At 33.2% G+C, this 53653-nt stretch carries 50 protein-coding genes, 1 tRNA gene, 1 riboswitch and 1 other annotated feature; of the genes, 28 read left to right on the forward strand and 23 right to left on the reverse strand.

Annotation, left to right across the window (positions count from 1 at the left end; all coding sequences use genetic code 11):
- The 3 genes from IKZ35_04095 to IKZ35_04105 form a co-directional block, all read left to right on the forward strand.
- Positions 1 to 634, forward strand: a 634-nt coding sequence (locus IKZ35_04095) for an N-acetylmuramoyl-L-alanine amidase (GenBank protein ID MBR4893144.1), incomplete at its 5' end; no start/stop codon positions are given.
- Positions 635 to 645: 11 nt separating this feature from the next.
- Complete coding sequence (locus IKZ35_04100; protein ID MBR4893145.1) at positions 646 to 843, forward strand: hypothetical protein; 198 nt, start codon at positions 646 to 648, stop codon at positions 841 to 843.
- Positions 840 to 1067, forward strand: a complete 228-nt coding sequence (locus tag IKZ35_04105; GenBank protein MBR4893146.1) for a hypothetical protein — start codon at positions 840 to 842, stop codon at positions 1065 to 1067. Before IKZ35_04100 ends, IKZ35_04105 begins: the two co-directional genes overlap by 4 nt.
- A 45-nt stretch (positions 1068 to 1112) precedes the next feature.
- Here the strand turns inward: IKZ35_04105 and IKZ35_04110 are convergent, their stop codons facing one another.
- The 4 genes from IKZ35_04110 to IKZ35_04125 are packed head-to-tail and all read right to left on the reverse strand — an operon-like array spanning position 1113 to position 6052.
- On the reverse strand, positions 1113 to 2720 hold the full coding sequence (locus IKZ35_04110; protein ID MBR4893147.1) for a DAK2 domain-containing protein: 1608 nt from the start codon (positions 2718 to 2720) through the stop codon (positions 1113 to 1115).
- Positions 2721 to 2730: 10 nt separating this feature from the next.
- Positions 2731 to 3078, reverse strand: a complete 348-nt coding sequence (locus tag IKZ35_04115; protein MBR4893148.1) for an Asp23/Gls24 family envelope stress response protein — start codon at positions 3076 to 3078, stop codon at positions 2731 to 2733.
- 32 nt (positions 3079 to 3110) lie between these two features.
- Positions 3111 to 4985 (reverse strand): AAA family ATPase, encoded by a 1875-nt coding sequence (locus IKZ35_04120; GenBank protein ID MBR4893149.1) that lies wholly within the window; start codon positions 4983 to 4985, stop codon positions 3111 to 3113.
- Complete coding sequence (locus tag IKZ35_04125) at positions 4982 to 6052, reverse strand: DNA repair exonuclease (GenBank protein ID MBR4893150.1); 1071 nt, start codon at positions 6050 to 6052, stop codon at positions 4982 to 4984. The genes IKZ35_04120 and IKZ35_04125 overlap by 4 nt, the downstream gene beginning before the upstream one ends.
- Positions 6053 to 6115: 63 nt before the next feature.
- On the opposite strand from IKZ35_04125, the gene IKZ35_04130 reads away from it, so the two are divergent.
- A tRNA-Arg gene (locus tag IKZ35_04130) sits at positions 6116 to 6192 on the forward strand.
- 82 nt (positions 6193 to 6274) lie between these two features.
- Here IKZ35_04130 and IKZ35_04135 read toward each other — a convergent pair.
- The 3 genes from IKZ35_04135 to cysE are packed head-to-tail and all read right to left on the reverse strand — an operon-like array spanning position 6275 to position 8713.
- On the reverse strand, positions 6275 to 6682 hold the full coding sequence (locus IKZ35_04135) for a ribonuclease III (protein ID MBR4893151.1): 408 nt from the start codon (positions 6680 to 6682) through the stop codon (positions 6275 to 6277).
- On the reverse strand, positions 6667 to 8070 hold the full coding sequence (cysS, locus tag IKZ35_04140) for a cysteine--tRNA ligase (protein ID MBR4893152.1): 1404 nt from the start codon (positions 8068 to 8070) through the stop codon (positions 6667 to 6669). The genes IKZ35_04135 and cysS overlap by 16 nt, the downstream gene beginning before the upstream one ends.
- The gene (gene cysE, locus IKZ35_04145; GenBank protein MBR4893153.1) at positions 8057 to 8713 is read right to left on the reverse strand and encodes a serine O-acetyltransferase; all 657 of its coding nucleotides are present in this window, start codon (positions 8711 to 8713) and stop codon (positions 8057 to 8059) included. Before cysE ends, cysS begins: the two co-directional genes overlap by 14 nt.
- A 163-nt stretch (positions 8714 to 8876) precedes the next feature.
- Between cysE and IKZ35_04150 the strand changes: the two genes are divergently transcribed.
- Genes IKZ35_04150 through IKZ35_04160 form a run of 3 tightly spaced genes read left to right on the forward strand, consistent with a single transcriptional unit; the run spans position 8877 to position 11935 of the window.
- Positions 8877 to 10400, forward strand: a complete 1524-nt coding sequence (locus IKZ35_04150; GenBank protein ID MBR4893154.1) for a YifB family Mg chelatase-like AAA ATPase — start codon at positions 8877 to 8879, stop codon at positions 10398 to 10400.
- 16 nt (positions 10401 to 10416) lie between these two features.
- On the forward strand, positions 10417 to 10761 hold the full coding sequence (locus IKZ35_04155; protein MBR4893155.1) for a hypothetical protein: 345 nt from the start codon (positions 10417 to 10419) through the stop codon (positions 10759 to 10761).
- The gene (locus IKZ35_04160; GenBank protein MBR4893156.1) at positions 10754 to 11935 is read left to right on the forward strand and encodes a cation:proton antiporter; all 1182 of its coding nucleotides are present in this window, start codon (positions 10754 to 10756) and stop codon (positions 11933 to 11935) included. The genes IKZ35_04155 and IKZ35_04160 overlap by 8 nt, the downstream gene beginning before the upstream one ends.
- A 625-nt stretch (positions 11936 to 12560) precedes the next feature.
- Here the strand turns inward: IKZ35_04160 and gltA are convergent.
- The 3 genes from gltA to murC form a co-directional block, all read right to left on the reverse strand.
- Complete coding sequence (gene gltA / locus IKZ35_04165; GenBank protein MBR4893157.1) at positions 12561 to 13958, reverse strand: NADPH-dependent glutamate synthase; 1398 nt, start codon at positions 13956 to 13958, stop codon at positions 12561 to 12563.
- Complete coding sequence (locus IKZ35_04170; protein ID MBR4893158.1) at positions 13958 to 14791, reverse strand: sulfide/dihydroorotate dehydrogenase-like FAD/NAD-binding protein; 834 nt, start codon at positions 14789 to 14791, stop codon at positions 13958 to 13960. Before IKZ35_04170 ends, gltA begins: the two co-directional genes overlap by 1 nt.
- 91 nt (positions 14792 to 14882) lie before the next feature.
- Positions 14883 to 16253, reverse strand: a complete 1371-nt coding sequence (gene murC / locus IKZ35_04175) for a UDP-N-acetylmuramate--L-alanine ligase (GenBank protein MBR4893159.1) — start codon at positions 16251 to 16253, stop codon at positions 14883 to 14885.
- A gap of 204 nt (positions 16254 to 16457) precedes the next feature.
- Between murC and spoVG the strand changes: the two genes are divergently transcribed.
- The 8 genes from spoVG (at position 16458) to rodA (ending at position 24367) form a co-directional block, all read left to right on the forward strand.
- Entirely contained in the window at positions 16458 to 16736 is a 279-nt protein-coding gene (gene spoVG / locus IKZ35_04180) for a septation regulator SpoVG (GenBank protein MBR4893160.1), read from the forward strand.
- Positions 16737 to 16900: 164 nt separating this feature from the next.
- The gene (locus tag IKZ35_04185) at positions 16901 to 17854 is read left to right on the forward strand and encodes a ribose-phosphate pyrophosphokinase (protein MBR4893161.1); all 954 of its coding nucleotides are present in this window, start codon (positions 16901 to 16903) and stop codon (positions 17852 to 17854) included.
- A 1-nt stretch (position 17855) separates the two neighbouring features.
- The gene (locus IKZ35_04190; GenBank protein ID MBR4893162.1) at positions 17856 to 18434 is read left to right on the forward strand and encodes an aminoacyl-tRNA hydrolase; all 579 of its coding nucleotides are present in this window, start codon (positions 17856 to 17858) and stop codon (positions 18432 to 18434) included.
- Position 18435: 1 nt separating this feature from the next.
- Entirely contained in the window at positions 18436 to 18738 is a 303-nt protein-coding gene (locus IKZ35_04195; GenBank protein MBR4893163.1) for a Dabb family protein, read from the forward strand.
- Positions 18738 to 19001 carry a hypothetical protein gene (locus IKZ35_04200; GenBank protein ID MBR4893164.1) on the forward strand — a complete coding sequence of 88 codons (264 nt, stop codon included), beginning with the start codon at positions 18738 to 18740 and terminating at the stop codon, positions 18999 to 19001. The genes IKZ35_04195 and IKZ35_04200 overlap by 1 nt, the downstream gene beginning before the upstream one ends.
- Positions 19002 to 19140: 139 nt before the next feature.
- The gene (gene mfd / locus IKZ35_04205; protein ID MBR4893165.1) at positions 19141 to 22185 is read left to right on the forward strand and encodes a transcription-repair coupling factor; all 3045 of its coding nucleotides are present in this window, start codon (positions 19141 to 19143) and stop codon (positions 22183 to 22185) included.
- 61 nt (positions 22186 to 22246) lie between these two features.
- Positions 22247 to 23227, forward strand: a complete 981-nt coding sequence (locus tag IKZ35_04210; protein ID MBR4893166.1) for a peptidylprolyl isomerase — start codon at positions 22247 to 22249, stop codon at positions 23225 to 23227.
- A 30-nt stretch (positions 23228 to 23257) separates the two neighbouring features.
- Complete coding sequence (gene rodA / locus IKZ35_04215; GenBank protein ID MBR4893167.1) at positions 23258 to 24367, forward strand: rod shape-determining protein RodA; 1110 nt, start codon at positions 23258 to 23260, stop codon at positions 24365 to 24367.
- Between the two features lie 72 nt (positions 24368 to 24439).
- Here the strand turns inward: rodA and IKZ35_04220 are convergent, their stop codons facing one another.
- Positions 24440 to 25198, reverse strand: a complete 759-nt coding sequence (locus IKZ35_04220) for an SDR family oxidoreductase (GenBank protein ID MBR4893168.1) — start codon at positions 25196 to 25198, stop codon at positions 24440 to 24442.
- A gap of 205 nt (positions 25199 to 25403) precedes the next feature.
- Here IKZ35_04220 and IKZ35_04225 point away from each other — a divergent pair, with 205 nt between their 5' ends.
- The gene (locus tag IKZ35_04225; GenBank protein ID MBR4893169.1) at positions 25404 to 27149 is read left to right on the forward strand and encodes a Na/Pi cotransporter family protein; all 1746 of its coding nucleotides are present in this window, start codon (positions 25404 to 25406) and stop codon (positions 27147 to 27149) included.
- 50 nt (positions 27150 to 27199) lie between these two features.
- Here IKZ35_04225 and IKZ35_04230 read toward each other — a convergent pair whose 3' ends face one another.
- The 6 genes from IKZ35_04230 to IKZ35_04255 all read right to left on the reverse strand — a co-directional run bounded on the left by IKZ35_04230 (position 27200) and on the right by IKZ35_04255 (position 34365).
- Positions 27200 to 27706 (reverse strand): cob(I)yrinic acid a,c-diamide adenosyltransferase, encoded by a 507-nt coding sequence (locus IKZ35_04230; GenBank protein MBR4893170.1) that lies wholly within the window; start codon positions 27704 to 27706, stop codon positions 27200 to 27202.
- A gap of 10 nt (positions 27707 to 27716) precedes the next feature.
- Positions 27717 to 28469 (reverse strand): ECF transporter S component, encoded by a 753-nt coding sequence (locus IKZ35_04235; protein MBR4893171.1) that lies wholly within the window; start codon positions 28467 to 28469, stop codon positions 27717 to 27719.
- Between the two features lie 157 nt (positions 28470 to 28626).
- Entirely contained in the window at positions 28627 to 30255 is a 1629-nt protein-coding gene (locus IKZ35_04240; GenBank protein ID MBR4893172.1) for an energy-coupling factor ABC transporter ATP-binding protein, read from the reverse strand.
- On the reverse strand, positions 30228 to 31103 hold the full coding sequence (locus tag IKZ35_04245; protein ID MBR4893173.1) for an energy-coupling factor transporter transmembrane protein EcfT: 876 nt from the start codon (positions 31101 to 31103) through the stop codon (positions 30228 to 30230). Before IKZ35_04245 ends, IKZ35_04240 begins: the two co-directional genes overlap by 28 nt.
- Positions 31104 to 31215: 112 nt before the next feature.
- A riboswitch (cobalamin riboswitch) is annotated at positions 31216 to 31439 on the reverse strand.
- A gap of 47 nt (positions 31440 to 31486) precedes the next feature.
- On the reverse strand, positions 31487 to 33148 hold the full coding sequence (locus tag IKZ35_04250) for a phospho-sugar mutase (GenBank protein ID MBR4893174.1): 1662 nt from the start codon (positions 33146 to 33148) through the stop codon (positions 31487 to 31489).
- An 8-nt stretch (positions 33149 to 33156) separates the two neighbouring features.
- Complete coding sequence (locus tag IKZ35_04255; protein ID MBR4893175.1) at positions 33157 to 34365, reverse strand: cofactor-independent phosphoglycerate mutase; 1209 nt, start codon at positions 34363 to 34365, stop codon at positions 33157 to 33159.
- 281 nt (positions 34366 to 34646) lie between these two features.
- Here IKZ35_04255 and IKZ35_04260 point away from each other — a divergent pair, with 281 nt between their 5' ends.
- The 7 genes from IKZ35_04260 to groL all read left to right on the forward strand — a co-directional run bounded on the left by IKZ35_04260 (position 34647) and on the right by groL (position 41151).
- Positions 34647 to 35093, forward strand: a complete 447-nt coding sequence (locus IKZ35_04260; protein ID MBR4893176.1) for an ACT domain-containing protein — start codon at positions 34647 to 34649, stop codon at positions 35091 to 35093.
- 25 nt (positions 35094 to 35118) lie between these two features.
- Complete coding sequence (locus IKZ35_04265) at positions 35119 to 36324, forward strand: homoserine dehydrogenase (protein MBR4893177.1); 1206 nt, start codon at positions 35119 to 35121, stop codon at positions 36322 to 36324.
- Between the two features lie 11 nt (positions 36325 to 36335).
- Positions 36336 to 37544, forward strand: coding sequence for an aspartate kinase (locus IKZ35_04270; GenBank protein MBR4893178.1), 1209 nt, complete (start codon positions 36336 to 36338; stop codon positions 37542 to 37544).
- Between the two features lie 111 nt (positions 37545 to 37655).
- Positions 37656 to 38444, forward strand: coding sequence for a TIGR00282 family metallophosphoesterase (locus IKZ35_04275; protein ID MBR4893179.1), 789 nt, complete (start codon positions 37656 to 37658; stop codon positions 38442 to 38444).
- A 12-nt stretch (positions 38445 to 38456) separates the two neighbouring features.
- Positions 38457 to 39023 carry a nitroreductase family protein gene (locus IKZ35_04280; protein MBR4893180.1) on the forward strand — a complete coding sequence of 189 codons (567 nt, stop codon included), beginning with the start codon at positions 38457 to 38459 and terminating at the stop codon, positions 39021 to 39023.
- Positions 39024 to 39218: 195 nt separating this feature from the next.
- Complete coding sequence (locus tag IKZ35_04285) at positions 39219 to 39509, forward strand: co-chaperone GroES (GenBank protein MBR4893181.1); 291 nt, start codon at positions 39219 to 39221, stop codon at positions 39507 to 39509.
- A 16-nt stretch (positions 39510 to 39525) separates the two neighbouring features.
- The gene (gene groL, locus IKZ35_04290; GenBank protein MBR4893182.1) at positions 39526 to 41151 is read left to right on the forward strand and encodes a chaperonin GroEL; all 1626 of its coding nucleotides are present in this window, start codon (positions 39526 to 39528) and stop codon (positions 41149 to 41151) included.
- Between the two features lie 101 nt (positions 41152 to 41252).
- Here the strand turns inward: groL and IKZ35_04295 are convergent, their stop codons facing one another.
- Both IKZ35_04295 and rpsT read right to left on the reverse strand, forming a co-directional pair.
- Positions 41253 to 41792, reverse strand: coding sequence for a rubrerythrin family protein (locus IKZ35_04295; GenBank protein MBR4893183.1), 540 nt, complete (start codon positions 41790 to 41792; stop codon positions 41253 to 41255).
- 131 nt (positions 41793 to 41923) lie between these two features.
- Positions 41924 to 42190 carry a 30S ribosomal protein S20 gene (rpsT, locus tag IKZ35_04300; GenBank protein MBR4893184.1) on the reverse strand — a complete coding sequence of 89 codons (267 nt, stop codon included), beginning with the start codon at positions 42188 to 42190 and terminating at the stop codon, positions 41924 to 41926.
- 169 nt (positions 42191 to 42359) lie between these two features.
- Here rpsT and IKZ35_04305 point away from each other — a divergent pair, with 169 nt between their 5' ends.
- Entirely contained in the window at positions 42360 to 43220 is an 861-nt protein-coding gene (locus IKZ35_04305) for a GPR endopeptidase (GenBank protein MBR4893185.1), read from the forward strand.
- A 57-nt stretch (positions 43221 to 43277) separates the two neighbouring features.
- A complete protein-coding gene (locus tag IKZ35_04310; protein ID MBR4893186.1) occupies positions 43278 to 43835 on the forward strand; it encodes a manganese efflux pump in 558 nt (185 codons plus the stop codon).
- Between the two features lie 68 nt (positions 43836 to 43903).
- Here the strand turns inward: IKZ35_04310 and IKZ35_04315 are convergent, their stop codons facing one another.
- A complete protein-coding gene (locus IKZ35_04315; protein MBR4893187.1) occupies positions 43904 to 44758 on the reverse strand; it encodes an arsenic efflux protein in 855 nt (284 codons plus the stop codon).
- 77 nt (positions 44759 to 44835) lie between these two features.
- On the opposite strand from IKZ35_04315, the gene IKZ35_04320 reads away from it, so the two are divergent.
- Positions 44836 to 45279 carry a low molecular weight phosphotyrosine protein phosphatase gene (locus IKZ35_04320; protein MBR4893188.1) on the forward strand — a complete coding sequence of 148 codons (444 nt, stop codon included), beginning with the start codon at positions 44836 to 44838 and terminating at the stop codon, positions 45277 to 45279.
- Between the two features lie 303 nt (positions 45280 to 45582).
- Here the strand turns inward: IKZ35_04320 and IKZ35_04325 are convergent, their stop codons facing one another.
- The 3 genes from IKZ35_04325 to IKZ35_04335 all read right to left on the reverse strand — a co-directional run bounded on the left by IKZ35_04325 (position 45583) and on the right by IKZ35_04335 (position 52107).
- Positions 45583 to 47874, reverse strand: coding sequence for an AMP-binding protein (locus IKZ35_04325; GenBank protein ID MBR4893189.1), 2292 nt, complete (start codon positions 47872 to 47874; stop codon positions 45583 to 45585).
- 383 nt (positions 47875 to 48257) lie between these two features.
- A complete protein-coding gene (locus IKZ35_04330) occupies positions 48258 to 50717 on the reverse strand; it encodes an AMP-binding protein (protein MBR4893190.1) in 2460 nt (819 codons plus the stop codon).
- 1 nt (position 50718) lies between these two features.
- Positions 50719 to 52107 carry a hypothetical protein gene (locus IKZ35_04335; GenBank protein MBR4893191.1) on the reverse strand — a complete coding sequence of 463 codons (1389 nt, stop codon included), beginning with the start codon at positions 52105 to 52107 and terminating at the stop codon, positions 50719 to 50721.
- 78 nt (positions 52108 to 52185) lie between these two features.
- Positions 52186 to 52428, reverse strand: a binding site (T-box leader).
- A 178-nt stretch (positions 52429 to 52606) separates the two neighbouring features.
- Here IKZ35_04335 and IKZ35_04340 point away from each other — a divergent pair.
- Complete coding sequence (locus IKZ35_04340) at positions 52607 to 53494, forward strand: cation transporter (protein MBR4893192.1); 888 nt, start codon at positions 52607 to 52609, stop codon at positions 53492 to 53494.
- Positions 53467 to 53653: hypothetical protein (locus IKZ35_04345; protein MBR4893193.1), on the forward strand; the 187-nt coding region annotated here is incomplete at its 3' end. The genes IKZ35_04340 and IKZ35_04345, both read left to right, overlap by 28 nt.

Here is a 53653-nt window from a genome sequence, read left to right on the forward strand (position 1 = left end):
AGAGGCTAATCATACAAATTTCAAAAAGGGAAGAAGCGAGAAAATAAAATACATAGTTATCCATTATACAGCAAATAACGGTGATACTGCCAAAGATAATATAGACTATTATTCCAATACTCCCAACCTTTCATCTTCTGCCCACTATTTTGTAGATAAAAACGAAGTATGTAAATCGGTAGAAGAGAAAGATACTGCATGGCATTGCGGAAGTAAAACATATAAGCATAACGAGTGCAGAAATTCCAACAGCATCGGCATTGAATTATGTTCTCTAAAAAATGAAAAAGGGGAATATTATTTTAATGAGAACACCGTAATAAATGCGGTAAGTTTAGTCAAATCCCTTATGGCAAAATATAATATCCCATTAGATAATGTTATTCGCCATTTTGATGTAACAGGCAAAATCTGCCCTGCACCAATGGTAAATAGCCCTGAGGCTTGGGATAATTTTAAGAAAAGACTCTGCAATATAGAAACTGCAAATGATATAGACTATGCCCTAAAGTGGAAATATAATATAACCTTTGACAGTGTGGAAAATGAAAAGGAATTTATATCTCTTTTAGAAAAAGAAAGAGAAAAGAAAAGTAAACTCTACTGGGTTTTTTATAAACTTGCAAATAAATAGGAGGAAAAATGATGAAAAATAAAATAAAAAAACTAATAGACTTAAAAAGTATAATCACTTTGCTTTTGGTTATAACTTTAATAACAATAGTATTATTAAATACAGCAATTAAAGATGATGCGATAAGAACGCTTTTTGTATCAACAATAAGTTCCGTATTTACATATTACTTTACTAAAAACAATAAGAGAAATGAGGAAGAATTATGATGGTAACTCATGAAGATATAAAAGAACTAAAAAGAGTTTTTGATGAAAGATATGTACTTATTGGAAACTGTGATAAAACACAGAAAAAAGTAAATGATAAGTTTGCAAAAGACGATAAAAGGCTTGACCTTTTAAACCTTAAAATGACAGCGTCTTTATGGCTTGTCGGAATTATTGCAAGTGGAATTATAGCACTTGTTTTAAAGGTTTATATTGGTGGATAAAAAATAAAACCCGTAATATATTACGGGTTTTTAAATTATCTTAATTTATTCTGCAGATACAATATAATAGTAGATTGGCTGTTCTCCTCTGTATGATGTTATATCGCAGGATGGGAAAATACCCTCTAATTTTTCCACAACAGTTTCCAAATCTTTATCTGTAACATCTTCACCTGCATAAAGAGTAATAACCTCTGTATCCTCGTCGGCAATTTTTCTAACAGTTTCTATAATACCTTCTTCAACGCTTTGGGATACATCAACAACCTTGTCATTAACCAGTTGCATAATGTCGCCCTCTTTAATTTCGATATCATTAACCATAGAATCTCTTACCGCATAAGTAACCTGACCAGATTTCACAGTTGAAAGCATTTCTAAAAATCCTGCTTCAAGTTCATCCTTTTCAAGAGATTCGTCATATACCATCATAACAGGGAATACATGAGCCATACTTGTTGTAGGGATAACTATAAGTTCTCCGTCAAAAAGGTCTTTAGCCTGTTCTGCGGCTAATATTATGTTTTTATTATTAGGGAAAACAAAAACAGTTTCGGCATTAACTTCTTTTGCCTTGTTTAAAATATCGTCAGTAGACGGGTTCATACTCTGTCCGCCTGAAATTACGCCTTTAATTCCAAGTTCTGAATAGATAGATTTAAAGCCTTCCCCTGCAGCAACAGCAACAAAACCATACTTGGTTTTTTCTTTCTTAAGTCTTTCTTCTTCTTTCTTCTTAAGTTCTTCATTTTCATGACGCATATTGTCAATCTTAATGTTAATTAAAGAACCTATTTTAAGACCGTAACCTATTGCTTTGTCAGGGTCGTCTGTATGAACGTGAACTTTAACAATCTCATCATCTTCAACTACAACAACACAGTCGCCGATTTGTTTTAATTTATCTTTTAAAGTTTCAGCGCCTCTGTGTTCTTTAACTATAATATACTCTGTGCAGTAGCCAAAAGTAATTTCTTCAATATACTGACCTGCAGCAGACTCTTCGGCCTGTTCTCTGTTTTCTATAAGAGGCATAATTTCATTATTGTCAAGGTAGTATTTCATACCTTCAAAAATAACCATAAGCCCCATACCGCCTGAGTCTACAACTCCTGCCTGTTTAAGTTTAGGTAAAAGTTCAGGTGTATAGTCTAAAACTTCGTTACCGTTTTTAATAACCTTTTCAAAGAAATCAACTAAAGTTTCGGTTTCTTCATATACTTTCATTGCCTCGTCGGACAGACCACGCATAACTGTTAAAATTGTACCCTCAGTAGGCTTCATAACAGCCCTGTAAGCAGATTCAGTACCCGATTTAAAAGCAGAGGCAAGAACTTCTATTGTAATATCTTCTTTTTCCAAAAAGCCTTTGGCTATACCTCTTATAAACTGAGATAAAATAACCCCTGAATTACCTCTTGCACCTCTTAGTGAGGCAGAAGAAAGTTTCGCAGCAATTTCAGAAACTGAAGAATCCTGCATACCGCAGATTTCTTTTGTTGCTTTAGAAAAGGTAAGAGACATATTAGTCCCTGTATCTCCGTCAGGAACAGGGAATACATTAAGCCTGTTAATCTCTTCTTTTCTGTTCTCTAAATTATTAGATGCTGATACCAGCATGTTAATAAATAAATCACTTTTTAATATATTCATATTCTTGTACCTACTTATCCATTCTGATTCCGTCAACATGAACATTGACTTTGTTTACTTTAAGGCCGAAAGAATCGTTTAAAGTATATGTTAATGTTTCTAAAATACTGCCGGATATAGTCTGAATGTTCATACCGTATGATACATAGATGTGAATATCTATAACTAATCCATTATTATAACTAACCTTGATTGCTTCATTCATATTATCTTTAGTGTCAAAAAAACTCTTTTTAGTTCTTCTGTGAGCAAGACCTATAACACCGTAGCAAGAACATGCAACATGGCTTGCAATAGTTTTTATAGCCTTATCACGCACACATATCATACCAAGTTCACTCTTAGTTTTAAAAAGCATATTGTTACCTCCTTAAAAAACTCCTTATATTATTATAACCTATTTATAGTAGAGTTGGCAAGTGTTAAATTAAAAATTCTTTCGTGCGAAGTAAAATAGAATATCTGCGAATTTACATTTTTTTCGATATATTGTATAATTTTTTCATACCTTTCATCATCAAAATCAAGGAAACAGTCATCAAGAATTAAAGGTATTTTTTCATTCTCTGATATAAGTTTATAGATACTAAGACGAAGAGCAAAATAAATAAGTCCGTTTGTCCCTTTGGAGAAATTATCTTTTGGAATAATATCTGTGTTGTTTTCTCTTCTTAACTCACAACTTAAATCATCATTTATGTTAAAATAATCAACATTCTCATCAAAAATTTCATTAAGAATATTTTTAACTTCATTGTTAAGATAAGGGATATATGACGATTTAAAACTGTTGCTTGTAGTATTTAAAATATTATAGCAGTCTGTCGCAATTTTTGCTTCTTCCTTTAATTTGTCAATTTTATTCATTAGTTCTTCTTTTTCTAAAATGAGCAAATTATAATGAGGCATATTATTAAAAGCGTTTTTTTCCTGTTCGGAAAGAGAATTTATTAAAATGGTAGTATCAAAAAGTTCTTTTTTAATATTTTCCTTTTCTTTTTGCAAAGACTCTAAAGTGTAAGACGGTTCTTCAAAATAATGATTTAAGATACTTTCATTATAATCTTTTAAAGACAGGGTTAAAAATTCTATCCTTTGTTTTATAAGATTATTATCCCCCTCATTTTTTAAGAAGTCTTCCTTTTGTCTAATGTATTCATCAACGCTTGTAATGTTATATTTATTAAGAAGATAAGTGTATTCTTCTTTTTTGTTTTTTATAATCTCATTTGTTTTATTCTTTCTGTAAAAGTCAATTAAAAGATAAGCGCCTATTAAACTTAAAAAACCAAGGTATAAGTTTATAAAGGATAAAACAAAAGATAAAACTATAATACCTATCCCTGAAATTAATGAAAATAAAGTGTTTTTTCTATTGAAATTAAAGTTTTCAAATGCCTTTAATTTTTCTAAATCAGATGGTGGTATTTCATTAAAAGAAATCTTGCTTTTTTGCGCCTTTTCCTTTAAACTTTCAATTTCTTTTCTTATATTTACCTGTTCGTTTGCATTTTTATATTCTTTATATTTTAATATGTATTCTTCCTTTTTTTCTATGTTTTTTAGTTGCTCTTTAAATGCTTGTTCGTTTTTTATAAGTTGCTCTTTTTTTTCTTTGGTACTTTTTAATGATTCCTTAATTTCGGTAAGATTATATAATGCTTCTTCTACTTCTTTAAGTCTTACTGAAAGGGGATAAATTTTGCCCGACTGTGTCTTTCTCTCAAACAAAAGAATTTCATCTTTAATTTCTTTTAAAACATCGCTTAAATCTATATCTATAATGTTATTTTCATTCTTTGATAATGTGTCATGCACATATTCTTTGTTATGCATTATGTTTGCAATTTGTTCAGTATCTTTTATGTAGCATACCGAGTCAAACATTTCTTCCGAAATATTAAAAAAATCTTCGCCTATATTTATAGACTCTAAGTTATAAGCTTCGCCTGTATCTGAATTTATGGTTTTAATTAAAGTTTTTGCGTTGGTTTTTCCTAAAGTAACAAGGCTTTTTAAGTTAACCTTAGAATCCAAAGTATAATCTGCATCAAAAGAGCCTTTGGTTTCATTAAGTGGAATAAAGTTCTTTTTATATTTTCCTTTTCCATTTAAATCAGCATAAAACAAGGTTTTTAAAGCAGTGGAAATTGTAGTTTTACCTGATTCATTTTTTCCCATAAAAATATTTAAATTAGGGGAAAATAAAAATTCCTTATTTTCAAACTTACCGTATTTTTTTAAAAACAGTTTATTTATAATCATAATTTCTTAACCCCGTATTCTATAACCTTCATAATATAGGAAGGGTCTTCATCCTTTAATTCTTTAAGGGCATTTCTTATAAATTCGCCCCTTATGGAATCTTCGTCTTTTAAAAGGTCTAAATTATATTTTGTAGTTAAATTAAAGTCTGATTTTATATATAAAAGGTTTTTGGAAAGTTCGCCTAAAATGTAGTCTTTATCTAAATTAAAACCGTCTTTTATATAACCTGTTATATTTATATTAAAAAGTGTTTTTGAAATATTAAAATCTGAAATTTTAGATTTAACCAAAGATATAATATCATCGTTGGTTTCAATATTATCTAAATTAACTGTAAGTTCTTTAAAAATATGCTCATAAACAGGCACTTTTTCATACTTTAAAAAGCCTTTTTCAAGTTCGCATAAGAAAACACTCATATCGCCTGTTTCTTTAAAAGTTGTGCCCTGAGGAGTTCCTGAATATCCGAAGTAAGTCTTATCGGCTTTATTTATATCAGGGTTAAGATGAATATGCCCTAAAGCAACATAATCAGCCTTTGTGTTTATTATATCCTCGCTTGTTACAGGGTTATAGTAACTGTCCTTTACTAAGTCTGCATGTAATAATATAATGTTTAACTTATCTTCATCACTTACTCTAAAATCTTTAAGAGTGTTGTCAATTTTATGATAAGAAGAAAAGGAATAACCGTAAATATCAGCATCTTTATATGTAACTTTTTCTATATCAGAAGAGAAAATATAAACATTTTCCCCAAAGTCTTCGTTTTCATAAATACTGTCTTTTGTTTTAGGGTCGTGGTTTCCGCATACTATAAAAATTTTAAAATCAGCCCTGTTAAACTCACTCTTTACAAAAGAAATCAGGGAAGCGGAAACAAAGTTTGAATCAAATAAATCTCCTGCAATAAAAAGAGCATCAATTTTTTTATTTAAGCCAAGGTCAATAATATTAGAAAGAACTTTTTTGTGATTTTCATTTAAACTAAGCGCAGTGTCATCAGAAAATGAAGAACTGTATTTATATCCTAAATGTAAATCTGCAGTATGAATAAATCTCATTTAAAAAATCCTTTCTTGTTTTTTTAATAATTTTGGTATATAATAGATATGTTATTTTAATATGCGCCATTAGCTCAGTCCGGAAGAGCAATCGGCTTCGAACCGATGCGTCGGGGGTTCAAATCCCTCATGGCGTACCAAAAATCGACATTCTTCGACAGGGGAATGTCGATTTTACTTATTACCTATTCACTATTCACTTTTCCCTAAAAATACTTAGAGTTATTCTTCCCCCAAAACTTCATTTAAAAGTTCAAAAATTCTGTCTTTCTTTCCTGCAATATATAAATATCCGATAAGTGCTTCAAAGCCTGTTGCGCGTCTGTAATCTACAATATCTGCATTTTTTGCACTTGTGTATGAGTGAGCATTTCTTCCTCTTTTAAAAACTAAAGTTTCTTCTTCGCTAAGAAGAGGTAAAATCATTTCCATAATATCCGACTGAGCCTTTGCCTTAACAAAGCCTGTAGCCTCTTTGTGAAGTTTGTTAACCTGCATATTATTTTTTGCAACAATCATAGAACGGATATATAATTCATATACTGCATCACCTAAGTATGCAAGTACCAATGGCGAATACTCATTTAAATTTTTAAATTCAAAATTATCTATCACTATGCTCTTCTCCACTTAACTCCCTGACGGGTGTCTTCTAAAATAATTCCCATATTTAAAAGTTCATCTCTTATTTCATCTGCTCTTTTAAAGTCTTTTTGTTTTCGTGCTTCCTGCCTTTTTTCAATAAGCGCTTCAACCTCTTTTGATAAATCGTCTTCCTCTAAGTTATAGTTAATTCCAAGCACATCAATAAGTTCTTCTATTAAAGCGATAGTTTTTAAAAGCAGTTCTTTTGAGTAAGAAGAGTCATTGTTAATCTTTGTATTAACATCACGAACAAGTGTAAAAATATGTGCAATAGCGTCTGCTGTGTTTAAATCGTCATCCATTGCTTCTTTGAATTTATCTTTATATGTTAAAAATGAATTGTAAATTTCTTCTTCATCCTTTGTAAAAGATAAGTCAGACGAATTTTCTAAAATAAACTTAAGATTTTTAATAGTGTTTAAAATTCTTTCCAACCCTGTTTTAGCCTGAGTTACCAAATCTTTTGAAAAATTTATAGGGCTTCTGTAATGAGCAGATAACATAAAGAATCTTATAACAGGGTAGTCAAACTCTTTTACAATATCTCTTACTGTAAAGAAGTTGCCCTTAGATTTAGACATTTTTTCATTATCAATATTTATAAAACCGTTGTGAAGCCAGTAGTTTGCAAAAGGCTTTCCTGACAATGCTTCACTTTGTGCAATTTCGTTTTCGTGATGAGGGAAGATAAGGTCTTTTCCTCCGCTGTGAATATCAATAGTATCGCCAAGGTATTTGTTAACCATAGCAGAACATTCGATATGCCAGCCTGGTCTTCCTTGGCCCCAAGGGCTTTCCCAGTATGGCTCTCCCTCTTTTTTATTCTTCCATAAAACAAAGTCCATAGGGTCTTCTTTATCAGTATTAACCTCTATTCTTGCACCAACTTCAAGGTCTTCTAAAGGCTGGTGTGAAAGTTTTCCGTATGCCTTAAATTTCTTTGTTCTAAAATATACATTTCCATCAACGTTATAAGCATAGCCTTTTTCTTCAAGTTTTTTAACCGTGTCAATAATAGCATCTATATTTTCAGTTGCCTTAGGATGAATGGTAGCCTCTTTAATTCCAAGACCTTTGGCATCTATAAAATATTCTTTTATAAATTTATCTGCAAGTTCTTTAACAGTTATCCCTTCAGCATTGGCATTTTTAATCATTTTATCGTCAATATCGGTAAAATTCTGCACAAAAGTAACTTTATATCCCACATATTCCAAATATCTTCTTAATGTATCAAATATTATAAACGGTCTTGCGTTTCCTATATGAAAATAATTATAAACGGTAGGACCGCAGGAATACATTTTAACCTCGTTGGGATTTATAGGCTTAAATTCTTCCTTTTTATTTGTAAGTGAATTATATACTTTCATTATTACTATCCTTTCTTAAACTCTCTATTTCTTTTTCTAAATCTCTAACTCTGTGTAAGATTTTACATAATTCCTGACTTATAGGGTCGGGAATGTGTGTCTGGTCAAGTTCGTCTTTAACCCTTATATTGTCTACCTTGACAACTCTGGCAGGCACGCCGACACAAGTGCAGTTTGCAGGAACGTAAGAGAGCACTACTGCATTAGCAGCAATTTTAGAATTATCTCCCACTGTAAAAGGCCCTAACACTTTAGCACCCGAGCCAATCATAACATTGTTGCCGATGGTTGGATGACGCTTTCCGACATCTTTACCGGTACCGCCTAAAGTAACCCCCTGATAAATGGTGCAGTTTTCGCCTAACTCTGCAGTTTCGCCGATAACAACCCCCATACCATGGTCGATAAAGCAACCCTTTTTGATTTTTGCTCCGGGATGTATTTCAATACCTGTAGCCGCCCTTGTAATCTGAGATATCAGACGGGCAAGAAATCTTAATTTTATATTATATAATCTGTGGGCAACTCTATGCCAGAAAAGTGCAGCAACCGACGGATAAAGAAGGAATATTTCAAAACTGCTTCTTGCCGCAGGGTCCCTTTCCTTAACTGCTTTTATATCAGCCCTTAAGTAATCAAACATAAATTGTACCTCTTATATATTATTTATCAATTTATTATACTATATATACTAAATAAAAGCAAACATTTTTAAATACAAATCGTTGATTTTTTAGGGGATTTAAAGTATAATGAATTAAAGTGAAAGTTGAAATTACAAACTTGAAAAAAGGGGAGGTAAGGTAATGTTAGCAAGAATTCATACTTGCGCACTCTATGGGATAGACAGTTTTATTATAGATGTTGAATCGGATATCTCCAACGGAATGGCAACCTTTGAAATAGTTGGTTTAGGAGATACTGCAGTAAAAGAATCAAAGGAAAGAATAAAAGCATCTTTAAAAAGTGTTGGCAGTCATCTTTACAGAGATAAAATAGTTGTAAATCTTGCTCCTGCATCTATTAAAAAAGAGGGTTCTCATTTAGATTTGCCTATTGCTTTATCCATACTCTCAAAAGAATATAACTTTTCAAAAGAGATAATAGATTCATCGGTTTTTATAGGGGAACTTGCTCTTAACGGAGAGTTAAGAAGTGTTGACGGGATACTTCCTATGGTAATTTCTGCTTATGAAAAAGGGTTTAAAAATGTCTTTTTATCATATGACAACATAAAGGAAGCGGCAATAGTTAAAGATATTAATATTTATCCTGTAAAGCATATTGAAGAATGTATATTGCACCTTACTAAAAGCAGTGAAATTCCAAAATATACGAGCGAAGAAAGTGAAATTAAAAATGAGATAGAGAATTTAGATTTTTCCGATGTTAAGGGGCAGGATGATATAAAAAGAGCGCTCTTGGTTGCCGCGTCAGGTAATCATAATTTTCTGATGGTTGGAACACCCGGCTCAGGTAAAACAATGATAGCAGAAAGAATTCCTACAATACTGCCTCCTCTTTCATTTTCGGAAGCGCTGGAAGTATCAAAGATATACAGCGTGGCAGGGCTTATAGAAAAGGACAAGCCTCTTATTACCAAACGCCCTTTCAGGCAGGTTCATCATACAATTTCTACGGTGGGAATAACAGGCGGCGGAAGAATTCCAAAACCTGGCGAGATTACTCTTGCCCACAGGGGAGTTTTATTTCTTGATGAACTTTTGGAATTTAAAAAGGATGCATTAGAAACTTTAAGGCAACCTGTGGAAGAGGGAAAGGTTACAGTTACAAGAGTTTCAGGCTCGGTTACATATCCTTGCAATGTAATGCTTATAGCATCTCTTAACCCTTGTCCTTGCGGATATTATGGCTCGAATGTTAAGGAATGTACTTGCTCTGATGCCCAGATAAGAAACTATATGAAAAAAATAAGCGGACCTTTACTTGACAGAATTGATATCCAGATAGAAGTGCCTAATGTTTTATATAAAGATATATCGGACGAGAAATCTAAAATTTCAAGCAAGGTAATGGCAGAAATGGTGTTAACTGCTCGTGAAATTCAAAAAGAAAGATATAAAGATTTTGGTTTTTTAACAAATAAGGATATTCCTGCAGGGCTTATTGATAAGTTTTGTCCGCTTGGCGAAAAGGAAAAAGCACTTATGGAAATGGCATATAATAATCTTGGACTTTCTGCCCGTGCACATTCTAAAATTTTAAAAGTAGCAAGAACTATTGCAGACTTAGAAGGGGCAAAAGATATATCTGTCAGTCATTTGGCAGAAGCAATACAATACAGAAATCTTGACAAAAAATATTTTTAAAAAAGGGGGAATAAATATGCAACTGTTTGCACTGATTTTAAAGAAAACAGAACTTGTGGATATTCTTATGAAAGAACTTTTTGAAGCGGGAATAAAAGGCGGAACACTAATTAACGGAGAGGGAATGGCAAAAGCACTTAATAATTTTGATGATATTCCAGTGTTCGGCATTTTAAGACGCGCATGGGACGAGCCTGACAGAGAAATGGTTAAAACTCTTCTTCTTGTATTAAAAGACGAGCAGGTTCAGGTAGCAATAGATACCGTTAAAAAAGTAATAGGTGATTTAAACGAGCCAAACACAGGAATTATGTTCACTATGCCTGTCAATATTGTTGAAGGGTTTGGTGGAAATGCTTAGTCTTAATATGCTTACATATCTTGCAATCGCAATTTTTACAGGTCTTCTTGCTGGTAAACTTATGAAAGTTTTTAAACTTCCCAATGTTACAGGCTATATTATTTTCGGGCTTATAATAGGCCCATATGTTTTAGGAATACTTCCTAAAGATATTGTTCACTCTATGTCTATAATTTCAGATGTGGCACTTGGTTTTATAGCCTTTTCAATAGGTTCGGAATTTAAACTTTCCTATCTTAAAAAAATAGGCAAATCTCCACTTGTTATTGCCTTTTGCGAAGGCTTTGGCGCAACAATTTTAGTAGACCTTATATTATATTTAATAACAAAAGATATAAAATTCTCACTTGTGCTTGGTGCTATTGCATCGGCAACAGCACCTGCAGCAACTATTATGGTTGTAAAGCAGTATAAAGCAAAAGGCCCTGTTACTGACACATTACTTCCTGTTGTTGCAATAGATGACGCAGTTGCACTAATAGCGTTCGGAATTTCCGTTGCTATCGCTAAAATTATAGGAAGCACAGGGGATGTTAATCTATTGGAAACAATAATGAGCCCTGTTATAGAAATTGTGGGCGGACTTTTATTTGGTGGAATACTGGGGATAACATTTACTGCGCTTATCAAATGGTTTACAGGAAGAGGGAACCGTCTTGCAGTTGCTATCGGTATGGTTTGCCTTTGTGTAGGAGTATCCTCTCTTTGCTCCTTTTCTTCACTTTTAGCATGTATGGCAATGGGTGCAGTTTTAATTAACACATCTACAAAATATACAGAACTTTTCGCACTTACTGATAGATTTACTCCACCTTTATTTTTATTGTTCTTTGTAGTGTCAGGAGCAGAACTTAATATCGGTATTCTTCCGTCGGTAGGAATAATCGGTGCTGTATACATAATCGTAAGAGTTATAGGTAAAATGAGCGGAGCATCTTTTGGCGCAGTAATAAGCCAGGCACCAATAAATGTAAGAAAATATCTTGGCCCGACGTTAATACCTCAGGCAGGAGTTGCTATCGGTCTTTCAATGGCTGCGATGACAGTAGTTCCCGAATACGGTTCAAAAATAAGAGCAATTATACTTTGTGCAACAATAGTTTATGAACTTGTAGGCCCTGTTATAACAAAAATTACACTTAAAAAAGCAGGGGAAATATCCGAAGACTTATAATAGGGATGTTAAAAATGCCTGGAACGCAAAAAGTTAATTATATTAAGCATTTAAATATTCATAATATATAAAGGTAATGGTAAAAAGGTAAAGATTTTTAAGAAACTTAAAAATCTTTGTAATTTAAAACTTTTTGCTATGAACAAACATAACCATTAAAGTATTATACGAACACGCCTTAAAACCTTTAAAACTGGCTTTTTCTTCGTTGTCAATTTCGATATACCTCGTATTATCGAAATCTTTCGCCTTGAAAAATCTTATTTTTAAAGGTTTATAAGGTTCAAAGAATTTTAGAATTAACAAATTTTTAGATAGAATTAGGCAAAAGCCTTGGGAATATTTTTATATTCTCAAGGCTTTTAACGACATAATATCAGAAATTTGTAATTCCAAAACGAGTTTGTATAATACTTTAATGGTTACACACTCGACGTACCTTTGTACGCCTTCGGGTAACCCAAAGCAAAGCTTTGGCTAAGTTTGTCCATTCCAAACATTTTTTCCTATCCCTTAAAAAGCAGGGATGTTAAAAATACTTGGAAATTAAAAACTTAAAGATTAAAAAAAGGCGTTATCAGAAAGTTTGACTTTCTGATAACGCCTTATATTTTAACATAAAAACTTATTTACTTTTAATATATTCATCAATAGCCTTAGCAGCAGCCTTTCCTGCACCCATAGCAAGAATAACAGTTGCTGCGCCTGTAACAGCATCTCCACCGGCATATACGCCAGGAATACTTGTTGCGCCTGTTTTTTCGTCTGTGATAATTCCGCCCCAACTCTGAGTGTCTAACCCTTTGGTTGTGTTTTTAATAAGTGGGTTAGGGGACTGGCCGATAGCGATAACAACAGTGTCCATAGGAAGAACATATTCGGAGTTTTCTTTAACAACCGGTCTTCTTCTTCCTGACTGATCAGGTTCGCCAAGTTCCATTTCAACACATTTAAGGCCTGTTACCCATCCGTCTTCATTTCCAACAACTTCGATTGGATTTGTAAGCATTTTAAAGATTATGCCTTCTTCTTTTGCGTGATGCACTTCTTCAAGTCTTGCAGGCATTTCTTCTTCACTTCTTCTGTAAACTATATAAACATTATCTGCGCCAAGACGTTTTGCACATCTTGCAGCATCCATAGCAACATTACCACCACCCACAATGGCAACATTTTTGCCTATTGTAATAGGTGTATCTGCTTCAGGCCAACGGTAAGCATTCATAAGATTGATTCTTGTTAAGAATTCATTTGCAGAATATACTCCGTTTAAGTTTTCGCCAGGCATATTCATAAACTTAGGAAGACCTGCACCAGAACCGATAAATACAGCACTGAAGCCTTCTTCGTTCATAAGTTCGTCAATATTTATTGATTTACCGATAACAACGTTTAATTCAATTTTAACGCCTAATTCTTTTAATTTATCAATTTCTTTTTGCACAATTTCTTTCTTTGGAAGACGGAATTCAGGAATACCGTAAACCAAAACGCCTCCTGCCTTATGGAAGGCTTCAAAAACTGTAACATCATATCCTAATTTAGCAAGGTCTCCTGCACAGGTTAAAGATGCAGGACCAGCACCGACAATCGCTACTTTTTTACCGTTAGGCTCAGGTTTTTTAAGTTCATTTTTAGAATTTTCCATAGCCCAGTCCGCAGCAAATCTCTCAAGTCTTCCTATACCTACGCTTTCGCCTTTAATACCTCTTACGCAGTGTTTTTCACACTGATTTTCCTGAGGGCAAACTCTTCCGCAGATAGCAGGTAAAGCACTTGTTTCTGAAATTTTATCATACGCTCCCTGGAAATCTCCCTCTTTTATAAGCGATATAAAATCAGGAATCTGAACATTAACAGGGCAACCGTTAACACAAGGTTTGTTTTTACAGTTTAAGCATCTTTCCGCTTCTTCCATTGCCATTTCTTTAGTGTATCCTAAAGCAACTTCTTTAAAGTTTTTATTTCTTATATTCGGGTCTTGTTCAGGCATTTTAACCTTTTGTAAAGACATATTAGCCATTATTTTGCACCTCTCATTCTACAATCATCACAAGCCTTTTTCTCCTGAGTTTTAAACATAGCCTGTCTTCTTATAGCGCCATCAAAATCAACTAAATGGCCGTCAAAGTCAGGTCCGTCAACACAAGCAAACTTAGTTTCTCCGCCAACGGTAACACGGCATCCGCCGCACATTCCTGTACCGTCAATCATAACAGGGTTCATGCTGACAATAGTTTTAATTCCATATTCTTTTGTAAGATTACATACAAATTTCATCATCATTAAAGGACCGATAGCGATAACCAAATCGTACTCATTGCCATTTTCAATAAGTTCTTTTAACATATCGGTAACAAAGCCTTTTCTTCCGTTAGAGCCATCGTCAGTTGTGATATATAAGTTATCACATACTTTAGAAAGTTCATCTTCTAAGATAATTAAATCTTTATTTCTAAAACCTGCTATAAGGTCAACCTTTGCACCTTTATTAAACAATGCTTTTGCAGAAGGGTAAGCAATAGCAGTACCAAGACCACCGCCGATAACAGCAGCCTTTTTAACATTGTCTAAATGAGTAGCAACTCCAAGAGGGCCTACAAAGTCTAAAATATGCTCTCCCTCATTAAGTCTGCCAAGTTCAATAGTAGATTTTCCGATTTCCTGAAAAATTATTGTAACCGAGCCTTTTTCTCTGTCATAATCTGCAACTGTAAGAGGCACTCTTTCGCCCATTTCAGATACTCTTAATATGATGAACTGACCGGCTTCAACTTTTCTTGCAACATAAGGAGCATGAACTTCCATTAAAGTAATCTGCTCATTAAGTTTTTCTTTTCTTAAAATTTTGTACATATATATAACCTCCGTAATTATTTTTAGAGCACATTGTATTTTAACATATATTTATTTTTAAGTAAAGTATAAATATTTAGTAAAATAACTTCTAAATTTTTTTATTTAAAAGATTTTCGCCTATTTTATAAACATCTCCTGCACCGACTGTGAGAATAAGGTCATTCGGTTTTATGATATTTAAAAGATAATCTTCAATTTCTGTGAAAGTTGATAAGTATAGAGCGTTTGGAATTTTATCGGCAAGGTCTTTTGAAGAAATATTTAGTGTGTTAACCTCTCTTGCCGCATAAATATCTGCTATTATAACATTATCCGATGTTTTTAGGATATTAACAAAATCGTCAAATAATGCTTTCGTTCTCGTATAAGTATGAGGCTGAAAAATTATATATAAATTGTTATATTCCTTTTTCTTTGCAGATTTAATAGTTGTTTCAATTTCGGTAGGGTGATGAGCATAATCGTCGTAAATATATGCTCCCTTAAAAGTGCCTTTATATTCAAAACGCCTTTTTGCACCGTTAAAGTTTTCCAAGCCCTTTTTAATGCTTAAAAAATCAATGTTAAATAAAAGGGCAGTAAGGATAACCGAAAGAGCATTTAAAACATTGTGTTCTCCGTAAACTCCAAGTTGAATTTCGCCCATAAATTTATCTTTGTAATAAACACTAAATTTTGGTTTTCCGTCAATGTATTCTATATCTTTTGCATAGCAGTCAGCGTTACCTGATAAACCGAAAGTATATACTTTAACTTTAATGTCATCGGCAATTTCCATACATTCTTTATCTTCACAGTTTAAAACAACAAAACCGTCTTTATCTGTAAGATTTGCAAATTTTAAGAAAGAACTCTTGATATGATTTATATCTTTAAAATAATCAAGATGGTCTTCTTCGATATTTAAAATAACTGATGCATACGGATAAAATTTTAAGAAACTTTCAACATATTCACATGCTTCGCAGATGAAATAATCTTTTTTGCCTATGTTTAAGTTTCCGCCTATTTTGTCGAAATCTCCGCCAATGGAGATGGTAGGCTCTTTGTTCCCCTCTAAAAATACTGATGCCATCATAGAGGTTGTAGTCGTTTTCCCGTGAGTTCCGCAAATGTTAATAGGAAAATTATATCCTCTCATAATCTCGCCTAAAAGGTCGCATCTTTCTATTGTAAGAATATTTTTTTCTTCCCCCGAAATAAGTTCAGGGTTATCTTTCTTAACTGCGGCAGTATAAACAATCATCTGAGGGTTCTTAACATTTTCACTTTTATGGCCGATAGAAACTTCGGCACCCATATCGATAAGTTCTTTAACATTTTTTGACAAACCGATATCCGAACCTGAAATTTTATGCCCGTCAGCAAGGAGAAGTTTTGCAAGTGAACTCATGCTGACTCCGCCTATCCCTATAAAGTGAATGTGAGAATTTTTATCTTCTAAAACGCTTCTTATCATAAAAGCAAACACTTCCCATTTTGAAATATATATTTATTATATAAAACTTAATATTATATAGTCAATATTTTTTATAAAAAAATAAAAAAACATTTTACAAATGGAAATACTTGTTGTATAATAATATCGTACATATCTAATGTCAAAATTTTTTACACTAAGGGGTTTAGACAGTGTGAAAAAAGAAAGGGGAGGTGTCGGATTATGAATATCACAGATATCCGTGTTCGTAAGGTTAACTCTGTTGTTGGCAAAATGAAAGCAGTTGTTTCCATTACAATTGATGATTCCTTCGTAGTACATGATATTAAAGTTATCGAAGGGCAGGAAAAACTCTTTATCGCTATGCCTAGCAGAAAAACTCCGGATGGAGAATTTAAAGACATAGCACATCCGATTAACGCTGCTACAAGAGAAAGTTTAGAGCAGTTAATTCTTAACGAATACGAAAAAGTTATGGCTGAAGAAGAATCGGAAGAATAATACGCGCCTTTTATGATTTTACCTTTTTGGGTTAAATCAGATTGTTTTTGTTGTATTGGTTTACAGTAAAATCTGGAGAGCGAGTCAGTCTTGCTTTCCATATTTTATTGTATGGTTTTTACATAAGAAAAAATTTAAATAGATAAATCAGGAGGAAAATTAAAATGATTAGTCACGGAAAGGATATTAAAATTTTCTCAGGAAACTCAAACCCTGAATTAGCAAAGGCTATTGCTAACATTTTAGGGCTTGAAGTTGGTCAGGCAACTGTTACAAAATTTTCTGACGGAGAAATTTCAGTTAACATTTATGAAACAGTCAGAGGTTCAGACGTGTTTGTTGTTCAGTCTACCTGCTCACCTGTTAATGATAATTTAATGGAACTTCTTATTATGATAGACGCATTCAAACGTGCATCTGCAGGAAGAATTACAGCAGTGCTTCCATATTTCGGATATGCAAGACAGGACCGTAAAGCAAAAGCGAGAGACCCTATCACAGCAAAATTATGCGCAGACCTTTTAACAGCAGCAGGTGCTGACAGGGTTTTAACAATGGACCTTCACGCGTCTCAGATTCAGGGATTTTTTGATATACCTGTTGACCATCTTTTAGGTTCTGCAGTTCTTTGTCCGTTCTTTGAAGAAAAATACCGTGGCAATGATAATGTTGTTATCGTTTCTCCTGACTTAGGAAGTGTTACAAGAGCAAGATTTTATGCTCAGAAACTTGACGCTCCTATTGCTATTATAGATAAACGCCGTCCTAAAGCGAATGTTTCCGAAGTTATGAATATTATCGGCGATGTTTCTGGAAAAGACGTTATTTTAATTGACGACCTTATTGACACAGCAGGTACTATTGCAAACGCTGCAAAAGCCCTTAAAGAAAGAGGCGCAAAGAGTATTGTTTCTGCTTGTACACATGCAGTTTTATCAGGTCCGGCTATTGATAGACTTAATGATGCTCCGATTGACGAACTTATCTGCCTTGATACAATAAAACTTACAGACGATAAAAAATTCGGCAAGGAAAAAGTGCTTTCTGTTGCTCCTGTTTTTGCAGAAGCCATTGAAAGAATTTATGAAGATATTTCTGTAAGTACATTATTTGTATAATATGAAACTTATAGTTGGTTTAGGAAATCCCGGTGTTAAGTATGAAACTACAAGGCATAATGCCGGGTTTTTAATTCTTGATTACTATGCTAATAAAAATGGCATAGAAATTAAGAAAATAAAGAATAAAGCACTTGTTGGTGAGGCTATAATAAACGGAGAAAAGGTTATATTTATAAAGCCTCAAACCTTTATGAATTTAAGCGGAGACAGTGTTCTTTCGGTTGCAGAGTATTACGGGATAGATAATGAAGATATCTTTATTATCTATGATGATATTTCCCTTCCTCTTGGTAAAATAAGAATAAGAGCAAAGGGCAGTGCCGGAGGACATAACGGAATAAAGGACATTATCTTAAAACTTGACGGAGACGATTTTGCCCGTCTTAAAATAGGGGTTTCTTCCAACGGTGATAAAGACCTTGTTGACTATGTGCTTGGCAATTTTTCCAAAAAGGAATTTGACATCTTAAAAAAAGTTGCCGAAAAAAGTGCAGAGATAATTGACAGCTTTGTTAAATACGGAGTTAAACATTGTATGAATGAATATAATTCATTTGTAGTATCCGAGGAGAATTAAAATGATAAATCATACAGTATTATGGACATTAAAAGATGAAGCATTGGGCAATAAAAAAGAAGAAAATCTTATTTTAATGAAAGAGAAACTTCTTGTCCTTAAAGACAAAATTGATGAAATTATAGAAATCAGTGTGGGGATAAATTCGGTTGAAACACCAAGTTCATATGATTTTATCTTAAATGTTCTTTTTGAAAACAAAGACGACCTTGATTCTTATATTGTAAATAAGTATCATAAGGAAGTAGGAACTTTTGTAAGAGAAGTTGTTGATAAAAGAGTCAGCATTGATTATGAGGTTTAATGAAAGATTTATTTTTAAATTTATTTAACCGTACAAAAGAGTATCAGGAAGTTTTAAAAAATCTTGATAACAATATAATAAATTTGACAGGGCTTACCGATACCGCTAAGCCCCATTTTTTATATGGACTTTTAAAGAATACGAATAAAAATATACTTGTGATAGCAAAGAATGAGACTTATTTAAAAAGTCTTAACAATATGCTGTCATTTTTTAATGTAAACTCCCATATTTTCTGGGAAAGAGAGTTTAACTTTTTTTAATATTGACGCTAAAAGCACTGATATATTTGTATCAAGAATAAATACACTCTCATCTGTTAAAGGAATCACCCCACAGATTTTTATAACCACATTTGACGCTCTCACTCAGCCTGTTATACCGTATTGCGTGCTAAATGATATGACTCTAAACTTAGAGTGTGGACAAGAAATTTCAATCGATAAATTATCCGAGTCCCTTGTTATAATGGGGTATCAGAAAGAGAGTATGGTAGAATTTAAGGGGCAGTTTTCTGTAAGGGGAGGAGTAGTTGACATATTCTCTCCTTTGTGCGACTTTCCGTACAGAATTGAGTTTTTCGGCGACGAGATAGACTCTATAAGGCTCTTTGACGAAAAAACTCAGAAATCGGTAGAAAATCTTGATAAAATAGATATAACCATTGCAAAAGAGGTTGTATTTAAGGACGAAACAAAAGAAGAACTTTTAAAAGAATTAAAAGGTATTTTAAAAACTTTAAAAGGCGATTTAAAAGAAGAAGTTAAAAGTGATATAGAAAAAATTGAAAATCAAAGATATTTTTATTCCATTGATAAATATATCACATCTATCTATAAAGAGAAAAACACATTTTTAGATTATTTTGATAAAGAGAATACTCTTATTGTAATTGACGAGCCTCAAAGGCTTAATGAGAAAAAAGAAGCCTTAAAACTTGAAAGGCGAGAGCAGTTTTTAAACCTTGCCGAAAAAAATATCTTAATACCTAAGAATTTTGTATATAAAGATGAGGAAGAAGTATTAAATTTAGTATTATCCTATCCGTTAATAGGTATAATGAATATTTTAACCTCCAATGAACTTTACAGGCAGACTATGAATATAAATATCACGGTTTCTGACACACCGGGGTATTACGGAAAGATAAATCTTTTTTCAGAAGACCTTTTAAATTATAAAAATAAAGGCTATACAGTAGTTATCCCTGTTTCTGAAAATAAAACAGAAAATATCAGAAACTATCTTAATTCTCTTCAGATTTTTCCTTTGGTTATAGATGAAAGCGAAAATATAAGCGAGGGAGTATATCTTTTAAAGAAAAAAGGGGTAATGGGTTTTCATTATCCTGAGAATAAATTTATTCTTCTTTATGACGGGTCAATCTTTGGCGAATATAAACCAAAGAAAAAGAAGAAAAACAAGGATAATGATATTCTATCATTTTCTGACTTAAATGTGGGAGATTATGTTGTTCATAGTGTTCACGGTATAGGTCAGTATCTTGGCACAAAGAAAATGGAAGTTGACTCTGTTAAGAGAGACTTTTTAAAAATCAAATATTATGGCACAGATATATTATATGTTCCTGTAAACCAACTTGATAATCTTAGTAAGTATATAGGAGCAGGGGACAGAAGCGTTAAACTTAACCGTTTAGGCGGTCAGGAGTTTAACAGGATAAAGGAAAGAGTGCGTCATGCGTGTTCTGACCTTGCTGATAAACTTATAAATCTATATGCCGAAAGAGAAAATACCAAAGGGCATCAGTATATGAAAGATACTGACCTTCAGGCGCTTTTTGAACAGACTTTTCCTTATGAAGAAACTGAAGACCAGTTAAGAAGTATAGAAGAAGTTAAAAAGGATATGGAATCTTCCCGTCCGATGGACAGACTTCTTTGCGGAGATGTTGGATATGGTAAAACAGAAGTTGCAATGAGGGCTGCTTTTAAATGTGCATCGGAAGGAAAACAGACTGCATATCTTGCATCTACCACAGTTCTTGCTCAGCAGCATTATAATTCCTTTAAAGCAAGAATGGAAGATTTTCCTGTTAAAGTGGAAATGCTCTCAAGATTTAAATCTAAAAAAGAGCAGGAACAGGTTATTAAAAAATTAAAAACAGGCGAAATTGATATAGTTATAGGCACACACAGGCTTCTGTCAAAGGATGTTTCCTTTAAAGATTTAGGGCTTTTAATTGTAGACGAAGAGCAAAGGTTCGGAGTAGAGCATAAGGAAAGACTAAAGGAAATGAAAAATACTATTGAAGTTTTAACCTTAAGTGCAACCCCTATTCCAAGAACTCTTAATATGTCTATGCTTGGAATAAGGGATATGAGCGTTTTAAAAGAACCCCCTCTTGACAGATTCCCTGTTCAGACTTATGTATTGGAATTTAACGAGCAGATTATAAAAAACGCAATAGATAAAGAAATTTCAAGGGGTGGGCAGGTGTTTTACCTTTATAATAATGTTGAAGGTATAAACACAGTGGCAAATAAAATTTTAAGTTTATGCCCTGGAATAAATGTAAAAGTGGTTCATGGCAAAATGAGCGAAACACTAATTGAAAAAACATTTTTAGAAATGTTAAACGGGCAAATTGATGTTTTGGTGTGTACAACCATTATAGAAACAGGAATTGATATTGCAAACGCCAATACAATTATTGTTGAGAATGCCGACAGATTAGGGTTATCCCAACTTTATCAGTTAAGAGGCAGGGTAGGAAGAAGTAATAAACTTGCTTATTGCTACCTAACCTATCAAAAGAATAAAGCCATTAACGAACAGGCAGAAAGCCGTCTTAAAACCATAAAGGAATTTACAGAGTTTGGCTCAGGGTTTAAAATTGCCTTAAGAGATTTAGAGATAAGAGGCGCAGGGAATGTACTGGGAATAGAACAGCATGGGCATATGGACCTTGTAGGCTATGATATGTATATGCGTATTTTAGACGAAGTTATTAAACTTAAAAAGGGAGAAAAAATTACAGAGGATATTAACTGTAAGGTGGATATTAAAGAAAATGCGTTCATTCCTGACGGATATATTGAAAATCACGATTTAAGAATGGATATGTATAAAAAAATTGCCTCAATAAAAACGGATGAAGATTTGCAAGAGATAGAAGACGAAATCACAGACAGATTTTCCGATATGCCCGAACCCGTTGAAAATCTTTGTAAAATTGCTCATATTAAAGCATTGGCAGAGAGTGTTGGCATATGTGAAGTAACTGATTTTAACTTTAAGATAACCTTTAAATATCAAAGTCAGGAAAGTTTTGATTTTGAGAAAATATCAAAGATAAGCGAAGAATATCCTGACAGAATAATGGTGTCTAATTCCTCTTCGGTAGCATTCACTTATAAGATGTATAAACACGAGGCAAAAGATAAACTTTTAAATATTAAAAAAATATTACAATTATTAAAATAATCTTTGCAAAAAATAAAATTATTGTATAATTAAATTATACAATGTTGAAAGGAATGATAATATGAAAAAAATTATAATTTTTGCATTACTTATTTCAGTTTTAATATCATTTGCAGGATGTGGAAAGGTTGCACAGAATGTTTTAACCATTGAGGGCGAAAATGCATCAATGAATGAATACAACTTTTTTTACAACACTCAGATTTTAATGGCAGGTCAAATGGGGCTTAATAATGAAGAATACTGGAATGCTGAAACTGACGGTAAGAAAAACTTTGAGCTTGTAAAAGAAAGTGCTTTAAATCAACTTGTGGAATTATATGTTGTGGCCCAAAAAGCAAAACAGGCAGGTTTAATATATGACGATGCTCTTTTAGATGCGGCAAATCAGTATAAATCATATTTTACAGGTTCTTTTAATAATATCTACAGCGAACTTAAAATTGATAAAGAAGCATTAGAAAAAATTTGTAAACTTTATGCAATAAATGATGCATATGACCAGAAACTTATCGAAGAAGGCACTATCAACCTTGGCGAAGATGTTTTAAAAGATGTGTTTTCTAATAATTACTTAAAGGCTCAGCATATTCTTTTACTTACAACTGACGAATCAGGCGCTCCTTTAGGCGAAGATGAAAAAGCAAAGGTTAAAGAAGAAATTGAGTCTATCTTAAAAAGAGCAAAATCAGGTGAAAACTTTACAAATTTAGCAAACGAATTTTCTAAAGACCCAGGTCAGCAGACAAGCCCTGAAGGATATGTATTTACCGATGGGGAAATGGTTTTGGAATTTGAACAGGCTACAAAGGCACTAAAACCTAATGAAATTTCTGATATAGTTGAAACATCATACGGTTATCACATTATTAAAAGATTGCCTTTATCTATCGAAAAAGATTTTGTGTCTGACTCAGGAGATTTTGAAGCAATTATCCGTAACAGAATAATCACAGAATTCAGACAAGCAAACATCGAAAACTGGAAAAAAGAATTTAATATTACTGTAAATAATAAAGTTATTGATAAATTAAAATTCTAAGTTTAAAAAGCAGGAGGGCAAAAGAAATCAATGGTTAAAAAAATCAAAGAAAACTTAAAAAACTTTGATACCCCTCTTTTCTTTGCGTGTGTAATTCTTGCAATAATCGGTTTGGTATTGGTTTTTAGCGCCTCTAAAAGTTATGGCTCTTTAAGAATTATCTTAGTTCAGTCAGTGGCGTTTATAGCAGGAGTTTTTATATGTCTTGTTATGGCGTTTTGGGACTATGAGTTTTTATCTACTAAGTGGCTATATATCTTTGGTGCTAATATATTCCTACTTGTTCTTGTGCTGCTTATCGGTATCGGAGCAGAGGAAGTTGGCGGAAACAGTTGGATTGACCTTGGAGTTATTAAATTTCAACCGTCTGAAATAGTAAAAATAGGATATATTATCTGTTTTGCTGTTCAGCTTGATTACTTTCGCGAAGATATAAATAACATAAAGAATATTCTTCTTTTTATATTGCATTTTGCAATAATTATTGGGCTTATACTTTTGCAACCCGATTTTGGAACAGCCATGGTCTTTGTTGCCATATTTACAGGAATGGTATTTGTTGCAGGTATTAACTATAAATATATTCTCTCAGCGATAGGGCTTGGCGTAGTTTCTGCTCCGCTTTTGTGGTTTTTCTTCCTTTCTGAATACCAGAAAGACAGAATAAGGGTTTTTCTAAATCCTGAACTTGACCCGTTAAGAAGCGGATATCAGGTTATCCAGTCTAAACTTGCAGTCGGCTCGGGTGAAATTGCAGGAAGCGGCCTGTTACAAGGTGTGCAAACCCAACTTGGCTATCTTCCCGCAAAGCATACAGATTTTATATTCTCTGTTGCAGGTGAAGAATTCGGGTTTATCGGCGCATTTTTAATTGTCGCTTTAATAGTATTTATTATAATAAGATGTTTTCATATAGCATATAATGCAAGAAATCCGTTAGGCACATATATTGCAACAGGTATAGGAATGATGTTTCTTGCACAGTCTTTTGAAAATATCTGTATGACTATCGGGCTTATGCCTGTAACAGGGATAACTCTTCCGTTTTTAAGTTACGGTGGCTCATCCTTGCTTACTACATTTATAGCCATTGGAATAGTTTTAAATATTAAAATAAGGCATAGAGTAATAAATTTTTAGAGAAGACTTATAAAAATTTAAAGGCTTTGATGGATATACTCCATCAAAGCCTTTTTAATCTAAAAAGTAATGTTATTTACAAAGGTATCCACCGTCAACAGGTATAATAGCACCGCAAAGATAATCACTTGCTCTTGATGCTAAAAACAATGTTGCACCTTTCATATCATCTTTCGTCCCCCATCTTCCTTTTGGTATTCTTTTTGTAATTTCATTATATCTTTCGTTGTTTTCTCTTATAGCCTTGGTCATATCGGTTGCCATATATCCTGGAGCAATAGCGTTAACATTTATTCCTTTACCTGCCCAGTCATTGGAAAGGGCTTTTGTAAGTTGCATAACTGCTCCTTTGGTTGCAGAGTAGGCAGGAACAGTCTGCCCACCAAAATAAGAACACATAGAGGCAACATTTATAATTTTACCGTACCCTTTTTTTAACATTATTTTTCCTGCCTCTTTGCAGAAAATAAATGTGGAATTTAAATTTAAGTTAATTGTTTTTTCCCATTCGTCAAGTGGGAATTCATCAGATATATGCCTTGTAATCATTCCTGCAGCGCATACTAAAATATCAATATCCCCAAGATAAGATATAGCCTCATTAAATGCCCTGAAGTTTTCTTCTTTTATGCTTAAATCTGCTTTTACAGGATATACGATATATCCTTTTTCTTTCCAGTTATCTGCCGCATCAAAAATCTTATCGGTTGATCCTATAACTGCCACTTCGCATCCTGCATCCATTAGTGCCTCAGCCATACTAAAGCCAAGACCTTTTGTTCCACCTGTTACTATTGATTTTTTACCTTTTATATTAAATAAATCATTCATAATTTATTCTCCTTTTTTAATTATGTATAAATTATATCATATAAAAATACAATATTAAAGCCATTTTTGTATAATATATCCAAATTTATCAAAAGAGTAAAAAATATGTTTACATCTTTAAAAGTGGTATGATATAATGTAAACTGAGAAAACTTAAAAAAGAATAAAAAATACATAAATAAACAGACAAAAGAAAGGGGATATTATGGATTTTTTTGATGTTCTAACGTTAATTGGAGGGCTTTGTTTATTTTTATTCGGTATGAGTGTTATGGGCGATTCACTAGAACGCCGTGCCGGAGATAAATTAAGCGAAATTATTGGAAAACTTACAACTAATAAAATTGCAGGTTTTTTAACAGGTTTAGGGGTAACAGCCCTTATCCAGAGTTCATCTGCTACAACAGTTATGGCAGTTGGTTTTGTTAACTCAGGGCTTATGAACTTAAAACAGGCAATAAGTATAATTATGGGTGCCAACATCGGTACAACAGTTACATCGTGGATTTTAAGCCTTGGAGGAATAGAGGGCAGTAACTTTATTGTTCAGATGTTTAAACCTATGTCATTTACTCCGATTCTTGCACTTATTGGTATTGCATTTTTTATGTTTGGTAAAACCAATAAGAAAAAGGATACAGGAACAATATTTCTTGGGTTTGCAGTTTTAATGTTTGGTATGGATATAATGTCTGGTGCTGTTGCAGGGTTAAGAGATGTTCCTGCTTTTAGAGAACTTTTTGTAGCGTTTAAAAACCCTATTCTTGGTGTTATTGCAGGTGCTGTGCTTACAGCAATTATTCAGTCATCATCTGCTTCTGTCGGTATACTTCAGGCACTTACAGTAACAGGGCAGATTTCATATGGTGCAGCCTTTCCTATTATAATGGGGCAGAATATCGGTACTTGTATAACTGCTATTTTATCAAGTTTTGGTACTAACCGTAATGCAAAGCGTGTTGCTTTTGCACATCTTTCGTTTAATATAATAGGTACTGTTGTTGTACTTATAGGATTATATATTGTAAAAGGTGTGTTTAACCCTGCAATTCTTGATGTAAACGCAACCCACTTAGGAATTGCAATAAGCCACTCTATATTTAATATAATCTGTACAATAATTCTTCTTCCAATGTCATCTCTTTTAGAAAAATTTGTTTGCAAACTTGTTCCTGATGCCAAGCGTGAAGAAGAAACAACCGAACTTGACGAAAGACTTTTACAAACTCCTGCAGTTGCGCTTGTTACCAGCAGAAATTACGCATTGAAGATGGCAAACTGTGCAGTAACTGCGCTTAAAGAAAGTATTTTATCTCTTACCGATTACAGCGAAGAAAAAGCCAATAAAATTAAAGAAATGGAAGAAAAGACTGACCATTATGAAGATATAATAGGCGACTATCTTTTAAAACTATCTCATCACCGTATAAATGAAGATGAGAGTGCTGAAGCGGCAAAACTTTTAAGAATAATAGGCGATTTTGAAAGAATGTCTGACCATGCAGTTAATATATTAGAATCTGCACAAGAAATGAGAGATAAGAAAATTAAGTTTACAGAGTTTGCAACCAAAGAACTTTTGGTTATATCAAATGCAGTAAACGAAATTGTAGATTTATCTCTTAGTGCATTTGAAAACAACGATTTAAGTGTGGCATTTGATATTGAATCTTTAGAAGAAGTTATTGATGTATTAAAAGACGAGTTAAGAACAAGTCATATAAGAAGACTTCAAAAAGGTCAATGTACTATTGAAGCAGGGTTTATATGGGCTGACCTTCTTACCAACTTTGAAAGAGCATCCGACCATTGTTCAAATATTGCAGGATGTATTATTGAAACATCAAATCATCATCTTAATATGCATGAAGGCTTAAGAACATTAAAAACTGAAAATGAAGAATTTAAGTCCAAATATAAAATTTATTCTGAAAAATATTTAGTAAAATAAAAAACACATAAAAAGCCGATAGTTCATATCGGCTTTTTTAATATCATAAGTTAATATTCTATTCCAAGTCTTGCACCTGTTCCACTGTCGAATGGGTGCTTTTCTTTTTTAAAATATGTAATATAATCTGCCAGATTTAAAATATCGTCTGACGGATTTCTCCCTGTTAAAATAATTTCGGTTGTTTCTCTTTTTTTAATAAGAAAATCTATAAGTTTTTTTTCGTCTATTATATTAAGATAAACTGCATCAAGAATTTCGTCCATAATAAGTAAGTCTAAGCAGGTTGTATCTTCTAAAGTAGAAAATAAATCGTTTTGCTCTTTTATAACCTCTGCCTTTTCTTTGTCATTAAGTTGTGGGAAAAAGCCATGTTTATTTTTGCATATTTTAACATCTAATAATTTATCTAACACTTTTATCTCGCAGGAGGAATCACTTTTTAAAAATTGAGAAAACACAACTTTTTTATCTGCTCCCAAAGCCCTTATGGCAATGCCGACAGATGCAGTAGTTTTTCCTTTTCCGTCTCCGTGGTATATATGAATCATTTTCATAAATTTCTCCTTACTTAAGTCCGTATTTTGTCTTTACTCTCTCTAATTTTAAAATGAGTGGCTCAGATATAAAATATAAGAAAAAGGCAGTAGAAACTGCATGAACCAAATCAAATATAAATCCACTTACCATAGATGCAATAAAGAGTTCATAAAAAGTAGGGTTTGGTAAATATAAAAGAGCAGAAGACGGGTTTAAAATTCCAGCATAAATAATTAAAATTGCAAAAAAACCAAATATACTAAGTGATAATCTTGATGTTTTAATAAACCCTTTATTAAATATAATTCCTCCAACAAACCCAACCAAGCCTAAGGCAAACATCTGCCATGGTGTCCAAGGCCCTTGCATAAAATAAAAGTTTGATACAAAGCCTGAAACAGCGCCCACTAAAAAGCCTGTTTCTGCCCCAAAACAAACCCCTGCAATTATAACAGTTGCAACTATTGGTTTAAATTGTGGCAGTGAAGCAAAAACAATTCTTCCAGAAACTGCAACAGCACAAAGAACGCTTATTATAATAAGTTCTCTTGCCTGAGGTTTCTTTTCTTCAAAGTTAATAATAAAAGGAACAAAAATTTCAAGTATTATAAGAAGACTTATTATATAAAACTTTTTATTATCTAATAGATAGATGCCTGAAAATATTGTAACAGGTACTAAAATTAAAATAAAAAATGTTGCAATAAGTGTTCTTTTTGAAAGTTTATTAGTTTTTATCTTGCTTATTTCTTCTCTTTTTTTATAAGGCAATATAAACATAAGAAATAAAGAAAAGAAAACAATAGATATTATATTTAAAATCTGTTCGTTTATAAATTTTAAAAAAACTATGTCGATTACCTTAAACTGATAAAGAAATATCAGCATAAATAATATAAAGAACGCTACGCCGAATATGTAAGAAACAGAACTTTTTTTATTCATTTATAATACCCCCCAGTATTTTAATAATATCTTCGTCTGTAACAGCATCATCCAATATACCCCTTGCCATTTTATTGGCAGAAGTGGTGTAAAAACTATTTCCCATAAAGAATTTTTCACTTCTTTGAACAGTTGTAAAAATACCGTCAAACATAAGTGCGCACCTTGTAGAAACACTTGCGCAAAACTCTATATCGTGAGAAACCATAATAACAGTTATATTTTTATCTGTAAGATTTTTTAAAATCTCTTTAAACATTTCTTTAAAGGAAGCATCAAGCCCCTTTGTAGGCTCGTCAAGCAGTAGAATATCAGGCTCGTTTAAAAGCACTTTAGAAAGTGCTACTCTTTGTTGTTCGCCGCCTGATAAATCGTATGGATGAAAGTCCATAACAGAGTCTATTTTACAAAGAGTGCATACTTTTTTTATCCTGTCTTTTTTTTTTTCTTCGCTTAGTTTTTTATCCAGTATATCTTCTAAATCTAAATAAACTGTATTTTTTACAAAAAGTTCCTGAGGGTTTTGAGGAAGATATGAAACCTTAAGCCCCTCTTTTACTGATATTTTCCCGTAAAAAGGCTTGTTAAGGGAAGAAATTAAAGAAAGAAGTGTAGTTTTTCCTGCACCGTTTCCTCCAAGGATAGAAAATATTTCTTTTTCATATATTTTTTCGTTTAACCCTTTTAATATAAAAGGAGAGTTTTTATCATATTTAAAATAAACATCCTTTAAGGTTATAACAGGGTTTTTGAAATTAAAATTATCCCTTGATATCTTTCTTTTATCTTTATCCTTGCAAAATTCTTTTAACCATTTCTTACCCTCTCTTATTGTAACAGGGAAGTCGGCTCCACTATCTAATTTTAAATAAACACGCATAGGAGAGGGCAGGGAATATATCAAATCGTTTGATGTGCCTTTTAAAAATTCGCCTGTTTCTTTAGGTGTGCCTGTAAAGATAATTTTTCCGTCTTCAAGCACTGCGACTCTGTCAGAAATAGGGAATACATCTTCTAATCTATGCTCACTGATAATAACTGTTGTGCCAAACTCTTGGTTTATTTTTTCTAATATCTTTAAAAATTCATTTGCAGAAATTGGGTCTAACTGGCTTGTAGGCTCGTCCAATACCAGAACATCAGGTTGCATTACCATAATAGATGCAAGGTTTAAAATCTGCTTTTGTCCGCCTGATAATTCATCACATTTTTTATAAAACCAATCTTCTATTCCAAAAAATGATGCCATTTCAGAAACCTTAAGGCGTATTTCGTTTTGAGATAAGCCTAAATTTTCAAGCCCGAATGCAAGTTCATGCCATACCTTGTCCGTAACAATCTGATTATCAGGGTTTTGCATAACAAAACCGATAGAGGTTGCACTTTCTTTTTTAGATAAATTTAAAACGGAACAATTTTTATAAAGTATTTCTCCCTCCAAATTTCCAAAAGGAGCAATTAAAGGTTTTAAAAGTCTTAAAAGTGTGGTTTTCCCGCACCCTGATTTTCCAATAACAGTTAAAAATTCTCCCTCATAAACAGAAAGGGAAATATCCTTAAGTGTCTTATCCTGTCTTTCGGGATAGGTAAAATTTAAATTTTTGATTTTAATAATTTCCATTTTAATACCTCCCAGATTTCTGAAATTGACGGAATAAGAATAAGTAAAAAGTAAAATACAAAAGAAATAATGCCTGATAAATCATATGACGGATAAATGATTTTCGGAAAGAAAACCATTGAGGCACTATTTATAAAATTCTCTATAAATATAAAACCTGCAAATATTAAAATTAAAAAAAGAACAAGTGCATCATTTTTAGTAAATTTATAAATGGAATAGTTAGTTCTTTTAAAAAGTCCGTAACCTCTTGCTCTCATACTATCTGATGTTTCGATGGCATTTTCAAATGCCCAGGTAATAGTTGCAGAAAATACTGACAGTGATGTTTTTAATTTTTGAGTAAACGATTTTTGGCTCTTTATCCCTTTTTGCGCCCTTAAAACTTTTTTTAAGTGCCTTATAAATGACGGAATAAATTTAAGAGTCATACAAAATATAAGTGCGAAAGATGGGGTAATTTTACCGAATAGATAGTTTATTTTATCATCATCTATTATTTCATTAAATGAAGAAAACCATAAAATAACACAAATAATCATAACTGCCGATAAGGCGCCAAAAAGTATTGCCTCTTTCGTAATCGGTCTTCCCTCGGCTAAATGGAATAAAACAGTCTCTCCGCTTGTATTAACCAAAGGGTTAATAATTAGCATAAATAAGGCCATAGGAAGAAAATATATAAGTGTTTTTATGCTCTTTTTTCCTTTTATCATAAGAGAATATGTAAGGGATAAAAGAAAGGAAATAATAACATAATGAGGATTTAGAATAAACATAGAATATCCTATAACAAATAAAAAATATAAAAAACTTACTAACGGATGAAAATTTTTCATTTGTTTCATATTATCCCCCCTTACTACTACACTAAACAAAAAACTGTGGTAATTTTAAAAATTACCACAGCCTGAGTTTTTCTGTGAAAATACGCATTACTAAAAAGTAAAAATTGCCCTATGTATAAGGCAAAGCCAAAGCAGGTCTTGTGACTTTTCGTCTTTAGTTTGCACTGCTCCCTAAAACCCTGCCTTCTCAGTTTCCCAATGACCGGCTTTCGCCAACGGATTTTAAAGCATAAGACGTATACACCGACAGTTTACGCAGAGGAATCACACCTCATTCCCTTTTCACCGGCCCTATCTGTTACCAATAAGGCCAACACTTTGTACGCCAATCTTTAATTATATTTAAATTCTACTACCTTTTACAAAAAAAGTCAAAATATTTTTTAACCAAGTATTATGTCTAATTGATTTTTATAGAAATTAACTTTTTCTTCTGACTCTTTATTTGTATCAGCCTTAACCATAATATACCCTTTGATTTTAGGCTCTGTTCCTGATGCTCTTATATAAATTGTAGTATCATCTTCAAGTTCAAATCTTAATACATCTGCTTTAGGAAGAGAGTCAACTCCGTTTAAGTAATCAATGGTTTTTACAATTTTAAATTCTCCGATTTTTTCAGGGGTGTTATTTCTTAGATTATAAATAATGTTTTTAATTTTTTCCATTCCCTCTAAACCTGAGAAAGATTTTGATACAACATGTTCTTTAAAGTAACCGTATTTTTCATAAAGATTTTCCATTGCATCATAAAGAGTCATACCTTTTTCATTGTAGTATGCAGCCATTTCAGCAATAAGCATAGAAGCGTTAACACCGTCTTTATCTCTTGCGTGTGTTCCGCTTAAGTATCCGTAACTTTCTTCAAAGCCGAATAGGAAAGTATGCTCATTTGTTTTTTCGTATTCTTTAATTTTTTCGCCGATATATTTAAAGCCTGTTAAAATATCCACCATTTTAACATTGAAATCTTCGCAGATATAATTTACCATTTTGGTAGAAACAATAGATTTTATAACTGCTCCGTCAGAAGGTAACTTACCTTGCTCTTTTAAGCCCTCTAAAATATAGTGAGCAAGTAAAACACCAACCTGATTTCCTGTCATACATACAAATTCACCGTTTTTATTAAGAACAACTATTCCCACTCTGTCGCAGTCAGGGTCAGTTCCTAAAATTAGGTTGGCATTATGTTTTTTCGCATATTCCATCGCAATATTAAAGCCCTCTTTATCTTCAGGGTTAGGCGATTTAACAGTAGAAAACATAGGGTCAGGCATTTCCTGTTCAGAAACTGTAATAACATTATTAAACCCTGCTCTTTTTAATACTTCTCTTACAGGTATGTTACCTGCTCCGTGGAAAGGAGTATATATTATTTTTATGTCTTTATTAACATCTTTTCTAATTCTTAATTTTAAAACTTCTTCATAAAAGGCTTCGTCAATTTCTTTGCCTATTATGTTTATTAAAGGGTTAGATAATTCTGCTCTCTTAACATCAAATATAGAGATTTTTTCCATATTTTCAAATACTTTTTTAGCCTCGTCCGGTGGAAGTTGTGAGCCGTCTTCCCAGTATGCTTTGTATCCGTTATACTGATATGGGTTATGACTTGCAGTGATAACAACTCCTGCAATAGTTTTTAAATATCTTATTGCAAATGAAAGTTCAGGAACAGGGCGCAGACTATCAAAAAGATAAACTTTAATTCCGTTTGCCGCAAATACCTTTGCTGCTTCCTTGGCAAAAAGGTCGGAGTTTTTTCTGGAATCGTATGCGATAACAACCCCTCTTTCTTCCCCACCTGCATTTTTTATAACATTACTTAATCCCTGAGTTGCAAGGCCGACTACAAATCTGTTCATTCTGTTTGTTCCTGCGCCGATTATACCTCTTAAACCTGCTGTACCAAATTCTAAAAGTTTTATAAATCTTTCTTTTATTTCCTTATCGTCTCCGGTAATATTAACAAGTTCTTCTTTAAGTTCTTGGTCAAGAAAGTCATAGCCTTTCCATTTTTCATATTCGTTTAAGTAATTCATACTCCACCTCATATTTTGTTATTTATTATTTCATTCATAAGTGTATGCCCTCTGTCAAAATATATGCCCGACTTTTCGGCATCAGCCTCTGAATAAATATAATCATTTTTAATTTCTTTGTCAGTATTTTTAATCAGCACAAAAGGAACAGGGTCGCAAGTGTGTGTTTTAAGAGATATCGGTGTAGGATGGTCAGGAAGAACAAGCATCCTAAATTCTTCGCCTGATGATACTAAATATTCGTAAATAGGTTTAATAACTTTTTCGTCTATAAGTTCAATAGATTTTATCTTATCACTAAGGCTTCCCTGATGACCGCTTTCGTCTGCTGCCTCAATATGAAGATAAATGTATTCATCTCCGTTTTTTATAGCATCTATTGCCGCCTTTGTCTTCCCGTCAAAATTAGTATGCACATTTCCAGTTGCACCAGGTACGTCAACCGATTTTAGTCCGCTTAAAATTGCAATTCCTTTAATTAAGTCAACAGCAGAAATAACTGTACCTGTAATGCCGAACTTCTCTTTGTAGTTTTCAAGTTTCGGTTTTGTGCCTTCCCCCCATACCCATATAGAGTTTGCAGGGTTTTTGCCCTCTTTAATTCTCTTTATGTTAACTGGGTGGTCTTTTAAAATTTCATAACTTTTTTCCATAAGGTCTAAAATCATTTTATCTTCAGGAAGAAAGTCTTTTACAGGTTTGCCTGAAATATCGTGTGGGGGAGTAAGTGAACCTGCCTTTTTCATATCCTTTCTTAAAAGAAGATGACGGTAACTTATCCCTGCAAAAAATGAAAATATTTCATTCCCCAATTTTTGAGAAACTGTTTTAATAATCTCTCTTGCTTCCTTGGTTGATATTTCTCCTGCACTGTAATCTATCATTTTCTTATCAGAATAATTTTCTTCGTCTGATAAGGTTACAATGTTTGCTCTGTATGTAATGTCAGTATCAGATAACTCAACACCGATACTTGCCGCCTCAAGTGGAGAACGCCCACTGTAATTAGAACTTGGGTCAAACCCCATAACGCAAAGATTTGCAACATCACTTCCTGGTTTTAAACCTTCATAGACAGTTCTTATCTTTCCCATAACTCCCATTTTAGCAAATTTGTCCATATATGGTTTATGTGCCACTTCAAGAGGAGTTTTGTTATCTATTTTTGGAAGTGGTAAATCTGCCATACCGTCTCCCAAAATTACAATATATCTCATATCTATCACCTTTACTGTTAGTTCTTTATTCCATTATAACCCATATTATTTTTTTATTCAAGTTAATTTTAATGGCTAAGTGCAAAATATATGTATATTTATATATATGTTTGTATGAAATATACAAAAATACAAAACAAAGAAAATTAAAGAAAATCAAAGAAAATTAAAGGAAAAAAGCGATATATGTGAAAAATAGCCTTTTAACGCCCCTTGTTATTGGTTCTGTTATATGATATAGTATGAAAATAAACAAATGTATATGTGGGGTGAACAACAAAATGCCCGGACGAGATAAACTCTATGTAGTATCAAAAGAAGCACTTTCATCGGTTTTATTAAAAACATTACACGCCAAAGAACTTCTTGAAACCAAAAAGGTTTCGAGCATAACAGAGGCTATAGAAAAAGCGCAACTTTCGAGGGGTGCTTTTTATAAGTATAAAGACCTGATAATGCCTTTTTACGATATGCAGTCTGAAAAAAAGATTACTTTTTTAATGGTTTTGGAAGATGTTAAAGGAGTTTTGTCTAAAATCTTAAATATTATGGCAAAATATAATGTAAATGTTATTACCATAAATCAGAATGTGCCTATCAATAAGGTTGCAAATGTTACTATCACTGTTGATACATTTGATACAAAAATCAAAACCAAAGATTTAGTTACAAAAATTGAGGGTATTGACGGTGTTAAAAAAATAGATATTATTTCCAGTGGAACATAAAATAATAGAGAGGATGTATAAGAATATGGCTAAAGTTGCAGTAATGGGTTACGGAGTAGTTGGTTCAGGCGTAGTTGAAGTGCTTGATATGAATAAAAACTCTATTGCAAAAAAAGTATCGGAAAATGTTGATGTAAAATATATACTTGATATAAGGGAATTTAAGGATGACCCTTTCGGCCATCTTGTGATTTCTGATTTTGAGAAAATATTAGGCGACGAAGAAATATCAGTTGTTGCAGAAGTTATGGGTGGGCTTAACCCTGCTTACGATTTTACCAAAAGGCTTCTTATGGCAGGTAAAAGCGTTGTTACATCAAATAAAGAACTTGTGGCAACACACGGAACAGAACTTTTACAGATTGCAAAGGAAAATAAGGTTAATTATCTTTTTGAAGCAAGTGTTGGAGGAGGAATTCCTGTTATAAGACCGTTGTACCAATGCTTATGTGCAAATGAAATTACATCAATTAAGGGAATTTTAAACGGTACAACAAATTATATTTTAACCAAGATGTTTAAAGAGGGCGTAAGTTTTGATAAAGCTCTATCCGATGCTCAGGAAAAAGGCTATGCCGAAAGAAACCCTGCAGCAGATGTTGAAGGCCATGATGCCTGTAGAAAAATAGCAATTTTAACATCATTAGTTTACGGGAAAAATGTTGACTATGCTAAAATCAACACAAAGGGTATTACAGATATCACTGAAACAGATGTTAAATATGCAGAAGTTATGGATGGCGTTATTAAACTTATCGGCGCTTCCGAAATTATTTCGGGTAAGGTTTATTCTTCTGTTGAACCGTCTATATTATATTGCGACCATCCTTTAGCAGGAATTGACGGTGTGTTTAACGGTGTAATGGTTAATGGCAATGCAGTAGACGATGTTTTATTCTACGGAAGAGGAGCAGGTAAACTTCCAACTGCAAGTGCTGTTGTTGCGGATATTTTAGATGCTGTAAGAAATAAATCAAAATCTGAAAAATATTTCTGGGAAGCGGCAGATTCTGATTTTATCGCGTCATATGATGAAAACCGTGCATCATATCTTGTAAGAATAAAGGGTGAGCCTGATAAAGTTCAGATAGAAAAAATATTCGGTGATGTGGAAATAATCGAGGCAGTAGATAACGAGTTCGGTATTATCACACCGTGTATTGTAACAGGGGAATTAGAGAGCATTTTAAAAGATATGCCTGTAATAAAGAAAATAAAGGTAATTAAATAAGGAGGATTTAAATGGGAATTGTAGTTCAGAAATTCGGTGGTTCATCCGTTGCCGACGCAAAGAAAATATTTAATGTTGCCGGCAGAATTGCAGACACATATAACGAAGGCAATGATGTTGTAGTTGTTGTTTCTGCTATGGGCGATACAACTGATGATTTAATAGAAAAAGCAAGAGAAATCAACGATAAAGCCTCAAGAAGAGAAATGGACGTTCTTTTATCAACAGGTGAACAGATAACTATTTCATTACTTGCAATGGCTTTGGAAAAAATGGGTTATCCTGTAATATCACTTACAGGTTGGCAGGTTGCCATGATTACTGACAGTAACAACCAGAAAGCAAGGCTTAAAAATATTCAGACAGAAAGAATCTTAAGCGAACTTGACAAGAAGAAAATTGTAGTTGTAGCAGGTTTCCAGGGTGTTAATGAATATAACGATATCACAACTTTGGGAAGAGGCGGTTCAGACACAACAGCAGTTGCAATAGCAGCAGCAATCAAAGCAGATGTATGCGAAATTTATACAGATGTTGACGGTGTGTATACCACCGACCCAAGAATAGTTAAAAACGCTAAGAAACTTAATGATATATCATATGATGAAATGCTTGAACTTGCATCGCTTGGTGCAAATGTTCTGCATAACCGTTCGGTAGAACTTGCAAAAAAATACAATGTTAATATGGAAGTTAAATCAAGTTTTGAAAAAGTAGATGGAACCAAGGTTAAGGAGGTTGGGCTTGTGGAAAAGATGTTAGTTAGAGGTGTAGCGAGAGATAATGATGTTGCAAGAATATCTATTATGGGTATTCCTGATGAACCGGGGAAAGCATACAGAGTGTTTGACCTTCTTGCAAAAAACAATATAAGCGTTGATATAATTTTACAGTCAATAGGAAGAGATAATACAAAGGATATTTCCTTTACAGTATGTATGGACCAACTTGACGAAGCAGTTAAAGTAATAAACGAAAATCTTGAACTTTTAGGTGCAAAAGAAGTTAAATCAAGAAGCGATATTTCAAAAGTTTCTATCGTTGGCGCAGGTATGGCTTCAAACCCTGGCGTTGCCGCAAAAATGTTTGAAGCATTATACGATGCCCAGATAAATATCCATATGATTTCAACATCTGAAATCAAAGTAAGTGTTTTAATCAATGAAAAGAATGCCGAAAAAGCAGTTGAAGTAATTCACGATAAGTTTTTTAATAACTAAAAGTTAAAAAAAAGGGAACTTAACTTTTAATGTTTAAGTTCCTTTTTTTGTTGAAAAAATGCTTAAAATACTGTATAATAAATTAAAAAAATACTAAGAAAGAAGAAAGAAATGAAAAATATACTTGTAATAGGCGACGTGGTTGGCAGATGCGGAAGAGAACTTATATTTTCCCATTTGGAAGCATTAAAAAAAGAATATAATATTGATTTTACAATAGTGAATGCAGAAAATGCTACAACGGGTAACGGTATAACCGAAAAGTATGCGTATATGCTTCTTGACGCAGGGGCAGACTGTTTAACTTTAGGAAACCACGCATTTGATAAAAAAGATTTATATAATATGCTTGAATGTTCTAAAAAAATTGTAAGACCTCTTAATTTTAACCCTGACTTACCTGGGGACGGGGTTACAGTTATTGAAAAGGACGATTTTAAAATTGCAGTTATAAACATAATGGGAAATGTATATATAGAAAAGGAAGTCTCAAACCCTTTTATTGTTTTAAAAAAAGCAGTTGACAACATTAAAAGAAAGTATGACACTTTAAATATAATTGTCGATTTTCATGCAGAAGCAACAAGCGAGAAACAAGCATTGGCGTATTATATGGACGCAGAGATTACAGCCCTTTTTGGCACACATACTCACGTGCAGACTAATGACTTAAGAATTTTAAAAGGCGGAACAGGGTATATAACTGATGTCGGTATGACAGGGGCAGAAAACTCTGTTATAGGCCTTGAAAAAGAAATAGCCATAGCAAGGTTTAAAGACGGAGAAAAAGGGAAATTCTCATGGTCTGATATTTCTCCTATGATAAACGGATGTGTATTTACTATCGATGAGAAAAGTGGTAAAACCATTGATGTAAAATCAGTTTATAAAAGATATTAAGAGGTATAAAAAATGGAAATTTTTGATATAATTAAAAGACGAAGAACTATAAGAAGTTTTAAAAATATACCTGTTGAAAGAGAAAAACTTAAGTTGATGGTTGAGGCAGGGCGTCTTGCTCCGTCAGGAGGGAATCTTCAGCCTGTTAAATTTATAGTGGTTGATTCTTCCAAATTCTGCGACCTTTTGTTCCCTCATTTAAGGTGGGCAGGGTATACAACACCGTATGGTGTGCCAACTAAAGAGGATGCTCCAAGAGCATATATAATCGTTCTTACTGATTTAAATATAAGAAAAGATGCAGATAATGACGCTTCATATGCTGAAGAAAATATTGTGCTTTTAGCAGAAAGTATGGGTATTTCATCTTGTATTATAGGCTCTGTTTTAAGAGAAGAAGTAGAAAAAATATTTAACATTCCCGATACTATGAAAATTCATACAGTTATAGCCTTAGGCTATCCTAATCAGGAGTCGTTCGTGTTTGATATGGAGGATAGTGTTAAGTATTATCTTGATGAAAATAATAATTTTCATGTGCCAAAGAGAAAAACAGAAGATATAGTTAAGTATTTTTAAGAAAATGAGAGTTTTTAAAAGAAAATGAAAGAAAATCAAGGGTAATTTTAAAAAAATAAAGATTATTAAAACATACCCTTATTTTTACACCTTGAAATAGTGGTAAATATTGGGTATTATATATATTGGCACTCGTAACAAAAGAGTGCTAAAAATTTAAAAATAATTATTTATATACAATAGGAGGCATTGATTATGAAAACATTAAAACCATATCTTGATAAGGTTGTTATTAAGATGGTAGAAACAGAAGAAACAACACAAAGCGGAATTGTTTTACCAGGAAACGCAAAGGAAAAGCCACAAATGGCAGAAGTAATTGCAGTAGGTCCTGGCGGAATAGTAGACGGAAAAGAAGTAACAATGTTTGTTGAAGTTGGCGATAAAGTTATTATCAACAAATATGCAGGAACAGAAGTTAAACTTGACAAAGAAGAATATACTATTGTTAAACAGTCTGATATATTAGCAAAAGTGGAATTTTAAAAGGAGGTATTAAAATATGGCTAAACAGATTTGCTACGGAGAAGAAGCGAGAAAAAAATTAGAATCAGGTATTAACCAGTTGGCTGATACTGTTAAAATAACATTAGGCCCTAAAGGAAGAAATGTTGTACTCGAAAAGAAATTCGGCGCACCTCTTATTACTAATGACGGTGTAACTATTGCCAAAGAAGTTGAACTTGAAGACCCGTTTGAAAATATGGGTGCACAGCTTGTTAAAGAAGTTGCAACCAAAACAAATGATGTAGCAGGGGATGGAACTACTACTGCGACAGTCCTTGCTCAGGCATTGGTAAGAGAAGGTCTTAAAAATATTGCTGCAGGTGCCAACCCTATGATTGTTAAAAAAGGTATCCAGAAAGCAGTTGACACAGCAATTAAAGAAATCGTTAACAATTCTAAAAAAGTTAACGGTAAAGATGATATAGCAAGAGTTGCTGCTATTTCTGCAGCAGACGAAGAAGTGGGAACTTTAATTGCAGAAGCAATGGAAAAAGTTTCAACAGACGGTGTTATTACTGTTGAAGAATCAAAAACAGCAGAAACATATTCTGATGTTGTAGAAGGTATGCAGTTTGACAGAGGCTATATCTCTCCTTATATGGTAACTGATACTGAAAAAATGGAAGCAGTTATAGATGATGCTTTAGTTTTAATTACAGATAAGAAAATTTCAAATATTCAGGACATTTTACCGCTTTTAGAACAAATCGTTCAGCAGGGTAAAAAACTTGTTATAGTTGCAGAAGATATTGAAGGGGAAGCACTTTCTACTCTTATTGTTAACAGATTAAGAGGAACATTTATAGTAGTCGGCGTTAAAGCACCTGGCTTTGGCGACAGAAGAAAAGAAATGCTTCAGGATATAGCAATTTTAACAGGCGGTCAGGTTATATCTGAAGAATTAGGCTTAGACCTTAAAGAAACAACTCTTGACCAGTTAGGAAGAGCAGGACAGATAAAAGTTCAGAAAGAAAATACAATAATTGTTAACGGTAACGGAAATTCTTCTGATATTCAGGCAAGAATTGCTCAGATTAAAGGTCAGATAGAAGAAACAACTTCTGAATTTGATAAAGAAAAATTACAGGAAAGACTTGCAAAACTTGCAGGTGGCGTTGCAGTTATCAAAGTTGGTGCTGCTACTGAAACTGAAATGAAAGAAATGAAATTAAGAATAGAAGATGCACTTGCAGCAACTAAAGCAGCAGTTGAAGAAGGTATCGTTGCAGGTGGTGGAACAGCGCTTATAAACGCTATACCAAAAGTTAAACAGTTGCTTGAAGAAACTGATGGCGATGAAAAAACAGGCGTTATGATAGTTTTAAAAGCATTGGAAGAGCCTGTTAAACAGATTGCCAAAAATGCAGGGCTTGAAGGCTCAGTTATTATTGAAAAGATTTTATCAAAAGATGTTAATATAGGCTTTAATGCGTTAAAAGAAGAGTATGTTAATATGATTGAAGCAGGTATTGTTGACCCTACAAAAGTTACAAGGTCAGCACTGCAGAATGCCGCATCAGTTGCGTCAATGGTACTTACTACCGAAAGCCTTGTTGCAGATATTCCACAGCCTGAAGCACCAGTGCCACAGATGCCAGGTGGAGGAATGGGAATGTATTAAAACTTAGTTTTATTTGCAGTTATATTGCCTTTGGCAGTTTGTGGATAAAAACAAAAAAGCCTGAAACGAGTTTAATCGTTTCAGGCTTTTGTTAATTTTAATTAGTAGTTTTCTGCGTGAATTTCAAAATATGCTTTAGGGTGGTCGCATGTAGGGCAGATTTCAGGAGCTTCTGTTCCAACTATGATATGTCCGCAGTTTCTGCATTCCCATACTTTTACTTCGCTCTTTTTAAATACTTCCTGCATTTCTACATTTTTAAGAAGTGCTCTGTATCTTTCTTCGTGATGCTTTTCAATAGCAGCAACAAGACGGAATTTATGAGCAAGTTCTTTAAACCCTTCTTTTTCTGCAGTTTCTGCAAAACCTGCATACATATCTGTCCATTCATAATTTTCGCCATTGGCAGCTTCAACTAAGTTTTCGGCAGTGTTTCCAATGCCTTCTAATTCTTTAAACCACATTTTAGCGTGTTCTTTTTCATTTTCTGCAGTTTTTAAGAATAATGCAGCAATTTGTTCGAAGCCTTCTTTTTTTGCTTTAGAAGCAAAATATGTATATTTGTTTCTTGCCTGAGACTCGCCGCTAAATGCAGCCTCAAGATTTTTTTCAGTTTGTGTACCGGCATATTTGTTAGCCATAGTAAATACCTCCATTAACTTTTTTATAGGAATATTTTACCTTTTTTTTATGAAAAAGTCAATAAGTTTTTATATAACACAAAAAAGGCGTGTCAATTACTTACACGCCTTAGAAATCATATAGATAAAGATTAAACAGACATCTTGTTAAGCTTACATGCTAACTGAGATTTTTTTCTGCTTGCAGTATTTTTCTTTAAAATACCTTTTGCAACTGCCTGGTCAATTCTTTTAACCGCTGCTTTCAATGCTTCAGTTGCTTTAGCTTTATCGTTACCGTTAACAGCAACTTCAAACTTTTTGATAATAGTTTTTAAGTTTGATTTAAGCATCTGATTTCTAAGTGTTTTAGTTTCAATAACTTTAACTCTTTTTTTAGCTGATTTAATGTTTGGCAAATTACTCACCTCCGACTATCCGATAAACTTGCAAAGACTATTATAATATCAAACTATTAAAATGTCAAGTTTTTTCTATCAATTTTTTTATATTTTTTACTAAAAGAAGACAAAATATGATTATTAAAGGTTAATTGATAATTCTATTATTTATTTCGGAGGTTTCTTTATGAGTATGCGAACAGACTTAGCATTAGAGGCAAGGGAATTGTTTTTAAAAAGCGCTGATATAAAAGATAAAATATTATCTTCAAAGAACAAAAAGGATAATATAATTATACAAAGCGTAGAAATTTTAGACGAAAGAACATCCCAGGTTATAAAAAAACCTGTTGGGAAATATATTACCTTAGAGAGCGAAGATTTTAAACTTTCTGACCCTGCTCTTATAAAAAACGCAAGTTATGTATTAAAAGAAGAACTTTTGAATATTTTAAAAACTATATCGTATAAAACAATCTTAATAGTAGGTCTTGGAAACAGGAATATAACCTCTGATGCATTAGGCCCTCAGGTTATATCAAAAGTTATGGTAACAAGGCACTTAAAAGAATATATGCCTGAGCATATTGATGATGATATTATGCCTGTAAGTGCTATTTCTCCAAGTGTTTTAGGTATAACAGGAATAGAAACAAACGATATAATATCTGCAGTTTGTAAAAAGGTAAATCCTGATTTAGTGTTTGTAATAGATGCTCTTGCATCATCTTCGCCTAAAAGAATTGCAACAACTATACAGATTACCGATACAGGCATAAACCCCGGCTCAGGGGTGGGGAATAACCGTAAGGAAATTAGTAAAAACAGTCTGGGAATTCCTGTTATAGCCATTGGTGTTCCAACTGTTGTAGACCTTGTATCAGTCGTTTCTCCCAGTGATAAAAATAATTTTGAAAAAGACTTTTTTGTAACGCCGAAAGAAATAGATCGACTTATTGAAAACTTATCAAAAATCATTGCAAACGGAATAAATCTTTCTCTTCATAATAATATAGATTTAGAATATATTGAAGCATTTATCGGTTGACTATTTTAAGTTATTGGTATATAATGTAAAAAGTTATTTTTTTAAGGGTTGAATAAAATGAGTTTATTTGAATTTTTCATAATAGGTATAGCCTTATCAATGGATGCCTTTGCAGTATCAGTCTGCAAAGGGTTATCTATTAAAAAATTAAATATTAAAGCACCTGTGATTGTGGGCCTTTATTTTGGAAGTTTCCAAGCGCTTATGCCTTTTGTTGGGTACCTGCTCGGCAATGCTTTTAAAGGGTACATAATGGCTTTTGACCATTGGGTTGCATTTATACTTCTTTCGCTTATAGGTATAAATATGATTAAAGAATCAAAGGAAAACGAGTGTGAAAACGATTCTTCGCTGTCATTTAAAAATATGCTTGTTTTAGCAATAGCAACAAGTATTGATGCTCTGGCTGTAGGCGTTACATTTTCATTTTTAGATGTAAAAATTATTCCTGCAATAACCATAATCGGCGTAACCACATTTGTATTATCTATGTTTGGCGTTAAAATAGGTAATATTTTTGGAATAAAATATAAGTCAAAAGCAGAAATTTTCGGTGGAATTATTTTAGTGGTTATGGGGCTTAAAATACTTATTGAGCATTTATTTTTTGAATAGAATTTAAAAATGCCTTTCTTTAAATAATCAAGATTTTTATATCCTGTTTATTAAAAGAAAGGCTTTTTTTATAAAAGAATTTGTATTAAAAGACCGCTGAATGCACCTATTAAGTAAAGAACAAGGGTAATTTTAATATTTTCTGTTAAATTTTTATTTCGTTTATAAAGAACTAAAAGACCTACCCCAGCACCAGAGGCTAGCCCTGCTATCAAAGAGCCGAAACTTATTGCACCTTCTAAAAAACTCTTGGTTAAAATAACTGACGCCGCACAGTTTGGAATAAGACCTATAAGTGAAGAAATAAAAGGCTGAAGATAGGAATTTTTTAATAAAAGATAGGAAAACTTATCTTCGCCGAAAATTTCAATTATGTATGTTAAAACAAAGGTTGCAACAAATAAGAAAATAAATATTTTAATTGTGTGGATAAAGGCAGTTTTTAAAATTCCACCCTGGCAATCTTCACAGTTTCCGTGAAAATGATGGTGATGGTCTTTTTCTTCGCAGATGTTTTTATCCTTTTTATTTAATATAAAATCAATCAATGTTCCAAAGATAATAGCAATTATAACTTTAATTAAAATAACTAAGATAACAAAATGTGCTTTTGAAGGCTCGGATAGAATGATAGGAATTGCCTCATCACTTGTTGCAATAAAAATTGCAAGCATTGTTCCTAAAGTTATTGCCCTTTTTGAATATAAATCAGATGCAATAACGGAAAAACCGCATTGGGGTATGCTTCCGAGTATTCCGCCAAAAACTCCTCCAAGTTTTCCTGACTTCATAAGAGTATGGCTTAAATGGGTGTTGTTTTTATGCTCAATATATTCTATAATTAAATAAACAAGAAAAATAAACGGAAGTATTTTAACTGAGTCTATAAAAGAATGCTCTAAAATGTGAATGAAAATATGCATAAATAATGCCTCCTTAATTTCATTATAACACATAAATTAAAATAATAAAATACTATAATATAAAAAAGGTGGTTAATATGATAAAAATATTGTTTGTATGTCATGGAAATATCTGCAGAAGCCCAATGGCTGAATTTATAATGAAGAATCTTGTAAAAGATTTTAAAGAAGATTTTTATATTGAATCAAGGGCAACCAGCAGTGAAGAAATAGGAAACCCTGTCTATCCCCCTGCAAAAAGAAAATTAAAAGAACACGGTATTTTATGCGACTTAAAAACTGCAAGAAAGATGACAAAGGAAGATTATAAAAATTTTGATTATATAATATTAATGGATAAAAACAATTTAAGAAACATTAAATATATCATAGAAGAGGATACGGATAATAAAATATCACTCCTTTTAAATTGGGCAGGGGAGGATAAGGAAGTTTCTGACCCATGGTATACGGGAGATTTTGATACCTGTTATAATGATATTTTAAGAGGTTGTAAAGGAGTTTTAAAGAAAATCAGATAACAATAAATGGGCTGTTTAAAATTTGTTAACTTTTTAAACAGCCCTTAGTTTCTTTCTTGAGAGATAGGTAAAAATGTTTGGAATGGACAAACTTAGCCAAAGCTTTGCTTTGGGTTACCCGAAGGCGTACAAAGGTACGTCGAGCGGCTAAGTTTGTTCATAGCAAAAAGTTTTAAATATCAAAGATTTTTATTTTTAAAAATCTTTACCTTGTTAATATCATTTCAATAGATTATAAGTATTGAAATAATTGCTATTATTAACTTTTTGCGTTCCAGACTTTTTTAACATCTCTTCTGCTAATTATTTCTGTAAATCTTTATTTCTTATTTCTACACGCCTTACTTTACCGCTTATAGTTTTTGGAAGTTCATCTACAAATTCTACAATTCTTGGATATTTGTAAGGAGCAGTATGAGTCTTAACATATTCCTGAATTTCTTTTTTAAGTTCATCAGACGGTGTATTTCCTTTAGTAAGAACTATTGTGGCTTTAACAATCTGACCTCTTACTTCGTCAGGAACAGGAGTTATGGCACATTCTAAAACATATGGAAGTTCCATAATTACGCTTTCTATTTCAAACGGGCCGATACGGTAGCCTGATGATTTAATAACATCATCAATACGGCCTACATACCAAAGGTATCCGTCTTCGTCCATTGTTGCCTGATCCCCTGTGTGATAATATCCGTCGTGCCAAGCTTCGTTTGTTTTTTCTTCATCTAAGTAATATCCTGTAAAGAGTCCGCATGGTGCACCGTCTTTTGTGCGTATGCAGATTTCCCCTGTATCACCAGTTTTACATTCGTTACCGTCAGCATCTAATAAAACTACGTCATAAAGTGGGCTTGGTCTTCCCATTGAGCCGATTTTTGGTTTTGAGCCTACAAAGTTTGCAATAGAAAGAGTAGTTTCAGTCTGCCCGAAACCTTCCATAATTGTTAGTCCTGTGGCTTTTTTGAACTGATTAAACACTTCAGGGTTTAATGCTTCTCCTGCAGTTGTAGCATATTCTATTGAAGATAAATCGTATTTTGATAAATCTTCTTTAATAAAGAATCTGTACATAGTAGGCGGAGCGCAGAATGTTGTTATATTATATTTTTTAAATAAAGGTAAAATATCTTCTGAACTAAATCTGTCAAAATCATATGTAAATATTCCTGCTTCACATAGCCATTGACCGTAAAGTTTACCCCATAGCGCTTTACCCCAGCCTGTATCAGAGATGGTAAAGTGAAGACCGTCGCGTTTTACATTGTGCCAATGTTTAGCAGTAGGGTAGTGGCCTAACGCATATTTATATGAATGTGTCGCAATACGCGGATAACCTGTTGTGCCTGATGTAAATATCATAAGCATAGGGTCATCGCCGCAAGGAGTGTTTTCATTTCTTTTATAATGAGTGCTGAAACGTTCCATTTCAGTATTATAATCATTCCATCCGTCTCTTTGTCCGCCAACAAGAATCTTAATCATAGAGTCAAATTCTTTTGATGCCTTTTCTGCCTCGTATGAAACATCTCCGTCAGCAGTACAAACAATCGCTTTAACCCCTGCAGCCTTGTATCTGTAAGAAAAATCGTGTTCTACCAACTGATTTGTTGCAGGAATAGCAATAGCACCTATTTTATGAAGTGCAAGCATACAGAACCAGAACTGATAATGGCGTTTTAATACAAGCATTACTTTATCGCCTTTTTTAATACCGAGCGATTCAAAATAGTTTGCAGTTTTTGCAGAGTATTTCTTCATATCGCTGAAAGTAAATTTTCTGTCTGATTTATCATTTGCAACCCACATCATTGCTAACTTATCAGGGTTTTTCTTTGCAATAGCATCAACACAGTCAAAAGCAAAGTTGAATTTATCTTCATTTTTAAATTTAACTCCGTTAAATACACCTTTTTTATCATAGAAAGATTCTATAAAATTATCAGCAACAGTATGAGATGAGTTTTCTTTAACTTCTGTTTTGGTTTCAATATAAGGAGTTTCAGGATATTCTTCGCTAAAATGTCCGTCCTGAGGGTTTAAAACAACTGCGTGAAATTCACATCCGCCCTCGCTTACTGCAATCATACCGTGAGGAATAATACTGTTGTAAAAAATAGAGTCGCCCTCGTTTAAAATATCAATATGGTCTCCAACCTGCACTTTAAGTGAACCCTTAACGATAACATCAAATTCCTGACCGTTATGAGAACTTAGTTTTATAGGAGCATTTTGTTCTTCGGCGATATAAGGGAATTTAACTAAGAAAGGTTCTGCAAGTTTTTCTTTGAATTTAGGCGCTAAGTTGTTATACACAACGCCATGGCTTTTTAAAATTTTAAGACCTTCTCCTTTTCTTGTAATAGCAAAAGAAGTAAGTGTTGAACTTGTTCCCTCTAAAATATCAACAACTTCAACATTACATGCTTTGGCACATTTATAAATAAATGTAAAACTAAAATCAGTTTCTCCCTGCTCTAATACAAGGTAGTCTTCCAAAGACACGCCTGTTAGTTTTGCAAGTTCTTCTGGGGAGTATCCTTTAGCCTCTCTTAAGTCTTTAATTCTTCCTGCAACCTCTTTTAAACTGTATTCCATTTATTTTACAACTCCTTTTTAAAAAAAGATTATAAACTTTATTAAAAAAACCCGTCTCAAATTACTTTGAGACGAGTTGATAAAACCCGCGGTACCACTCAAATTACGGAAAAATTTATCCGTCGCTTACCGGACTCTGTCAAGCCCTTTGCCTTTACGCAGCAATACGGAAGGAGTCTACTTGCATCCTTTGCTTTCGGTCCTTCGACTCAGAAGTGATAAGTCATTGGAAAGTTCTGCTATTGCCTTGCACCAATCGGCAACTCTCTGTAAGCATTACTGCCCGACCGTCTTCGTCACAGTCTTTTTTTGAGATATTCAAATTCAGTAGTATTATACTCTTTATAAAAAAATATGTCAATACTTTTTTAAAATTAAATATATTATTTTTTTAGTCCTAATATTTCTACCGATTCATCGCGCATTTTATATTTTAGAATTTTTCCTGCAGCATTCATAGGGAACTCTTTTACGAAAACAAAGTATTTAGGAACTTTATGTCTTGCAATAGACATATTACCAAATTCTTTCATTTCATTTTCGTCGGCAGTCTCTCCTTTGTGAAGTATTATCCAGGCGCAACATTCCTCTCCGTATCTTTCGTCAGGAACGCCTACTACCTGAACATCTTTTACCTTAGGGTTAGTTAAGTAAAATTCTTCAATTTCACGAGGATATAAGTTTTCTCCGCCACGGATAATCATATCCTTTAATCTTCCTGTTACCTTGTAATAACCGTCAGAAGTTCTAAGACAGATATCCCCTGAATGAAGCCAACCGTCTTTATCAATAGCCTGACTTGTTGCTTCAGGCATTTTGTAATACCCCTTCATTATGTTAAAGCCTCTTGCTACAAACTCTCCACTTTCTCCGTCAGGCATCTCTTCTCCTGTTTCAGGGTCAATAACCTTACATTCAACACCAGGGAACGGGCTTCCGACAGTTTCAACACGGTGGTCAATATCTTCATTTACTTCGCCCATTGTACAGCCGGGGGAAGCCTCTGTCTGACCGTAAACCGAAATAATCTCTTTCATATTCATTTCGTCGGCAGCGCGTCTCATAAGGTCAGCAGGGCAGTTTGCACCTGCCATAATTCCTGTTCTCATATATGAAAAATCAGTTTTACTAAAATCAGGATGAGCAAACATTGCAATAAACATGGTAGGAACTCCGTTAAAACAGGTAATATGCTCATCATTAACACAAGACAGGGAAGACTTAGGCGAGAAATACGGAATAGGGCAAAGAGTACCCCCGTGAGTCATCATTGATGTCATAGATAAAACCATTCCGAAACAGTGGAACATAGGCACCTGAATCATCATACGGTCTGCAGTTGATAAGTCCATTCTGTCGCCGATTATTTTACCGTTGTTTACAATATTTCTGTGGGTAAGCATAACCCCTTTAGGAAAGCCTGTTGTTCCTGATGTATACTGCATATTACATACATCATCAGGTTTAACAAGTGATGCTCTTCTTCTTACTTCTTCTCTTGGAATAAGTGATGCGCGTGAAAGCATCTTTTCCCATGTTAAGCATCCATCCATTGAAAACCCTGCAGTAACAACATTTCTTAAAAACGGAAGATTTTTAGAATATAAAGGTTTTCCAGGAGTTAAGTTTTTAAGTTCAGGACACAAGGTCTGTATAATTTCTTTATAGTTAATATCTTTACAGTACTCTATCATTATAAGAGTATGAGTATCTGACTGTTTTAATAAATATTCTATTTCGTGAATTTTATAAGCAGTATTTACAGTTACTAAAACTGCTCCGATTTTTGTAGTTGCCCAGAATGTAATAAACCATTCAGGAATATTGGTAGCCCATACTGCAACATGGTCTCCTGCCTTTACTCCAAGAGAGATAAGCGCAGCAGCACATTCGTCAACATCGCGTCTGAACTGTTCATATGTTCTTGTGTAATCCAAAGTCGGATATTTAAATGCATATTGGTCAGGATAATTTTCTGCCATAGTATCTAAAACATCTGAAAATGTTGCATCAACAAGGTCATATTTTTTCCAGACATATGTTCCTGTTTTTGCACGGTTAAAATATGCATGGTCAAAATTTTTCTTTTCCCTTTTAAGTGATGAAATATAATTTGCAAAGTGTGTAAGAACTATATCTGCATCATTGATTTCTTCGTTCCATGCAGCACAGATAAACCCTTCGTAGTTAAGAGAAGAAAGAGCGTTTATAAGTTTTTCAACAGGTAATTCTCCCTCGCCGATAAGAACTGTTTTTGAATCTTTCATATCTCCAAGTCTTACATATTTAATATATGCGCCAAGAGTTTTTATAGTGGTTTCTGCAGTTTCCAAAGCATCAAAATATGTACCTCTTAAATTCCAGGATACGCCTATTGCAGCGCTGGAAAAATAGTTTATAATATCAAGCACCTTTTCGGTGTTTGCAAGAAAACCTACTGTTTCAAAAAGAATTAAAACATCCTGATTTTCTGCTTTTTTAATAGCAGGGGATAACTTTTCTGATAATATTTCAAAAGGAGTGTCTTCCATAACTCTTACTATAACATTTGGAATACCTGATTCCTTTGCCATATCCACATATTTTGAAATAAGCGAAGATGTTGTATTCTCATCTTCAACAGGGCAAGGCATACGAAGAGCGCTAACATGAATGTTTCTGTTGATAAGTTTTCTTCTTGCATCGGCAACACGGTCTCTTCTTAAGATACTGTCGTGATGCTGAGTGCGTTCCTTAATGGCATCATATATTTCAAACCCTGCAAAACCGTATTCATATGCATACTGGCATACATCAAGAAAAGATGCACGGTTTACATTTTTTGTTGAAAATACAATTTTCATTTTATGCCTCCTCAAATACTATCTTGTTAAGAGCGTTGATATATGCTCTTATACTTGCAGCAACAATATCGTCAGAAATACCGTTTCCTGAATATAATTTTCCGTTATTTCTAAGTCTTACAAGGGCAGAGCCTAACGCTTCTTTACCCTCTGTTACAGAATGAACTTCAAAATCGTCAAGTTCGTAATGATGGCCCACGCATTGTTCAATAGCACGAAAAGCCGAATCAATAGGTCCGTCGCCAACACTTACGCCACACATAACCTCATCGCCACTCTTTAGAGTAACCTGAGTCATTGAGCCTGTAATGTTTCCACTTGTTGTAGTATAGTTTTCAAGATGATATGAACTTGGTGCCTGCATAGCATATCCTGCAATCAACGCTTCAAGTTCTTTTGCTCCTACTGCATCTTTCTTTTCTAAAACCTTCATAAGTGCTTTATGCACATTCCCACAGTCATATTCAGAAAGGTCGTAACCTAAAATGCGTGTAGCATGGGTAACTTCTTTAAGTGTACTGTCAGCATCAAGTAAAATCTTTTTCTTTTCACTGACTTCATTTTTTATTTCATAAACTTCACTTTTTATTGATGAAAGCATATCTTCTATGCTTGAGTGAATTTTAGTGTTGTTAAGGTTAGTTTTTAAATCAAGTTGAGATGAGCAAACATTTATAGCATCTGCAATTTCGCCTGTAAGCATTATATCATTTCCTGCCATAGCGCATTTAAGACCGTCTGCACCGTTTGTAATTGCGCATATACCTGATGCAACACCCATATTGATACGGTCTGATACCTGAACATATAGCGGTATTGATATTTCGCTTTTAATCTTTTTAGTAAGGCTTCCTATTTCTTCAGGAAGAGAAATTCCGGCATCGTCGCACAGTGTAACTAATGTGGCACCGTTATTTTCTGCTTCTTTTACTGCACTGATAAGAAAGTCAATATCTGCTCTTGTAGCATCAAGTGCGCAAAATTCAACATCATCACAAAATTCTTTGGCGCATTTTACAAGTTCGCCGATTTTTAAAGTCATCTTATCTGCTTTTATATGATATGTATATTCCATCTGTACGGTTGATACAGGAAGTTCAATCTGCAAACGTGGTTTTTTAGCATCTTTTATACATTCCCAGGCATTTTTAATTTCTTCCGAAGAAAAACCTGCAGGAATGGCAAGATGAGCGTTTTCAACATTATTTGCAATGGTTTTATAAATAATAGTATCTTCTCTTAAATTTTTAATTGGCGCAAGTTCTATAACGTCTGCACCGATACTGTCTGCACAGGCTGCAACACTGGTTTTTTCACGAAATAAAAGAGAAACTTCTCTTTCATAAGAAAGTTTTTTAAGTGTAATATCAGAAATATTAATGTTTTTCATTTTGATAAAACTCCTCTCAAAATTATATGTATATAAGTGGTATAAAACAAAAAAACGCTCCCGTCTCTCTGCTTTATTCAAAGAGACGAAAACGCAAAGTTCTCCTTCGTTTCCGCGGTACCACTCTTCTTCATCCTAAGGGATGCACTTTAGATGCCAACACATCTTAACTCTGTTACGGGAGTGCCCGTCTGCCACTACTAATAAATTCACAGCAGCCGCTCCGCGGTGAGTTCAGTAAAACTTTTTTAATGCTTTCCACCAAACAGCATCTCTCTTTAAAAAAAGAATTCACTTACTATTCCGCCTCTTAGCGTTTTTAACTTATCGATTATTTTAACATATAAACTTATATATTGTCAATGGTTTTTAAAAAATTTGTTATTGTTTCTTCGTCATAATATTCGTATATTTTATAAAATTCTATGTTGAATTATTTTTATATAATTGATATTATAAAACTAAACAGGGTTTATATGTTAAAAAACAAGGAGGATATATGAAAGAAGTAAAAAATATTTTTACAGCATTTATATTAAACCTGATATTTTCAGTTTTTGAGTTTTTCGGGGGGATATATACGGGAAGTGTTGCTGTTATATCAGATTCTGTTCATGATTTAGGGGATGCACTAAGCATCGGTTTATCCTATTTTCTTGAAAAAAAGAGCAGAAAACAGCCTGATGAAAAGTACACTTACGGATATTTAAGATATTCGCTTTTAGGAGGGCTTATTACTACTTTAATACTTATACAAGGCTCAGTTATAGTTATAATAAATGCAGGTTTAAGATTAGTATACCCTAAAGAAATAAACTATGAGGGAATGATTATTTTTGCTGTTATCGGTCTGATAGTAAACGCTGCCGGTGCGTTTGTTACCCATGGGGGAAGTTCTCTTAATCAAAGGGCAGTAAATCTTCATATGTTAGAGGATGTGTCAGGCTGGGCAGTGGTGCTAATCGGTGCAGTTATAATGAAGTTTACAAAAATTACAGTTTTAGACCCTTTAATGTCCATAGGGGTTGCAGTTTTTATATTCTATAATTCCATAAAAAGTTTTAAAAAGATAATAGAGGTATTTTTAGAAAAAACACCTCATAATTTAGAATGTGAAAATATAAGAAAAGAAATTTTGGAAATTAACGGAGTTATTAATGTTCATCATATGCACATATGGAGTATGGACGGAGTAAATAACTATGCTACCATGCATATAGTTACATCAAATGATTTTAAAGTTATAAAAAAAGAAGTAAAAGAAAAACTTTATCAATATGATATACACCATGCAACTTTAGAACTTGAAGATGAAAATGAAGAGTGTTTATCAAAAGAATGTAAGACAAAGGATAATAAATGTTCTCACTGTCATCATCATCACTAAACTCTAAAAATATTTTGGTTAGTGCAGTAGTACTCGAACACCATATGGTTTTAAAATATAAATTATGTTTCATATTGCAGAAATCTCTTCAGATATACAAAAGTATTATCCTTGATATTTCTTTATCTGAAACAAAATTTCTTGTTTTAAAACTCTTCG

The organism is Clostridia bacterium, assembly GCA_017554615.1.
GTDB lineage: Bacteria > Bacillota > Clostridia > UMGS1840 > HGM11507 > SIG450.

Coding starts and splice junctions, on each gene's coding strand:
- IKZ35_04170 (MBR4893158.1), bottom strand. CDS start 14,791: ATGTACAAAATTTTAAGAAAAGAAAAACTTAATGAGCAGATTACTTTA.
- IKZ35_04225 (MBR4893169.1), top strand. CDS start 25,404: ATGGATTTTTTTGATGTTCTAACGTTAATTGGAGGGCTTTGTTTATTT.
- IKZ35_04265 (MBR4893177.1), top strand. CDS start 35,119: ATGGCTAAAGTTGCAGTAATGGGTTACGGAGTAGTTGGTTCAGGCGTA.
- IKZ35_04280 (MBR4893180.1), top strand. CDS start 38,457: ATGGAAATTTTTGATATAATTAAAAGACGAAGAACTATAAGAAGTTTT.
- IKZ35_04305 (MBR4893185.1), top strand. CDS start 42,360: ATGAGTATGCGAACAGACTTAGCATTAGAGGCAAGGGAATTGTTTTTA.
- IKZ35_04105 (MBR4893146.1), top strand. CDS start 840: ATGATGGTAACTCATGAAGATATAAAAGAACTAAAAAGAGTTTTTGAT.
- IKZ35_04335 (MBR4893191.1), bottom strand. CDS start 52,107: ATGAAAAACATTAATATTTCTGATATTACACTTAAAAAACTTTCTTAT.
- IKZ35_04230 (MBR4893170.1), bottom strand. CDS start 27,706: ATGAAAATGATTCATATATACCACGGAGACGGAAAAGGAAAAACTACT.
- IKZ35_04185 (MBR4893161.1), top strand. CDS start 16,901: ATGATTAGTCACGGAAAGGATATTAAAATTTTCTCAGGAAACTCAAAC.
- IKZ35_04120 (MBR4893149.1), bottom strand. CDS start 4,985: ATGATTATAAATAAACTGTTTTTAAAAAAATACGGTAAGTTTGAAAAT.
- IKZ35_04270 (MBR4893178.1), top strand. CDS start 36,336: ATGGGAATTGTAGTTCAGAAATTCGGTGGTTCATCCGTTGCCGACGCA.
- IKZ35_04115 (MBR4893148.1), bottom strand. CDS start 3,078: ATGCTTTTTAAAACTAAGAGTGAACTTGGTATGATATGTGTGCGTGAT.
- IKZ35_04325 (MBR4893189.1), bottom strand. CDS start 47,874: ATGGAATACAGTTTAAAAGAGGTTGCAGGAAGAATTAAAGACTTAAGA.
- IKZ35_04340 (MBR4893192.1), top strand. CDS start 52,607: ATGAAAGAAGTAAAAAATATTTTTACAGCATTTATATTAAACCTGATA.
- IKZ35_04310 (MBR4893186.1), top strand. CDS start 43,278: ATGAGTTTATTTGAATTTTTCATAATAGGTATAGCCTTATCAATGGAT.
- IKZ35_04155 (MBR4893155.1), top strand. CDS start 10,417: ATGCAACTGTTTGCACTGATTTTAAAGAAAACAGAACTTGTGGATATT.
- IKZ35_04200 (MBR4893164.1), top strand. CDS start 18,738: ATGAAAGATTTATTTTTAAATTTATTTAACCGTACAAAAGAGTATCAG.
- IKZ35_04100 (MBR4893145.1), top strand. CDS start 646: ATGAAAAATAAAATAAAAAAACTAATAGACTTAAAAAGTATAATCACT.
- murC (MBR4893159.1), bottom strand. CDS start 16,253: ATGATAAGAAGCGTTTTAGAAGATAAAAATTCTCACATTCACTTTATA.
- IKZ35_04260 (MBR4893176.1), top strand. CDS start 34,647: ATGCCCGGACGAGATAAACTCTATGTAGTATCAAAAGAAGCACTTTCA.
- gltA (MBR4893157.1), bottom strand. CDS start 13,958: ATGGCTAATATGTCTTTACAAAAGGTTAAAATGCCTGAACAAGACCCG.
- cysE (MBR4893153.1), bottom strand. CDS start 8,713: ATGTTTGATTACTTAAGGGCTGATATAAAAGCAGTTAAGGAAAGGGAC.
- IKZ35_04320 (MBR4893188.1), top strand. CDS start 44,836: ATGATAAAAATATTGTTTGTATGTCATGGAAATATCTGCAGAAGCCCA.
- IKZ35_04245 (MBR4893173.1), bottom strand. CDS start 31,103: ATGAAACAAATGAAAAATTTTCATCCGTTAGTAAGTTTTTTATATTTT.
- IKZ35_04190 (MBR4893162.1), top strand. CDS start 17,856: ATGAAACTTATAGTTGGTTTAGGAAATCCCGGTGTTAAGTATGAAACT.
- IKZ35_04125 (MBR4893150.1), bottom strand. CDS start 6,052: ATGAGATTTATTCATACTGCAGATTTACATTTAGGATATAAATACAGT.
- IKZ35_04295 (MBR4893183.1), bottom strand. CDS start 41,792: ATGGCTAACAAATATGCCGGTACACAAACTGAAAAAAATCTTGAGGCT.
- IKZ35_04240 (MBR4893172.1), bottom strand. CDS start 30,255: ATGGAAATTATTAAAATCAAAAATTTAAATTTTACCTATCCCGAAAGA.
- rodA (MBR4893167.1), top strand. CDS start 23,258: ATGGTTAAAAAAATCAAAGAAAACTTAAAAAACTTTGATACCCCTCTT.
- mfd (MBR4893165.1), top strand. CDS start 19,141: ATGACTCTAAACTTAGAGTGTGGACAAGAAATTTCAATCGATAAATTA.
- IKZ35_04315 (MBR4893187.1), bottom strand. CDS start 44,758: ATGCATATTTTCATTCACATTTTAGAGCATTCTTTTATAGACTCAGTT.
- IKZ35_04285 (MBR4893181.1), top strand. CDS start 39,219: ATGAAAACATTAAAACCATATCTTGATAAGGTTGTTATTAAGATGGTA.
- IKZ35_04330 (MBR4893190.1), bottom strand. CDS start 50,717: ATGAAAATTGTATTTTCAACAAAAAATGTAAACCGTGCATCTTTTCTT.
- IKZ35_04235 (MBR4893171.1), bottom strand. CDS start 28,469: ATGTTTATATTGCCTTATAAAAAAAGAGAAGAAATAAGCAAGATAAAA.
- IKZ35_04250 (MBR4893174.1), bottom strand. CDS start 33,148: ATGAATTACTTAAACGAATATGAAAAATGGAAAGGCTATGACTTTCTT.
- spoVG (MBR4893160.1), top strand. CDS start 16,458: ATGAATATCACAGATATCCGTGTTCGTAAGGTTAACTCTGTTGTTGGC.
- IKZ35_04160 (MBR4893156.1), top strand. CDS start 10,754: ATGCTTAGTCTTAATATGCTTACATATCTTGCAATCGCAATTTTTACA.
- IKZ35_04110 (MBR4893147.1), bottom strand. CDS start 2,720: ATGAATATATTAAAAAGTGATTTATTTATTAACATGCTGGTATCAGCA.
- IKZ35_04255 (MBR4893175.1), bottom strand. CDS start 34,365: ATGAGATATATTGTAATTTTGGGAGACGGTATGGCAGATTTACCACTT.
- cysS (MBR4893152.1), bottom strand. CDS start 8,070: ATGAAAGTATATAATTCACTTACAAATAAAAAGGAAGAATTTAAGCCT.
- IKZ35_04210 (MBR4893166.1), top strand. CDS start 22,247: ATGAAAAAAATTATAATTTTTGCATTACTTATTTCAGTTTTAATATCA.
- IKZ35_04150 (MBR4893154.1), top strand. CDS start 8,877: ATGTTAGCAAGAATTCATACTTGCGCACTCTATGGGATAGACAGTTTT.
- IKZ35_04220 (MBR4893168.1), bottom strand. CDS start 25,198: ATGAATGATTTATTTAATATAAAAGGTAAAAAATCAATAGTAACAGGT.
- IKZ35_04275 (MBR4893179.1), top strand. CDS start 37,656: ATGAAAAATATACTTGTAATAGGCGACGTGGTTGGCAGATGCGGAAGA.
- IKZ35_04195 (MBR4893163.1), top strand. CDS start 18,436: ATGATAAATCATACAGTATTATGGACATTAAAAGATGAAGCATTGGGC.
- groL (MBR4893182.1), top strand. CDS start 39,526: ATGGCTAAACAGATTTGCTACGGAGAAGAAGCGAGAAAAAAATTAGAA.